Source organism: Chitinophaga filiformis (assembly GCF_900102545.1).
Classification (GTDB): domain Bacteria; phylum Bacteroidota; class Bacteroidia; order Chitinophagales; family Chitinophagaceae; genus Chitinophaga; species Chitinophaga filiformis.
Genome location: NZ_FNBN01000017.1, coordinates 1 through 57,671 on the forward strand (window position 1 = coordinate 1; position 57,671 = coordinate 57,671).

Below are 57,671 nucleotides of genomic sequence, written 5' to 3' on the forward strand. Positions count from 1 at the left end.
TGTTTGTAGCGCGGGGTGCAACCCCGGGAACATAACGTCATTAACAAAACATAATAGGACTCCGGCAGAAATCTATTATCCTATAGCTGGCGAATTATAAATTCATGCCGTCCGCTGCTTACCGCGTCTTTGCGTTGCAGCAGCAGGCGGATGATCTGCCTGTGAGACCAGTTATCCGCCAGACGCTTTTCGTCCGGAGCACTACAGTCTATCAGTTCCTTTTTGACATTCCAGACATCCGTATCATATTCCAGCACTACAGGCCTTTCCCCGGGTATATTGAACCGGATGATGCCCCGCTGTAAATCCACCGGGCAAACGGTCATAAAGGTCTGTGTCAGCTCTGTAGTAGCGGTATTCAGGACAAAATCATCTGTAACGCTTACCCGATTCTGCTGCCGGTCCATTTTTACATCCCGCTTCCATTGGCCTATCCCGGCTTGTGGCAGATAGGCGCCTGCTATATCCATATGCAGGGTGACACTATTGCCGTCTTTCAGGTATTGCACCTCCCTGGCGCCGAATTTCCTGCCTGCCATCTGCTGCATCCCGTTAATAGTCGGCAGATTATGATAGGCAGAACTGTTATACCAGAGCTGGTACCGCTCTTTGGAGAAAGTTTTAGCTGTATAGGTGCCCAACCCAACATCGATAATAACGGGCTGTCCGGAGGCATATACAATGAAATCGCCCACATCATTGTGGTTATGGCTTTCGCCATTATGCCCACCGTGAGAGGCTACAAATAATCCCTTATCAGACCTTGCCGCCATCAGCTGGATACTTTCCAGCCATACATCAGGGATAACCGGCTCCTCTCCTTTGCTGTTGCTGCAATCTTTCCAGGCCTGCATATTGAAAAGCATCCGTGGTTTAGCGAAATCTCCGGAGATAGGCGTTCTAATAGGGTACTGGTGAAAAGTCCAGGCGCCGAAACTCGTCATCAGGGTATCCCGCAGGGCCCGTCCCATACGATACAGCAACAAGCCATCCGTACTGATCACCGGTGAGGCATCTGCAACGTTGATATAATAACTGCCGGCAATATGCATTTTATAGATGTAAGCCGCCATTCTTGCTATAATGGGTGCATCGTAGATCGTCAGTTTACCGCCGGTAGCGCTTTCCAGGATAGTCAGCGCGTCGAACACTCTGCCGGTAGCGCCTGACCAGTACACCGGTCCTTCATCTACGGCACCATCATCTCCGATGAAGTTAATATAGTGATCCAGCAGGTGTAAGGCATGCCCCAGTTCATTGATCCGCCGTTCAGGGTCCCTTTCCAGCAAAAGCAGGCTGGTCATCCAGTTACTGATCACCCAGGGATTCCAGTTGTTAATGGGATATTCTTTCGTACCCTTCTTCAGGTAGAAATATCTGTCGCTGTCTTTCTCCAGGGGCACCAGCATTCGTCTGTTCACCTCATAATAAATGCGCTTGCGCAACAATACCGAGTAGCCGTCCAGCTTAGTCCCAAGCAGATAATCAGTAAGGGCAAGCACGGCAGCAGTTTCACTGACGAACAGATCCACTGCAGGGTCTTCTACATCGGCCAGGTTGATACCCGCTTTCTGCAGATAGAGGTGGCCCGGTGTACCCCAGAAACTCTCTTCACATAAAGACCAGATACCATTGATGACAGCGTTCAGGAAACGACCTTTCTGTTCTATCGACTCAGCTACCGCCATAGTGAAAAGCTGGTCCCTTTTTCTGAAAGAGACTTCTTCATAATGTGAGCGGTCGCCGTTTTGCTGGTATTCCATCATCATGGTAGCAGGAATCGCCACAAAGGGAATTTTCTGGTATACTTCCGCCTGCCTGATAATGCTCTGGCGGACAGAGTCGGGCAACACCTTTTGCCATCCGGCAGTGCTTACAGGAAATGGATGCCATTGGTCACGGGGCAACAGGGCATTGGCAATCTCCTGCCGGGAAAATTTACTTAACAGGTTACGGGGCGTCTGCGCTGCTATCTGAAAAGATATCATATTCAATGATATCAGCAGTAACAGGGATGAAATAATATTTGTCATTACTGATGATGATTCACTTATCAACAGGTCGTCCTTCCTGACCGACAGGAAACGCCTGTTGACCGATTCAAAAAAATTTAGTGCTTGCGGCACTGGTAACTTTGTAGTGCATTCTCAAAAAACACTAAACAAATGAGTCATGAAAAAGATTTTTTTTGCAGCAGGCGTATTGCTGATGTCAGCTAACATAGCATTTGCACATAGCCAGGACGAAGGTAAAAAAACAAAAGCGGAGAGAAAGGAAATACGTAAGGAAAACAATGCAGAGGTGAGCGTTTTTACAAAGAACCAGTTTTATGAGGATTTTCCCGGAGCTACTAACATACGTTTCGAGAAAACAAACTATTTCGACGAAGTAGCTTTTACTTCAGGCCAGAAAGACATGAGAGCTTATTATGATGTTCGCAGTAACCTTGTCGGCACAACGGAGACAAAGACATTCGGCGATCTGCCTGAAAATGCACAGCACACCATTCAGAAAAAATACGGCGACTTCAATGTAGAAAGGGTATTCCTGTACGACGACAACGAGGCCAATGAAACGGATATGACACTATTTGACATGGCATTTGACGACGCCGACAACTACTTCGTAGAAATGCGAAAGAACAGTGAAGTAATGATTGTTAAGGTTGACATGGCTGGGAATGTTTCATTCTTCAAGTCCATTAAGTGATGAATGAAAAAGTAGGCGTTCGTTAAAACGGAACGCCTTCTTTTATCTATCTGGTTATTAGTACAAGTTGGCCATGTTCTTTCTCAGAAAGGCTCTCCATAAAAATTTCAGAGACTTCACCGATAAAATAAACAGGGTCTTTCTTTGCAAATTCTTTCGAAGGATCGTCAGGGTATACCAGTTGTTCCTTAAACGGAAAGTTGTTACCGATAATATCTTCTTTGGGCCGCTCACCTCTCAATAGCAATGGAAGCCCGTGTTCCAGCATTGCCATTGCTGAACCACTTTTCCCGAACAACGTATAGTCGGCACGTGAAATACCGATATCAGCTCTGAGCAAGTGATTGGAAATAGCTTCCTCCGGCAGAAAACCGCGATCTATTACATTCTCTTCGCTAAAGGCTCGCCGGGAAATATCAAGCGCCTTGTCTTTATAATGTCCGCCATTCCCCATGATCTCCAGGCATACCGTCTTACCTGTTTTCTCCCCTATGGCTGTCAGAAAATCTACCTGTCTTTTATAATCTTCCAGTGCGCCGGTAAAACAGCCAAAATGCACAGCAGTCAGGCTATCCGGGTTCCGTGTATCTTCCTGCGGCATACCAGCCACCGGGATATTACTGAACAGCGGTATAAGATTCACCTCTTTCCATCCAAGGTTCTTTTTATAAATACCTATCGAAGTGGTAACAGATTCAGGATTGATGGCTGCCAGCATTTGTTTGATGATCACTTTCTGCATCAGCCCCAGCATCTTCAGCTTAAAGCTGCTATATCCGTGAAGCCCCACCCAGAGCTCATGGAACATGAAGTGCCATTTGATATTGCTGCCTAAACTTTTCAGATGTTTGCCGAATGAAAAAGGTAATCCTCTTTTCTCAAAAGAGAAGGGTACATATTGCAGGCTTACCCACTCAGGGCCAAATTTCCTGATATAGTCGCCGGTGTGGGAAAAACGTTCCTTTTCATCCATTGACGCGGGTAAACGGAGAACAGGTACTTCAATACCATTGCTACTTTGGAGACCATCATATAGGGAAGTACTTACCCTGTCATTAAGGGCGATGATAGCTACTTCGTGCGATTTCCGGATCAACTCACAAGCCAGTCGTCTGGAATAATCGCCCACACCATCCCTACCAGGCTCCAGTGAACCACAGAGAAAAATCAGTTTCACGGTATAATGTTCTTACTGGTTAATAAAATGGGAAACTGTCCAAACGCTATTCGGGTAATGCTCATCTTGCATTAGGAAGATATTGGGTATAAATTACTGTAACATAATGAATAATAGAAAGTTGCCAGACGTTCAGACGTCTGTTCATGTGATCTTAAATAAGTAGGAGCAAGAAAATAAATGAGGCAATAAAAAGAGCAGTATCGTCTTACGGATTGAAACGAATCACTATTTATTTAAAAAAATATATTTCTTTTTTTTCCACAACCAACTGTGCAACCAACATATTAATCCGGATATATATATCACTATTTACTGGAATCAGTAAGCGCTTAACGGGAAATGGTCATTTTTTTATGATGGCTGTATATAGGTCAGCATTACCGTATACGGAAGGCCTTTCCCCTATCATCTCAACATGTTTGTAACCGTGTGCTTTAAACAGCTTTTCCAGGGAATGATAACTCAATGGATAAGGTACCCAGGTAGGTACAGGCTTGTCTGTATTATATTCGACAATGAGTATTCTTCCTTCGGGCTTCAGGTATTTTTTTATTTTCTCTATGAAGGCAGAATGATCTTTGACATAGTGCAGTGCATTCCCCAGCACAATGCCATCTAACTGTGCGAAGGGCCATTCATCTTTCACAAAATCCAGTTCCATTGTCTCCACCTGTATTCCTGCAGGTACAGGTATATGCAGGTTGGTTGCTAATTTTTGATCTACTGCATAGATTACGCTACCTGCCTGTAAATAATGTGCCAATGCAGTAGTAAACGTCCCTGAGCCACAACCTAAATCAGCCCAGTTGGAAGGACCTGAAAGGGATAATTCCTTATGCCTGATAAATTGAATTGCATCTTCCATTCTCATAGCCGTGCAAGGTAGGTAAATTTTCTACCCGCCGCTTCACCTGTCCGTTTCCGGCCAGTATTACGTACGTATGTGGACAATTCCGTCTCCTGCGAATAATTGAAAATCGGCTACAGTGGCGAATATCCTTTAATGGCAACCTTTTTGTACCTTATACCCCGCCACTATAACAGTCCCTTATGTTAAAGAACTATCTTAAAATTGCCTGGCGCAACCTATTGAGGAAAAAAGCATATTCGGCAATTAATATAACCGGCCTTGCGATAGGCATTACTTGTTGTATCCTGATCATGTTCTATGTGCAGGATGAGTTATCATATGACCGATATAACGTCAATTATGACCAGATCTACCGTGTAACGCATGCTTACCGTAATGCAAAAGACGTTGACAGGAATTCGGCGCCTGCACCTGAGAATTACCAGGTATGGGGAAATGCTCCTGTAGCGCCTGCCCTGGCAGCCGATTTTCCGGAGATAAAGAAAATAACGCGGTTTACCAGTCCCAATACTTTCCTGCTTGAGCACGGCGATCGGCGGTTCCAACAGGAAGGACTTGTATTCTCAGATTCTTCTGTGTTTGACATTTTCAGCTGGAAGCTGCTCGCCGGTAATCCCAAACAGGCGCTGGTAGCACCCAACAGCGTTGTGTTAACAAAGAGCCTTGCTGAGAAATACTTTGGTAACGAGAACCCGCTGGGCCAGTCCTTGCGAGTTGATAACCAGGAAACATTCACCGTTACAGGTGTAATGGAGGATGTTCCTGCTAATTCACATATGAGTTTCAATGGTCTTATCTCCATGAGTACATTCCGGAAGTGGAGACCGGAGATCTTCGATGAATGGGGCTATATTGATTTCTATACCTATTTCCTCATACCGGAACATACCAATATCAAGACCCTGGAAGCAAAGATCCCGGCCTTTGCTACACGTCATTATCCTCAAGGGCGTAACGACATCTATACAATAGCATTTGAGCCCTTATCTGCGGCTTACCTGCATTCAAAAGCCACGAGACAACCAGGGCCTACCGGAAGTCTCTCCAATGTCTATATCTTCTCGATCATTGCCATATTTGTATTACTGATAGCCTGTATCAACTTCGTGAATCTCTCTACCGCCCGTTCCATGGAAAGGGCCAGGGAAGTAGGCGTAAGAAAAGCAGTGGGTGCCTATCAGCGTGGACTGATATACCAGTTCCTCACAGAGTCGATTCTCATCTCTTTTTCAGCTGTACTATTGTCCATTCTATTCACTATACTGGCCTTGCCGGCTATAAGGGAAATATCCGGCAAGCCTCTCACCTATTCCCTCCTGCTCTCATGGAAAGTCACACCTGTATTCGTGCTGATGCCATTCCTGCTTGGACTGCTGGCAGGTAGTTATCCTGCATGGGTACTGTCGCGCTTCAAGCCTGTAGAAGTGTTGAAAGGGCAGTTCCGTTCATCCTACAAAGGAATCGCATTGCGGAAAGGATTAGTGATTGTACAGTTCAGTTTATCAATAGCGCTGATCGCAGGTACGATGATCGTATATACACAACTCAAACACCTGCGCTCACATGCACTAGGCTTCCGCCAGGACCAGATGCTGGTGATCGATTATGGTGGTGATCAAAAGGTGAATGAGTCTTTTGAGACCGTTAAATCGATGCTGGCGAAAAATCCTGCAGTGCAAGCTATTACTGCGTCCAGGGCAGTTCCAGGCGACTTCTATCCTAATGGTACAACTTTCATAGAATCTCGTAACGGCGACATGAAATCCGAAACACCTGCTATGTATGAGATCGACTACGATTTTATACCCGCCTACGAAATGAAAATGGCAGCAGGCAGGCCGTATTCACGTGATTTTCCTACTGATGCCGAAGAAGCGCTCATCATCAATGAAGCCGCAGCTAAACAGTATGGTTATGCGAACCCTGAAGAGATAATAGGTAAACGTTTTGAACAATGGCGACGTAAAGGTACCGTAATCGGTGTGGTCAAGGATTTTAATTACCAGTCACTACACAAGAAAGTTGAACCACTGGCAATGAGAATGGCACCATTGCAATCACTGAACAAGTTATCTCTCCGTATAAAAACAGATCACATACAACAGACGGTCAAAGAGCTTGAACAGACATGGAGCGCACTTGCCCCACAACGTCCGTTCCTGTATAGCTTCCTGGACCAATCTTTCAACCAACAGTATAAGCAGGACGACCGCTTTGGGCAGCTATTCGCAGCCTTTGCAGGACTGACGATCTTCATTGCCTGTCTTGGTCTCTTCGGACTGGCAACCTATGCTACTGAGCAACGTGTAAAGGAGATTGGTGTACGGAAAGTATTGGGTGCATCAGTGACCAACATAGTAAGATTACTCTCTTCGGATTTTATAAAACTTGTGCTGGTGGCAATACTGATTGCTACCCCGGTAATATGGTGGGCGATGCAGGAATGGCTACAGGGATATGCCTACCGGATAACTATCCAATGGTGGATGATAGCGCTGGCAGGAATATTAGCAGTAACCACAGCATTGCTGACAGTAAGCCTGCTGGCGGTAAAAGCTGCACTGATGAATCCAGTGAAAGCATTAAGGACGGAATAACAATATTTGCAGGCGGTCTGTATAGGGCCGCCTGTAATATTAAAATATCATAATACACTCCCCTGCACCAACAACATCTTTCTTACGGCTGCAACTTTAAGATGCAGGAATTTCTCTCTCTCCTTATCCAGCTTGAACGCATTAAAATCCTCCTCACCGGGAAAACTGACGAGATGTACTTCATAGGGCATTTCCAGCTCACCTGCAATCAGCTGTCCGGCAGACGGACGCAGGCGTAATAATAATTTCCCGTTATATTGCTCTATCAAGGGAATAGCAACGTCTTCAAACTGATGGAAAGTATGCTCCTGTCCTTCGTGAATGTAGATCAACTGGGTAATGTATATCATAAGACGGCGTTAAAACGACAACAATTGCCCGTTAATTTACACTTTTCGGAATAAGAGACTAATAGTATTTTTATACAAATAACGTATACAATGGTAGCATTCTTAGGTACAGGATTGTTAGGAGCCAACTTTGTAAAAGCACTCCTCAAAAAGGGAAACCAGGTACAGGTATGGAACCGTACCGCGGCAAAGGCGTCTGCGCTGGAAGCTGACGGTGCCAAAGCATTTGCAGATGTCACAGCAGCCGTACAGGGAGCAGATATTATTCATCTCACATTAAAAGATGATGCCGCAGTAAACGAAGTATTGGCGGCAGCCCGCAAAGGATTGAAACCGGGCGCCATCATCATTGATCATACTACCACCTCTTCAGCCGGAGCCATACAACGGACCCGTGAGTGGAAGGAACAGGGATTTACTTATTTACATGCCCCCGTTTTTATGGGACCTGTCAATGCGCTTGAAAGCACGGGTTATATGCTGGTATCCGGCGATCAGGCTGTTGTAAGTCAACTGGAGCCAGTCTTATCTCAAATGACAGGTAAGGTGCTTAATTTTGGTGCTGAAGAGGGTAAAGCCGCCAGTATGAAACTGATCGGTAACCTCTTCCTGGTCACTTTCACAGCAGGTATTGCAGATACGCTTTCACTGGCGAAAGCATCACAGGTATCATTAGACGATCTGAACACCTTGTTTGATTCCTGGAATCCCGGTGCCATGCTGGCAGCCAGGTTACAACGCGTGGCGGGAGGGAAATATGATCAGCCTTCCTGGGAGTTAAATATGGCGAGAAAAGATACGCAGCTGTTCATCGAGGCTGCTGCACAGGGGGGGACTACATTAGCAGTCATTCCTGCTATAGCGGCAGAAATGGACAGATGGATTGCAAAGGGGCACGGTGGTGATGACTGGACAGTAATCGGGAAAGATGCTGCTATCAAGTAATATAAGTCAAACGGGATTGCATGCAATCCCGTTTGACTATACCATTATTTTTTAGGTGCCGGGAAGTGGCGGACCTTTTCATCAAATACTACGATCTTTCCATTCACGATCTTGGCATCATTGACAACGGCCAGAGAATCCATTTTACCTTTCTTATCGGTCCAGGTCTGTTTATACCACACCGTTACCCATTCGTCTTTTTTATCACCGGATATAACAGATTCCCAGTCATCCATCTTCAGGTTCACGTTGGCAAAGTCTTCCCATGAATGTTCCAGCATCTTCGGAATGCTGTCATGCGGTATCATTTTATGAAAGTAATCGACATATAGATCTACGCTGTCGCCAAAATAGGAGGCGCATTCAGCTGCGTTTTTTGTTTCCCATGCTTTCAGCATGTTTAATACGATCACAGTATTTTTCTTATCACCGGGTTGCCAGTTCTTGTAAGGCTTGTCGAGCGTGTATGGATAATTCATTTCATCGTCTGATGATTCCATCTTTGATTTTGAACTATCGGCACCCATACTTTCAGCTCTTTTTTCAGGGGTGTTACAGGCAGTAATGAGCAGAATGAGAGATACAAGAGAAACGAACGTTTTCATTGTGGTGGAGTTTAGAGATGATTGTTTTGGTTTATTGGCTTGTTGATGTATGTTTGCTTACTACAGCCAGTCTCAATAAGACTTGTCTGCATCTCTGATCATTGTTCCCGACAGTATGTTTTTTGCAGTTACTGGAATACTTTGCATTCACAATCACATGTATAATAACATGTTAGACAAAGTGAATCTACTGAAATTAGGTGATAAATGAAAAAATATTAACTACCAGCCAGGTACTTTGTTTTTGATATATTCTATTGCCACACAGATAGCCTACTCGTTCACCATTTTACCCTTAAAATGTTCAATGTAAAAGCATAGCTCATCATGTTGAGGTGCCCAGCAAGAAGACGCCGTTTTATAGTTTCTCAGGCTTTCTCTAAAAATGTTTCCATTGTCTAAAAGTAATACCAGTTCCGCTGGTGCGTTTCTATGTCGTCTCTTAACAATATAGGTATCCAGGATCTGTTCCCAGGCAAAACTATAACCATTCAGGTCTATTCCTGCAGATGATACTTCAATATAAATTTCAGGATCAGCTTTCGTCGACCTTGCAATAAGGATACCGCAAACCACAAAAAAGGAAACTGCCCCTAAAATACGGATCCACACAGGCAGATCCCGGCCATTAAAAAAAATAAACCATATGGTAATTGCACACGCTATTATACCAACTATTACAGGGCCTACCCTATGCTCCATACTTTCCGGGAAAAGCCTGGCAGTAACGGGATCAAGAATAATCTTTTCATTTTTCTTTACGAAGCGTCTTGTATGCCGGATGTCAGGCTCCGCATCAAAAGCTTTGGCAGTTTTACTTAACAATGCATATTCTTCTTCATAAAGGACATTGTAAACCTGCGCTTTCAGCTCTTCTCTGGTTGCCATAGGATATAACTTTGTAGAATTTCACCATCCCAGCTAACATTTCAGGGCACAAAAAAAGGCAGCATTTCTGCTGCCTTCCTGCTTTTTGGGTGATCGAAGGGTTTCGAACCCTCGACCCTCAGAACCACAATCTGATGCTCTAACCAACTGAGCTACGACCACCGTTTGTTTTGATTGGGATGCAAAGATAACGAAATGCGTTTTTAATTTCCAAATTTTTTCTCCTTTCTTTGCTTACTTTTTTTAATCATCTCACTATGTCATTATATATCATCCCTTTCTTAGGAGCACTTACAGGCTGGCTAACCAACAAAATAACGATCCTTTTCGCGCTCCGCGCCTTTTCAAAACGTCAACAACATCTGGCAGATCAAACAGGTGAATTTGTCGCTACACAACTTTTCTCCTTTGACGATGTCCGTCAGCAACTCGCCGACCCGGAAAAAATTAAAAGCATGATCCCTGTGGTAGAAGCCCATATGGATACCTTCCTCCGGGAAAAGCTACCGGAAGCCATGCCGGTTTTCAAAATGTTTATCGGCGACAGCACCATTCAACAGGTGAAGAAAGTGCTGGTCACAGAATTGGATAATATGTTTCCCGAGATCATCGATCAATACCTCCAGCGTGCACAGAAAGAACTGGATGTCCGCGCTATCGTCAGCAAAAAAATAAGCTCACTTTCTGCCAACCAGCTAAAAAAACTACTCACTGTTTCACTACGCCGCGAACTACGCATAGCTGAATTGGGAGGAGCTGTTGTCGGTTTTATCATAGGACTACTGCAACTCTGGATTGCCCTACACCACAGTAACTGACCATTCATCACAAATAGCAATACTTTACATATGAGATAGATATTTTTGTCCTGGTCTCAACACTTAGGTCTCTTAATTCCATCATGCATGCTTAAACGTCTACTCCTGTCAACGTTTATGTGCTATGGCGCTATTGCTATGGCTCAAACCGGTAATAATTCTGCTAAATTCACAGGTAAAGCACTGGACGCCGTTACCGGCAAACCGGTGGAATATGCCTCCGTAGTTTTGCTTCACCCGCAGGATTCTTCCGTTGTGACAGGTATGTACACTCAACCGAATGGCGATTTCTCCTTTAATGCCATACCCGCCGGTACTTATGTGCTCCGCATCACCTTCATGGGATATGATAAACTCATAAAAGCTGTAAAGGTTATACCCGGCAAGCCGGTACAGTTTGCAGGTACACTCAGGCTGCAGCCCGCCGGTAAAACGCTGGCTACGGTAGAGATCAAATCGGAGAAACCAGCCTTTTCCATGCAGATAGACCGCCAGGTCTTTGACGCGGGTAGCATCGTTACTGCGGAAGGAGGTTCGGGTACAGACGTGATGAAAAACATTCCCAGCGTAGACGTTGATATCGACGATAATATCACCCTCCGTGGTAAAAGCGTGACCATCTATGTAGACGGCAAGCCCTCCCCTTTCGGAGACGCTAAAACAGCCCTCCAGATGATCCCCGCTTCTACGATTGACCGTGTAGAGGTGATCAACAACCCGTCGGCCAAATTCGAGGCCCAGGGCGGCGGTGGCATCATCAACATCGTGCTGAAAAAGGATAAAGCCATCGGTTATAATGTAATGGTCAGCGCCGGTGCAGCTACCCGCGGACAACTCAACGGTAACCTCAATGCCAATCTCCGCATCCGGAAGTTTAACTTCTTCGCCAATTATAACGGTTGGTACGGCAGCCAGACCGGTTATGGTTACAGTAACCGTCAGAACCTGGTTGTCGATACCGCAGGTACTGCTATCTTTACCCAGGACAGCCGGAACAAGAACAGCAATGCCGGTAACGGTGGCCGTATCGGACTTGACTACTACCTGAACGACTACAATACCATCACTATTTCCGAAGGATTGAACCTCAATACCGGCAATAGCAAGGATGATATCACGCTGAACTACCTGGACGCCCACGGACTAACACTCCAGAACGGCCAGCGTCATAATACCAGCGACTACCGCAATCCAAACAATAATACCAGCCTGAACTTCCGTCATACCACCGACAAGCAGAACGAGGAATGGACGGCTTATATCAGCTATAGCAACAATAAAGGCAGGAATAACAGTAACTATAGCACCCAGTACCAAAATGCAGATGGTACGCCTGGAAATGCCCAGTTACAACGAAATTTAGGGATCTCTCAGAACCAGTTCTGGAATATCCAGACAGACTATACCACTCCGGTAGGTAAAAAAGGAAAGTTCGAAACCGGCGCCAAGGTGACTCTTCAGAATAACGATAATGATTATGATGCCCGGCTGTTCAACTTTACTACCCAACAATATGAGAAAAGCCCGGATCTCTCCAACACCTACTACTATAAACAGGATGTTTACGGAGGATATGCGAACTTTTCCAGCGCCATCGGCAATCTCGGTTACCAGGTAGGTGCAAGGATAGAGCAGGCAGATCTGAAGGGTTTCTCCTATACCAAGGATACCTCAGTAAATAACCATTTCCTGAACGTATTCCCCAGCGTATTCCTGAAATATAACCTGCCGCGCAATGAGAACCAGAGCCTGATATTCAACTATTCAACAAGAATAGACAGGCCCGGATTTGACCAGCTGCTTCCTTATATCAACAACTCTGATCCGCAGAATATCCGTGCAGGGAACCCGGATCTGAAGCCGTCTCTGACCCATAAGTTTGAAACGAATTATTCCAGGTATTTTCCTAATACCAAAGACTACCTGAATACTGGTGTATACTATTCCCAGGCAAATGACGATATAGACCGCATCAGTATCCTGGACACGATTACCGGCGTAACAACTACCAAGCCCATGAACCTGGCTACCGACAAGGACTGGGGGGCTAACTTCACCTATAACCTGCATATTATCAAGGGATGGAATGTTACCACCAACCTGAACATGGAATACAGTAAACTGACGGGTGCGAATGTGAATAACGAATATGTTACATATGGGGTAACTGTCAATTCCAACGTACGGCTGCCGGCAAAGATCAATTTCCAGGTGAATGGTCATTACCGCTCACCAAGAGTAGCGCCGCAGGGTACATTTAAGGCCATGAATGGTATAGACCTGGGTATCCGTAAGGAAATGCTGAAAAATAATGCCCTGGCTATCGCACTGAACGTGTCGGATGTCCTGAATACGCAGGATTACAGCTCGCATTACGCTACATCAGCCTTTATCCAGGATTATACCCGTAAAAGGACCACCCGTTTCATCCGTCTGAACATACGCTACCGCTTTGGGAAAATGGATCCGGATATGTTCAAGAAGAAAAAGAAACAGGAGGTGCCTGAAGAAGAAGTTGATGATAAGGAAAAAGATAAGGATAAGAAGCCCGTGGACAGCACGCTATGATTTCTTGCCGGCCAGCATTGGCACGAAAGAAAAGTTATCAAACATTTCCTGGTCATATTCGGTATCGCTAATCTTGGTAATGCGCAGCATCCGCTGTACTTCCTGACCACCTACCGGAATGACCATTTTGCCACCCACCTTCATTTGCTGCAGCAGTTTTTCCGGGATCTGCGGAGCGGCCGCAGTCACCAGCACCTTATCAAAGGGTGCATACGTGGGAAGTCCTTCATAACCATCGCCATAAAAGAAGCGGATGGTAGGGTACTTTGATTTAAAAGGGAACTGCTTTACCTGGTCAAACAATCTCTTCTGACGTTCGATAGTAAACACATTGGCTTTCAGCTCTGCCAGCACACAAGCCTGGTAAGCGCTGCCTGTACCGATTTCCAGCACCTTTTCAAAGGGCTTGATCTCCAGCAACTGTGACTGATATGCCACAGTATAGGGCTGTGAAATGGTCTGACCTTCCCCGATAGGGAATGCCCTGTCTTCGTAGGCAATGCCTTCAAAAGCTGTATCCAGGAAATAATGCCGTGGGATGTTGTTGATAGCCGTTAATACATTTTCATCAGTAATGCCTTTCTGCCGGATACTATCTACCAGTTGCCTGCGTAATCCTTTTTGTTTGTAAGAATCTTCGTACCGCCTCATACCCGCAAAATTAACCAATACCCCCAATTTTCAATTGGGTGTGGAATACTTCTATTTATCAACATTACTGGTTTTCCCGCTAAAAATAACTGGTTTGATAATTGCTGAGTTCTTTCCCGGGCTTTTCATTTTCTCCGGATTTTAGCTTTAATTTACACACTTGTTTTTCCTACATAAGAAAACAAACCGTAATCGTTCTATGGATAATATCATTGAAAGTAAGGTATCACAGTGGCTCAATGGCCAATTTGACGCGGATACAGTGGCCGCGGTCAGGAAATTGCAACAGGATAACCCCGATGAACTGGCTGATGCTTTTTATCGCAGCCTGGAATTTGGAACAGGCGGTCTACGCGGAATAATGGGTGTAGGCACCAACCGTATGAATAAATATACCGTTGGTATGGCTACCCAGGGATTTGCCAACTATCTGAAACAGGCCTTTACAGGTGAAATCAAACTGGCCATCGCACATGACAGCCGTAACAACAGCCGCTATTTCGCAGAAGTTGCTGCTAATGTACTGGCTGCCAATGGCATTAAGGTGTTCCTCTTTGAAAGCCTACGCCCTACCCCGGAACTGTCATTCACTATCCGTCACCTGGGTTGCCAGGGTGGTATCGTGCTGACAGCCTCCCACAACCCTAAAGAATATAACGGCTATAAAGCTTATTGGAACGACGGCGCCCAGCTGATACCTCCTCATGATAAAAATGTCATCCGTGAAGTAGAGAAAATCGCTTCCATTGACGAAGTAAAATGGTCCGGCGGAGAAGCCAATATTACTAGTATTGGTAAGGAAGTAGATGAAGCCTACCTGCAGGAACTGAAAAATCTCAGTATCCAGCCGGAAGTGATCAAAGAACAACACGACCTGAAAATCGTTTATACGCCTATCCACGGTACAGGTATCACCCTGGTGCCGGAGATCCTGAAGCGTTATGGCTTTACCAATGTACATGTGGTGGAAGAACAGGCTACTCCGGACGGTAATTTCCCTACCGTAGTATATCCTAACCCGGAGGAAGCTGAAGCGATGAGCATCGGTCTGAAGAAAGCCAAAGAACTGGATGCTGCCATCCTGCTGGGCACAGACCCTGACTCTGACCGTGTAGGTATTGCAGTGAAAGACATAAAAGGTGAATGGACACTGCTGAATGGTAACCAGACAGCCGTGCTGCTCTTTAACTATATTATAGAAGGCCGCAGACGTAAAGGTCTGGCCGGAGATACTGACTATGTATGTAAAACAGTCGTTACCTCTGACCTCATCGATGTATTCGCCGCGCAGAACAATGTAAACTGCTACAATGTACTGACCGGCTTCAAATGGATCGCAGACCTGATCAGACGTAAGGAAGGCCAGGAGAAATTCATCTGCGGTGGTGAAGAATCTTACGGTTACATGATCGGCGATAATGTACGTGATAAAGACGCGATTGCTTCCGTAGCACTGATCTGTGAAATGGCCGCTTATGCACGTAGCCAGGGCAGATCACTGTACGAACAGCTGATCGACATCTACGTGAAATACGGTTACTATAAAGAGAACCTGATCTCTATCACCAAGAAAGGTATGAAGGGAGCAGAAGAAATTGCTGAGATGATGCGCGGTTATCGTGAGAACCCTCCAACCACTATCAATGGTTCTCCGGTTGTAACACTGTACGACTATGAACTGCAGCAGGTGAAAAACCTGAAAACAGGTGAAGTAAAACCAATCGATCTGCCAAGATCTAACGTACTGCAATTTGTACTGGAAGATGGCAGCAAGATCTCCGCACGTCCGTCAGGTACCGAGCCTAAAATCAAATTCTACTTCAGCGTAAATCAGAAACTTGAGAATGCAGCCGGCTTCGATGCTGCTACTCAGGCACTCGACCAACGTGTACAGAATATCATTAAGGATATGAAGTTGAAATAATCCTTCATTATTCCCTTAACTTTGTCCCGGTACTCATAGTACCGGGATTTTTTTTACCTATGGAAACCGCAGCTGTGCTATATTTTAGAGGAATACTACTTTTTATACTGGTAGTATCGTCATACTACCCTGTTCTGGCAAGGCAGCAATATCCCGCTTCAGTAAACGATACCATCATTGACAATCAGCCCCCTACTCACATCAATCGTCCCAATATATGGATGATGGCAGGCGTTACCACCGGTCTGTATGGTGGGGCACTGGCTGTTCTCAGCAATACCTGGTACAACCAGTATCCAAAATCACGTTTCCATAGTTTTGACGATACGCCCGAATGGCTGCAGATGGACAAAGCAGGTCACTTTTACAGTGCTTATATGGAAGGGAAGATCAGCAGGGAAATGTGGCGTTGTACCGGACTACCGGAAAAGCAGCAGATCTGGATCGGCGGGCTTAGCGGATTTGTTTACCAGTCTGTTATTGAGATACTGGACGCCTATTCCGCCGAATGGGGTTTCTCCTGGACAGATATGGCAGCCAATGCCGGAGGATCAACACTCATGATCGGCCAGGAACTGATATGGCGCGAACAAAGAATACAGCTCAAGTTTTCAGCATATCCTAAAAGATACCAGGATCCTTACTTAAAAACACGTACAGATCAGTTGTTTGGAGACAATCTGGCAGAGCGGACGCTGAAAGACTATAATGCACAAACCTATTGGGTATCAGTGAATCTCCATGCCTTCATGCCCCACAGCCGTGTGCCCTCCTGGCTCAACATCGCCCTGGGTTATGGCGCCAACGGCATGCTCAAAGGGGATAATAATATATGGGAAGACAGCAACGGTATGCAGCATGATTATTCATTCATTCCCCGTTACCGGCAGTTCTACCTGTCGCCTGATATAGATTTCACCAGGATACCTACACGTAGAAAGGGAGTTAAAGTACTATTCCAGGTGCTGAACATGTTTAAATTTCCTGCCCCCGCACTGGAATTGACCTCCAGGGGTATACTCCGGGGACATCTACTGCATTTCTGAGTATGGACCTGAGTCTGGTATGGTAGCAATAGCTTCACCAACCAGCCGTATGTTCTGTTATACGAGGTATGCTGAGCGGATCTCATTCTCCTCCATATCCACCATCACCATATCCTGTAAGGTGGTAGCCAGGGAATATCCTACGAAATCCACTGACAATGGGAAGGACTTATGTTTACGGTCTACCAGTACGGCTGTCTGTATTTTCTTAGGCAGGAACTGCAGGAAAGGTTTCAGGGCATACAACATGGTCCGGCCTGAGTTAGCCACATCATCCACCAGCACGATCGTTTTTCCATTGAAATCCATTTCTTCGGAAAGCCTGACACTTTCCGGCCGCTGTTTGTCCAGATTCAGTTGTAAGAGCTTGATACGCAAGGGAGAGATCTCCTGCAGTATTACTGCGATCTTCTCTGCCAGTATCATTCCCCTGTCCCAGATACCTGCCAGGATAATTTCCTGTTCATCACTGTTATGTTCATAGATCTCGTAAGCGATACGTTTGATCTTCTTCTCTATCACATCCTGGGTCAGGATCACGTTCTTAGTTTCCATGTTGGTTGTTTAGCGGAGTAAAATTAGGAAAAAGAGTCCATAGTCAACAGGGCATAGTCTATGGCGGATGATCTATTTTTCCTTACATTGCTATAAATTAGGAAGTCAAATCTGACGTATGCTTATAATTCAGGAGCTATTATTTGTAATTGCCTTCGGCATTGCTGTATACCTGTTTTACAGGAAGGCCAGGCAGATCAGGCAGAATATACTGCTTGGCAGGGATGTTCAATTGAATGACGAACCTGCCGCACGCTGGCGGAATGTGTTACTGCTTGCCTTCGGACAGAAGAAAATGTTCCGCAATCCCCTTGTTGCTGTTCTCCACTTCTTCGTATATGCTGGCTTTATTATTATCAATGTCGAGATCCTTGAGATCATCCTGGATGGTATACTGGGTAAACACCGCCTGTTCTCTCCTTTGTTAGGAGGGCTTTATCCTGTATTGATCGGCTGTTTTGAAATACTGGCAGCATTAGTACTCGTAGGCTGTGCTATATTCCTGATACGCAGGAACATTGTGAAAGTAAAACGTCTCTATCAACATGAACTGGACGGCTGGCCACGTTCTGACGCCAACTACATCCTGATCACGGAAATAGTACTGATGCTCCTGTTCCTGACTATGAATACAGCAGATCAGGCACTGCAACAACATGGGCATGAACATTATATGGCTACCGGCGCTTTCTGGGTGACAGGTCCTTTTGTTTCTTTGTTCTCCGGATTATCTGACGGTACACTCATCGCAATAGAACGCACCTGCTGGTGGCTGCATATATTGGGTATTCTGGCATTCCTGAACTACCTCCCCTACTCCAAGCACCTGCACATCATACTGGCTTTCCCGAATGCTTATTACGCCGATCTGCGGCCTAAAGGTAAAATGGAAAACATGCCTGCCGTACAGAAGGAAGTACAGCTGATGCTACAGCCAGAGCTGGCAGCAGATACTCCGGCCGGCGATATTCCTAAATTCGGCGCCAAAGATGTACCGGATCTTACCTGGAAAAACTTGCTGGATGCTTATAGTTGTACGGAATGCGGCCGCTGTACTGCTGCCTGTCCGGCCAATATCACCGGCAAGAAGCTGTCTCCCCGTAAGATCATGATGGATACCCGCGACCGTGCAGAAGCGATTGGTGCACAGATAGCTAAAACTGGGTCCTTTACAGAAGATGGTAAAACCCTGCTCCGCGATTATATTACTGAAGAAGAGCTTCGCGCCTGTACTTCCTGCAATGCCTGTGTACAGGAGTGCCCTGTGAGTATCAATCCGCTGCATATCATTCTGCAACTGCGTCGTCACCTGGTAATGGAAGAATCCAGTGCGCCGCAGGAATGGAATATGATGTTCAGCAATATCGAAAACAATATGGCCCCCTGGAAAATGAGTCCGGATGACAGGGACAAATGGGCTGTAGAAATGAATGGATAATAGCGTTAAGTTAAACTGATATACAATGCAAATAAAAACGATGGCCGAATACGCCGCCAGCGGCGAAACACCTGAAATCCTCTTTTGGGTGGGATGTGCCGGCAGTTTTGATCAACGTGCGCAGAAAATCACCAAAGCCTTTGCCACTATCCTCGATAAAGTAGGCGTCCGTTTCGCTATTCTCGGTAAAGAAGAAAGCTGTACCGGCGATCCTGCACGCAGGGCCGGCAATGAATTCATCTTCCAGATGATGGCGCAGAATAACATAGCTGTATTGAATGGTTATGAGGTAAAAAAGATCGTTACCGCCTGCCCTCACTGCTTTAATACACTCCGTAACGAATATCCTGAAATGGGCGGACACTATGAAGTGATCCATCACACTACTTATCTTCAGCAACTGATCGACGAAGGCAAGATCCGGATGAAAGAAGGAGGTACCTTCAAAGGTCGCAAGATCACTTACCATGACTCCTGTTACCTCGGTCGTGCTAACGACATCTATGAAGCTCCCCGCAAGGTGCTGGAAGCCCTGGATGCGGAATTAGTGGAGATGAAGCGCTGCCGTAGCAATGGCCTGTGTTGTGGTGCAGGTGGTGCGCAGATGTTTAAGGAAGAAGAGAAAGGCGCTACTCGCATCAATTTCGAACGTGGCAGGGAGGCGGTGGAAACCGGTGCCGGTGTCATTGCATCAAATTGTCCTTTCTGTATGACCATGCTGACGGATGGCGTAAAAGAACAGGGTAAAGAAGATAGTGTACAGGTGCTGGATATTGCGGAGTTAGTAGCACAGCAGATCTCGTAAAATGAAACGCTTCCTTACCTTCCTGCTAGTCTTCTTCTGCTGCACAGCCGCGGCTCAGGATGTGGCATTATTCAACAAAGAGGGAAAGGCGATTGCATACATCGACACAATAGATAAAGACCGGACCATCTATCTGTATAGCGGCGAGCCGGTTGCTGTCATCTCAGAGGGTGATGTATATGGCTTTAACGGGAAGCATCTGGGCTGGTTTGAAAAGGGTATTGTAAGAGATCATGATGGCAAGAGAATAGGTAATACAAAAAAGGCGGCCAAGGGGTATACCCAATATGAGCCTTATAAAAGCTATAAACAGCAGAAACCGTATGTAGGATATAAGAGCTATCCTCCCTATAAGCCTTACTTTTCGGACTTCTGGTCAGACGCATCTTCTGAAGCATTTCTTTTAAAAGGAATTGAAAATTAATGCCCTACGTCAGGCCCGGCCATTCAGTTCCTGACACCAAAATGACCGTCGTCAGTAGTCTGTACTCATTTTTTTGGTAATTTTGCATCATGAAACAGGAAATTCAACAATTATTACCGGCTGACTTTCACCCGTCTTCCCGTGTATGGATATATCAGAGTAATCGTCCTTTCAGCGAAAAGGAAAAACTGGAAATAAACGAGCAATTGCATCAGTTTACCTCCCAATGGCAAGCTCATGGCGCTCCTGTAAAGGGATGGGGCCAGCTGCTTTTTGATCAGGTCATCGTGCTGATTGCGGATGAGTCAAATGTTGCTGTCAGCGGTTGCAGCACCGACAGCTCTGTACGTATTATTAAAAGCATCGAGCGCCAGTATAGTGTAGACCTTTTTAACCGTCTTTTGCTCGGTTTCCTGGTGAAGGGTAAGTTACAGCCGCTGCCTATGCAACAGGTGCCATATGCACTGGAAAAGGGCTTTATTGACGAGAATACACTTTATCTGAACAATACTGTGCTGACTAAAGGTGAGATGGAGGAAAGCTGGCTGTTGCCGTTGAAAGAGAGCTGGCTGGCAAAGAAGTTTTCTTTGGCGTAGTAGAGGCTGAATTTGCCCAAACAGCCTGGATAGAGATATTATCTATTAAAGAATCCCCAGAAATGGATAAAATGGCATTTCTGGGGATTTATAGTTTTTATTCCAACTTAATAACTCTTTTATAGCCCAATAGCATCACCCCCTTTTCTAAAAGCCACAAACCTAATAACTTAGATCAAGAGATCTATTAATTTAGAGTTAATTAATATCAGATTTTTTGATAGTCATTGATCAACGATCACAGACACAACTGGATTCGTATAAACGATATACTTAAAAAATATGTCATTCCCCCATTAAAGTGCTACCAGCTACTTATACATTTACGTTATTCCGGCATTATCTATTGGATTTAAATAAAACCAATTCAGGGTATACACATATCTTTGGACATACCACCCAAAAAGGTATGCCGTCAGGAGAAATTGACTATGATCATTCTGATTAGCGAAATCTTCTGGTTATTCAGACAATAAATTATAGGAAAAACAATTTGGAATCAGTTTTGGAAGAAATTCCATAAAATAGTACATTTATTTTGACACTTGTTAGGTAGATAACAGATACCAAATAAGCGGGAATAGCTCAGTTGGTAGAGCATTAGTTTCCCAAACTAAAGGTCGCGGGTCCGAGTCCCGTTTCCCGCTCATTACAAAAGCCCAACAGGTGAAGTTTTTTACAAAATTGATTATAGCTTCTTTTTAACCCGGAATAAAATGCAAAATCACGTGTAAAAACGTCTCAATATTTTTTCAAGTACCCCTCTTATCTATCGCTGACCTTTAGCCTTTAGGATAACTATCCCCCAAGAGCATTCCTTTTATTCGTTAGCTAGTTCCCGTAGCTTTGCAAGAACAGTTTCATTGTCCGAAAAGAATAAAGGAGCAAGAGAAGGAGTCACTGTACAGCCAGCGATCTTTGTATCTTCTTTCTCTTCAATTTCCCGGGCAATTGGTGATAATGTAGTAGCCCATCCTGCGAGACAGTGAGAAGTACCACAGTGCCAATCGCTCATCTCTAAACTGTCAGGTTGAGCAAGCACAATTGCTGAAATCTCCTTAATGAGGGCCTTCTCGTTTACCGATTGAGCGCCAAAACGCGCCCTTAATAACGATACTGCTTCAACCGATCCTGCTCCATGAATAATCAGTTCTGACAGGTCTTCATTGCTCAGGTCCTGCTTTAGCAGCTGTTCCGCAGCAGCCTCTTTTTTATTGGCATACTTGATGATGCACCACAGGTCCTCGTTGTCAGGGTTCTGCTTTAGCAGCTGTTCGGTAGCAACATCCTTCTTATCGGTAAGCCGGATAATGTACCGCAGGTCCGCATTGCTGGGGCCCTGCTTTAGCAACTGTTCCCATGCTGCGTCCTTCTTATCGGTATATTCGATGATGTACCGCAGGTCATCATTACCCGGGTCCTGCTTCAACAGTTGTTCCCATGCAGCATCCTTCTTATCGGTAAAACGAATGACGTACCGCAGGTCCTCATTGCTCGGGTCCCGCTTCAGTAGTTGTTCCGCAGCAACTTCCTTCTTATCGGCATACTCGACGATGCACAGCAGATCTTTGTTGTCCGGGTGCTGTTTCAGTAGCCGTTTCGCAGCAACAGCAACATACTTCTTATCGGCAAAACGGATGATGCATCGCAGGTCTTTCCTGCCTGGTCCCTGCTTCAACAATTGTTCCGCAGCAACATCTTTCTTATCGGTAAAACAGATGATGTACCGCAGATCCTCGTTGCTCGGATTCTGCTTCAGCAGCTGTTCTGCAGCAACTTCCTTCTTATCGGTAAGCCGGATAAGATACCGCAGGTCCTCATTTCCCGGGTTCTGCTTCAGCAGCTGTCCCGCAGCAACATCTCTCTTATCGGTATACTCGATAATATACCGCAGGTCCTCATTTCCCGGCGCTTGTTTCAGCAGCTGTTCTGCTGCCAAAGTAGCATCCTTCTTATCAGCATACTCTATAATCCGCCGCAGAGCCTCGTTGCTCGGGTCTTGCTTCAGCAGCTGTTTCAATGCAGTTTCCCTTTCTATCGCATCATTATTATACTTTATGATGTCGATCAATTCCTCATTGTCCAGGCCCTCAAACTGATTATTGGTATGTCCCATTATGGCTAAGAAGTTTCAGGTTATAAAAATGAATGATAAACCTCACAAATATTATGAGAAATTTATGGATAAAGCAACCAGATGCCTCCTGTAAATGTTGCCCATCTGAACAATCCACATAAACTAGATTGGTAAAGCGATTATCAGAACAACACAGACTCGATCTTTGCATCTCTGCGGAGCATTTAGCATGTCCAGGTGCCCAATATTTTATTAAAAAAGTCGCGGAACCAGGAGCCGGCAAATAGCAGAAATAGCTTTTCGCAAAAACATCAACGATAGCTCCCCGGTAACCAGGGAGCTACTTATTTTATGCAAATGTTACGGTTCTTTCTTTTTGTGCAGCATAGAGTGCTGCTGCTTTCTCTCTCAATTCAAAGGGTTCTTCATAGGGATGGCATTCCGCATAAAATAACGCAATGACATATAACAATGGGATATTTTCTACAGTATCGTTTTTAATATCTACCTGCCAGTTACGCCCACTTTTTTCATAGACTTCACGTAAGGCATCGTAAAAATCACTACACATATTCCGGGTAAACCACTCAGCCTTTCCATATGCACCTGTAAAGCTACCGATCAACTCTCTTTCTTCATTTTCCGCCTTACTAGAGCGACCGTAATAGAAAATAAGGTAAACGGCCAATGCTGCCATTAATATTCCACAGCCAGTCATTAGAAAGCTGTTTGCTCCGAATAGCAGAAGTAGCGCCACCGCGAGCGCAGGAATACGTGTGTAGGCAGCCACCACGCTTTGCCGATGTAATTTAATAGGATATCCATTCCGGCGTCCAAAGCCAGTTTGGGTTACCAGTAAAGATTCATTAGAAGAGGGTGCAATAGGCAATCCGAGTAACAGAAATTTTGTCTGGATCTGTTGTTTTTTAAATTTCTTCACACTGCCAGTAAAGGTAGTACCGATGTACATAGGTATATGGATTTAGGATAAAAAAATTCATTTCATAGGGTAATCATGAGCTGTACATGTATACTCAAAAATAATAATTCTTTTTTATAGTTACTATGCATTGATTTCCCAAACTACAGGTCACTGAGCCGATAGGCGAATAGGTCCGAAGACGAAGATCAAAAACCTAAGCAGGCACAGGAATAAACGCACACCACCCCTCCACAAATCTACTTTAGTAATTCCGCTTAGTAGCACAGGAGCTGTCTACGCTCCCACCTCAGTAACGCAATTCTCATTTATTCAGACGCGTCGATGACGCGGATTTTTCTAAAAAACAGCGTGACCACAATCGAAAATAGTGAGAGAATATTTCCGATTTGATCGGAGGAAGAACGGAGGAAGATGCAAGTCATATGCAGCTTTGCTGCTGGTCATCTAGCGGAAATATAATTCGTTTGCCCTCCCGGTATCGTGGACCAAAATTGGCCCACGATACCATGTCTTTGACCTGGAGCTTCTAGTACCAAAAGGCTATCACTAGTCATCTACTAGTCGTACCGAATTGATACTATACCGAAAGGGTTGAATCAATCGCCCCAGCAACCACTCTTCATTAAAGTGTCAAACAAACAATAATAATTCCCTATCTTACCTCAAATTCCCGTTAATGAGAAAACTACTGATACTCTGCCTGTCCTGTATCGGCTTTACAACCACCGCACAGGTCAAGGTCCACATTCCAACAATCGATGAAGTCGGCCCGGCAAGACTCACAGAAAACATTGCTCCCGTACACGCACCCTTTCCCATGCCGGCCTTCAAAAAGCCAGTATTCCCTTCATATACCATCACCATCAAAGGAAAAGGAGATACGCAAACAAAAGATATCCAGCAAGCCATAGATGCAGTAAGCAAACGCGGCGGAGGAACTGTGAATATTCCAGCGGGCAACTGGCATACCGGACGCATCACCTTAAAATCAAACGTCAATCTGCACCTGAAAGAAAATGCAGTGCTGAATTTCAGTGGAGAAGTAGCCGATTATCTCCCGGTTGTATTCACCCGTACTGAAGGAGTGGAAGTCATGTCACTGGGGGCTTGTATATACGCCAACGGGCAACACAATATTGCCGTTACCGGCAAAGGAAAACTGGTAGGCCCACCTGCCAATTGTCCTGTGAGGAAGCAGGTCATGCGGCAGGATGTGATAGAAAATGTGGTCGCTGCCAATAAACCTGTGGCAGAGAGGGTATATGACGGCCATAACGGAGGGCCGGTCTATCTTCCTATGTTCGTTTCCGTAGTCAATTGTAAAAATGTGTTTTTAGAGGGCATACAGCTCGAAAACACCCCTTTCTGGAACATTGTACCTATTTATTGCGATAACGTCATTATACGGGGTATTACGGTCAATTCTGTGGGTATTCCCAGTGGGGATGGTATCGATATAGAATCCAGCAGGAATGTTCTGGTAGAATACTGTACCCTTAATTGCGGCGACGACTGTTTCACACTCAAAGCCGGACGGGGCGAAGATGGATTGAGAATTGGCAAACCTACAGAGAATGTAGTTATCCGCTTTTGCCTGGCACGCCAGGGACATGGTGGTATCACGGTAGGTAGTGAAACAGCGGCCATGATCCGGAACCTATATGTGCACGATGTCGTATTCGACGATACAGAAGTAGGCCTGCGCTTTAAAACCAGGCGTCCCCGTGGTGGAGGTGGCGAAAATCTCTATTATGAACGCATCCGGATGCGCCTGCGACTGGACGCCTTCCGCTGGGATATGCTGGGCGCCAGAATGTATGTGGGAGCACTCGCTGATAGATTGCCGGCTTTGCCTGTCAACAAATTAACGCCCGTATACAGGAATATACACGCAAAAGATATTATCGTAGATAGTGCCAGAGCACTTGTGAGAGTAGATGGTATACCGGAATCTCCTATGACAAATTTCAATCTTGAAAATGTGGAAGCACACTGCAGTAAACTAATCCAGAGTATAGATGCTACTGATATGAAGATCTCTAATACGACGATCTACAGCCTTGATTCACTGCTAACATTCACCGACAGCAGAAATATCATTTTTCAGCAGCTACGCATCATCAATCCGGCTAATAAGATCGTCACCAATCTTTCCGGTGATCTTACAGACAACATCCGCTTTGAGAATGCTACCCCGCAAAAGCCGGAAGGCTGGGAAACCAACAGCTGGAAGAAGAAATAGGAGCCAAAATTACTTAGAGAAGAAGGTGGCTTAAACGTATTTTAGCCACCTTCTTCTTTTTTACTAACTCAAACGTTTCAAAGTCAGCGTCACTTCGTTCTCTAACAGATTTAACTTTGTCTCGTTTCCTCCATTATTTATCTTGAGAACAACAGTATCTTTCTTCTGACTTACGATGGCAACCCTATATGCGGCCCCGCTTCTTTACGCTACCATCAACTTAGCAGCCCCCCTTCTCACCCGAACCGAAAACCAGATAACAGCACCCAATATCGCCGACATCACCAGGTAACGTAACACCATATCCTGTTGCGTATCTATTTTGCCCGTCCGGGAAAGTGTAAAGCTGGAAATGGACGTCATCACATACACCAATCCTCCTAACAGTCCACTCGCCATACCCGCATTCTGTGGGAAATACAACATGCCTTGTGTAAAGAAGAGATTATACAGGAACCCGGAACAGATGTGAATAAAAAAGGCAAATAACATCAGGCACCATAACTGCTGATAACCGTAACCTATCATAAACAGCAACGCTATCAATGACAGCTGGACAATACCTGCAATAGACGCTTTCCGGTTAAAATCAAGCGCTATAAGACGCTTGCCGATGATCCCTCCTATCATCCAGGAAAATCCCAGTATCAGCGTACAATATCCAATCACCACAGCGTTGAAATGAAAACTGTTTTCGATCACAAAAGGGCCTGCCATATTAAACACCATCACAACAGAATAAGCCATGCCCAATGTAACAATCCCCAGCAGGAATTGCGTATTCCCCAGCATCATGGCATAATTCCCTTTTATCCTCGCCAGATCTACCGGCTTGCGTTCTGCAATTGTTTCACCACTGAAGATCAACTCGAACACCAGCATGAGGAATGCATATATCGCCAGGAAATAAAAGTTAGACTGCCAGTTGAAAAACTTCTGCAGATAACCACCCAGGAAGGGTGCTACAATAGGCCCTAACGACCAGATAATCGTGAAGAAACTAAGGAAATGTTTCAGCTTATCACCTGAGTACAGGTCTACAAAGAAAGCCCGTTTGGAAACCACCACGAATGACACCGCCACACCTTGTATGATCCTTAAAAGACAGATTAATTGTACATTCTTTGTGATACCTATCAATAAAGAGGAAACTATCAGTACACCCAAACCATACATCGCAGGTTTAAACCTGCCAATGCTGTCCAACAGACTTCCGACGAACAACTGGGAGACGCCATAACTCAGGAAAAAACATGTCAGCGTAAGCTGTATATCATGCTCCGGCACTCCAAGGCTGGTGGCCATTGTAGGGAATGAGGGCAAATAAATATCTGTGACGAACCCCGATAAGGGTATTGAAATGAAAGCCAGTAATGTCGCTATCTTCTTTCTTCTATCTGATGCATTTCTTAACATACCTGAAAACCTTTTTTAGAATAACGTAACAAAGGTATATCAGGCCCGAAAATCATCAGTAATGTAATTCAAAGGAATTATTGTCTAAATCAAAGAATCGCTTTGGCTTTTGATTGTCTGAACTGTAAAGGGGTGATTTCCATTGCTTTCTTAAAGAAATGATTAAAATGCGCAGGTTCTTCGAAGCCCAGACAATAGCCTACCTGGGAGATATCCCATTGTGTATTCTGCAATAAGGTCTTGGCCTCTTCAAGGACGCGCCCCTTAATAATGGCGGTGGTTGTACTACCTGTGGTACTCTTGATTACAGAATTCAAATGGTTGACATGGACATTCAGCGCCCGGGCAAAGTCGGCCGGTGTCTTCATTGTCAATGGATGAGCAGGAGAATCGAGTGGGAATTGCTGATGCAACAACTCGTCAAACATCCTGAGCAAACGATGGGAAGCTGGTAATTCACTAGTATAGTTACCATCAGGTTGTTCTACCAGCAGCGAATGCATCAGCAGGCAGAGCAGGTTCCGGATGGCCTCATATTTAAAAGGATAATCGCTATGCGCCATCTCCATCATCTGCTGGAAATAAACAGTTATCAGCGCCAATTGCTTTTCATCCAGGAAGATAACGGGTTCGCTCCACGCCTTAAACAGCGGTGAACGCTTAAATATGTCGAACTGGTAATGCTCATTGAAGAATTCCTGGTTAAACAGGCAGTAGTAACCATCCTGATTGTCAGATAAGCTGGTCCAGGAGTAAGGAACGGATGGACAAGGTAACAACATGGCCGGCCTGTCTATGATAATAGAATTGCCACCATAGTTCAGCTCACCTGTTCCCAATATCAGTGTGATCTTATAAAAATCCCGTCTGTTATAGGGCGATTTGAAATTGCAGTATTTCCGGGTATTTACGTTAAAGTGAGACTTACCGCTTTGCAGATCGGTATTGCTTAATGGAAAGCTGATATGGGATCTGTCCCGGTAAAAATCGGTCAATGTCTCCAATTCCTGACTCATGGGTGCAAAGTTATGGAAAATATGGTAACGGCACACCTTCCCCATCGGCTTGAGCCTTATACCTTTTGGACGAATTTATCTGTATGGGGATCATATTCCTGAAAACTGATCAATATTCCAGACTTATTGTAATTCTTCATTTTGATCATCCTTCCATTTAGATATTCCAGTTCTGACTCTTTTGTACCATCCTCATACCAGCGGAGATTGGCGTATCCATCAACCGGAATACCATTTTTTGTACGCACCTCCTGCATTATTTTTCCACTTTCAAAATAAGAGATTGCAAGCCCATCTCCCACCCCATTTTCATCAAAAGAGAATTCACTCTGAATACTGCCGGAGCGGTACCAGTATTTCCATTCGCCATATCTGAGGCCATTCTTATGATGTTCAATCCACTGCAGCTGCCCATTATCATACCACCACTTTGCCTCTCCCTCGATCTTATCGTTTATATAAAACGCTTCATGTGCCAGCTGCCCGTTTTCATGGAAGGTTTTAACATGTCCGTTTTTAATGAAACGATGAACGGTACTTTCAGGGTTTTGCAGATATTCTAATATATATTTGTCCTTTTCATACCAGTTTTTGAGGATGTGCTCAACCTGCCATGGATACAGCACCTCTATGAGCTCCTCCACATTAAACGCTATATCTTCCCTTCCCGCGGGATAGTATGTTAGTTCAACAATTGCTGGCCGGATTTTGAGATTATTATATGCCAGTAGTTTATGGTGCCCATCTATTACATAACTCGCTGAATCCAGGCTATTGTCCGAGCCATCCGTTATCTGGTGAAAATAGCAATTAAAAATAATGGCAAATGGCCGGGCGCCATTGCTTATCTCGTTTTCAAAGTACTTAACTCTTTCCTGGTTAATTTCCGATTCTGGCTGGGTGGCTACAAATATCTTGTCAGACCCATCGTAAAAGCCGCCAGTAGTGTAGTCCAACAAGTCCGGTTGGTAATATTTTGCTTTGTCGATTTCTGTAATATACTGCTGATGATTTTTAATTCTTAATTCTTTGTCCCTGATATCAACAACCGGTGAGAATGCCAGGGCCCAGTCATAATAATGTATGTTTTCATAATTATCTCTTGAAGAAGTATATTGAAAATATTTACTATTCTCTCCATTGTAGTAGCTCAGAGTATATTCGCCGCAGGCAAATAATATCAGCAGAGGATCGAGCAATTCCTTTAACGCAGATATTCTGTCTGTAAAGTCTTCATTCAGCTGACCAACTAAGCGGTCTTTAATCTCATTGCGGTATTCCTGATCATAGGGAAGCAGACATAAGTATTTTCCGACAGATCCCCTGCAATCGTACCAAACGGCTGTCAATGGCTTCCTGCACCTGAAATAACTTCCTATCTCACTTGCGTGAATGGAAAAAATGCCTAACCCGTTGTTAATCTGAAATTTCATTCTGTCTTAATTTAATGGTCTCGTTTCAGAGCAGCCCAATTTAATACATTTTAAAATTTACTAATGAAATTATCCTGCTACAAGTGAGCTATTAACCTGAAGTGTGGACATTGGGAAACACATCAAACATCCAAAAATGATAAACCTGCACTTCAAACGGCTCATCACCTGCATTCAAAAGGTGGAACAGTTTTTTAGCTATGTCTGCCAAAAATCCGTGCTATGTATACATTAGGTATTAATGCAGTATTCCATGACTCCGCCGCCTGTCTGATCAAAGATGGCCAACTCATCGCAGCAGCTGAAGAGGAACGTTTTACACAGATTAAACATGGGAAGCGCCCTGTCCCGTTTTCAACGTATGAACTACCCTTCCATGCTATTAACTACTGCCTGGAAACAGCCAATATCCATCTGAAAGATGTGGATCACTTTGCTTATTCATTTGACCCTTCCTTACTGCTGGGCGACCATACAGGACAAGCAACAATAGAGATCCCGCTGGAACAGGGAATGGAAACAGGCCCCTCCAAATGGACCAATCCCTGGGACCCCTTATTTTTGTCTTCCATTATCAATGCACCCCGGCAGCTTACAGATGGTTATCCGCACCATCTGCAGAAGCGTTTCAAAGGCGCAAACCTCGATCGCAGTCAATGGCATTTTGTAGAACACCACATTGCCCATGCGGCAAGCGCTTACTACCCCTCTCCATTTACACGCGCTGCTGTAATGACCATTGATGGCCGTGGAGAAGTGGCAACTACCACTTACAACCTGGGAGCAGGAAATGATCTTATCCGGCTGGGACAGGTAGACATGCCTCATTCGCTGGGATTACTCTATGAACGTGTTACCTCCTACCTTGGCTTTCTGCATTCTTCCGATGAATATAAAGTCATGGCGCTGGCTTCTTATGGCAAGCCGGTATTCATCAATGAATTCCGCGACATGATCAAAGTCTTTGACAACGGACAGTACACTATCACCAACGAGCGACTGGAAGAGCGGTTCGGTCCTGCAAGAGAAAGAAATGCGCCCTTTACAGAACACCATTTCAATATTGCGCGCTCCCTGCAGTTCGTCCTGGAAGAAGTGGTACTTGAACTGGTGCACTGGCTGCACCGGGAAACAAAGGAAGAGAACCTTTGTCTCGCTGGCGGGGTGGCGCTTAACTGCGTATTGAACGCGCGTATCAGGGATAAAGGACCATTTAAGAACATGTGGGTACAACCCGCTTCAGGTGATGCCGGTACTGCACTGGGTGCCGCTATTTATACCGATCTGCAACAGAATAAACAGGCCGATAAAAACTATCGCATGCCACATGCTTACTGGGGACCAGAATACAGTGATACTGAAATAGAAAAGTTCCTCCAATGGGCGAAGGTGCCGTATAGAAAGCTGCAGAACATCGCAGAAGAAACTGCTGATATCCTGCTCCAGGATAAAATAATCGGCTGGTTCCAGGGAAGAATGGAATTTGGTCCGCGTGCTCTGGGAAGCCGTTCTATCCTGGCATCTCCCATGAGTCCTTCTATGCAGTCGCGGCTGAATGTGGTGAAAGATCGTGAAGACTTCCGGCCTGTAGCACCGGCAGTACTTGAAGAAGATGCTGCAGAATGGTTCAGTAATGCATCACAATCTCCGTTTATGCTTTCTGTGTTTGATGTGCAACCCGATAAAGCCAATCTCATTCCTGCTGTAAGGCACGTAGATGGCACCGCCAGGATACAGACTGTCAACGGAGAGCAACATCAGCAATATTATGATCTGCTGAAGGCCTTCAAGAAAAAATCCGGTGTGCCTGTGCTCGTCAATACTTCATTCAATACATTGGGAAAACCAATCGTATGCACCCCACGCGATGCTGTAGAATGCTTCTGGTCATCTCCATTTGATGCACTGGTAATAGGTTCGTACATCGTTGAGAAAACCCCAGTGGGAACTCCTGTCCTTTAAGGCAGGAGCTTTCCCTCATTGGGATAAGCAGCACTTCCCGGAATCACAGTCTTCTTCGGCTGACACAATAGATATTATCGTCTCTGCGACATTCTTCGATGCTGCAATGCTACCGGGCCTTTCAATATTCCGCAATCGGCAACTAATCATAGACGGACATATTACCTGCATAATACATTTTACATTATCTTTAGCCCGCATCAGGATTCCAATGAATTATATCAGATTCTCCTATACCTACGACCGGGACAAGCTTTCCACCGAACTGAAGAATGTGCTTCAGCAGGACTGGTCCATTCATTTCAACAGTAAAGATTTTAACGGCGACTGGCGTAGTATTTCCTTACGTTCTGCCACCGGCAAAAGCAATGATATCTATGCACAGGCAAACGTTGGATATAAAGATACTCCTGTACTGGAAATGATGCCTTATGTACGGGGGATACTCGACGGCTGGCAATGTGAAAAAGAAGCGGTACGTCTGTTGTCCCTGGCACCAGGCAGCGAGATCAAACCTCATAAGGATATGGGTTGCGGTTATCGTGACGGTAATTTCAGGATCCATATTCCTATCATTACCAATCCTGATGTGCTTTTTACGGTGGAGGATGAAACGCTGCATTTACAGGCAGGAGAATGCTGGTATATGGACTTCAGCCTGACGCACAGCATCGTCAACCACGGTAATACAGCAAGAGTCCACCTGATCATGGACTGTATACGTAATGAATGGACCGACCGTCTGTTCGCAGCACAGGGCTTTGATCTATCAGAAAAAGAACCGTCATATGATGCGGCAACAAAAGCCAGGATGATTGAAGAACTGGAAAAACTTGACACGGATATCGCGAGGAATATTATTGCCAGTTTAAAAGCAGCGCCCTAATGCAGACATCCTTTATCGCAAACTGGATCCCATATAAACTTAATTACACACCCCAGGGATGGATGGTGAAATGGCTGGATCTGGCCGACAAACGGATGATCCTTCCCTTTTTCGATGAAACGATACAGGTATGCCGGATCAAACAACGGCAGCGCTCCTCCCTGGAAAGCCTGTCTACAATGGACTTTGCGTCTGACGCCAGCAAAGATCTGGCTGCCCTGGAGCCGTCAGCATTCGTCTTCCATGTGTCCCGCTGTGGTTCGACCTTGTTATCACAGGCCTTTTCAGCACCCGAGGAAAACATTGTGATAGCGGAAGCACCCCTGCTGGATGAAATTTTACGAACACCGGAACATCAGCCGGACCTTTCCCTCCCTACCCGGGAAGAATGGTTCAGAGCGGCCCTCAGACTGATGGGGCAACAACGTAATTTTAAAGAGCAGCACTATATCATAAAACTGGACAGCTGGCATATTCATTTTTATGAATTGCTGAGGCAATGGTATCCGCATACGCCTTTTTTCTTTCTTTACCGTAAACCGGATGAGGTAATTGCGTCACATCATAAACGCAGAGGTATTCATTCAGTTCCCGGCATGGTTTCTCCTGCCCTGCTTAAGATTGATGATCCTGCGCAATTTGGAGGTGATTTTAACCGCTATACGGCGCAGGTACTACAAGCGTTCTACCTTAAATTGCAAAGTATTCTTGCGCTTAAAAATGCCCGTGATTGCTTTTTTGATTATGCGGACAGTGTACAGGAAATGATGACGACCTTCAGCCGTTTCTCCGGAGTGACAATAAAAGATGAGGAACAGGTGTACGACCGCCTGAAATATCACAGTAAGGCATCACAGGAAGTGTTTAAACCGGAATCGTTTGACAACAGGGAACAGTTCTTTTTCCAGGATGCGCACAACGCATATGAACATCTAAGATCATTGCACACATTATCTATCTGACAGGTTTCAATGGGACATATTATTCAATTCACAGGTTTATCGGGAGCAGGCAAAACTACCTTGTCCAATGCTTTGCTGGAATGGGGCAATCAACATCAGGTAAAAGTTAAACTGATAGACGGAGACGTCTACCGGCAAACGCTGTGTAAGGATTTAGGTTTCAGTAAAGCAGACAGACTGGAAAATGTGTCCCGGCTGGGTGCTTATGCAGCGTCTGTTGCGGCTGATTATGACTATGTTTTCATTGCGGCTATTAACCCCTATGAGGAAGGCAGGAATAACCTGAGGACAAGATACGGTGCTACACTTATATGGCTGAAATGCAGCCTGCAGGCCCTGATTGAAAGAGATCCGAAGGGATTGTACAGGAAAGCGCTGCTGCCTGACTCACACCCTGAAAAGATCCATAACCTGACGGGGTTAAATGATACTTTTGAAGAACCGCAGCAGGCGGATCTGACGGTAGATACAGGCAGTTTAAGCGTAGAAGAAGCACTTGCACAGACAATCAACTTCCTTAATCAACTATCACACCGGCCGGTCCCTGGAACTGATAACCCTTCCCCCATTTATACACGTAACGCTTCGCCAGAGTGAATGTACCTTTCTTATTGCTTTTCGCGTATGGCTTTACCTCCTCCGGTAAATCTTCAAAATCATCTGCATTATAGGTGCCTTTGATCGTTACGATAATATCCCGGAAAAAGCGTTTGTTACTTACAGGCGCATTATACGTACAGGTCCAGGCAGACATATTTTCATCAACATTCGTCCGTTCCACCCAATTAGCGCCTAAGACTTCCTTATAGGTTCCATCTGCACCAGCCAGCAGGTACAGGTTGCCGTAAAACGGCCCTCCGGCCCCACCATTCGAGCTTTTGATCATAAATGCGTACTGATCATGCCCTATAAGTATCAACTCAGGGGACGGACATTGGGAAAACGCGCCATAGGCGCCAGCGGCAGGCTGAAAGTATTTTAAAGTCCAGACACTATCTATCAGGGTAAATTTGGCAAAGCCGATGGTGCCCCCGGTAAAACGGGATATCTGCATACCGTCCGGATCAAATTCAGAATGATTGAAAGTGAGCATTTTATATTGTGTTCCGGAGGAATCTTTGTAATTGTACACTTTGAGTAAACGCGTGGCTGTTCCTTCTGCATAAGGGAAATCATAGCTGCTGCCCTCATTCTCATCTATGTAAGGCTTGGGCTTACAGGTCTTACATTCCCAGTTGATCAGCTGGTTCTTGTACTTACCGGACGACAGATCATAGTATTTACCGGGGAATAACTGTTTTAATACCTTGAGATCATCAAAACTTCCCTTTACCTGCAATGTGCGGGTGGGCAGCAGCATAGTATCGCTGAGGTTCTTCTTTTGGAGGTCTCCATCCTGCGCAGCGCAGTTGAAAATGATTCCCAGGCTCCACAGCAGGCAGAAAAAAACTTGTTTCATAGTTATAGCAAATGGCAGTAAAGTTAGCCAATTGCCTGATAATTTTCTACGCAGTATAGTTACATCATAGGGATCGGCCGTCTTCTAATGTAGACATTTGATGTCGCTTTTTTGAAGGAATGGTAATTCCAGTAATGCAGGAATTCTGGATATGACTTCGGATTTACGGAGAAATCATAGATAACTTCCCTTACTCCTAACAGAATAGACATCTGTTTAAAGATGATCACACTGTCACAAGGTACTGCATTACAGTCGTCGTATGGATATTGCTGTTTAGAGTAGTATACCGAGGTTTCATATCCCAGCGCAAACATCGTTTTTTTTAGCTGCGGGCTTTTTAAAGTATCATACCAGTGCTTGTATTCGCAATTTTTATTATCGGCTAATACAAGCAGACTGTCGCTCAACGTGTGTATAGCCGGAAGATTCCTGTTAATATATTTGGTAAGACGCTTGTCGTGGTATTTTCTAAGCGGCACACAGGCGCAGGATGAGAAGAAAAGAATAATATAAAGACCGATGCTGGCAAGGAGGATGCTTTTCATTTGGCATAGTATTGTCCTTATTAAAAATAAGGGGAAAGGGCCTTTTTACCCTAAAAAGCTTGTTTATTACTCCAAAAAACGCTCATTTTCTACTCATTAATGCTTTTTTTTCCTATATTCATAGCACTTAAATCGTAAGTTGTTACCATTACAATTCCATCATTATGAATTCTACGACGTTTACAGGCACCACTCAAAAGCGGATGAACCGCAAAATATGGGCAGAGGTAGTATTAACCGTTATACTCGCAGCTGCCGCTTTTTTATTAACCATTTAAGATAATTGCCGCAGGCCCTTTCTGAATTCCTCAGGCGTCTGACCAGTATACTTCTTGTAAAACTTTGTGAAATAGGAATTGTCTGCAAAATTCAGATCATAAGCGATCTCGGAAATAGTAGAGTCCTGGTTAGTCAATAGTCTCTTTGCTTCCAGGAGGATGCGGTTGCGGATCACCTCTCCTGCCGACATACCCAGCACACTGTTACAGATGGCATTTAAATGATTGGGCGTAACGAATAGTCGCTCCGCATAGTCTTTAGGCAGTTTTAAAGTGCGGTAATTCTTTTCAATCAGTTTCTGGAAATTCTTCACCAACGCATAGTTGTAGGCATTTGCATTGGATGAATCCCTGTCAAAACTCAGGCGTCCCACCAGGATGAACAATTGCAACATCAATACCTGTATCATATCTACAGATAAGCGCTCCCGCTGTTCACTCTCCCTGATCAATCCTTCAAAGATCAATGTGATGGACTTATGCAGCCCTTCCGGCAGATTTATCACAGCCTCATCAACGTCGCCGCTGAAGAAGGGGAACTGTTCCAGGTAATCAGGTTTCAGCAGCAGGGAATGTAAAAAAGTACCCGAGAAATTGAGGATATAACCATCTACATGCCCTTCAAACTGCCAGCTGTGTACCTGTCCCGGTATCATGAAATAGATCTGGTAGGGCTTTACTGGAAAGGTTTTGAAGTCGATAGTATGAGTACCTGCCCCTTCGGTGAAAAGCATGACATGGTAAAAGGTGTGTTTATGCGCATTACGCAGGTTCTCATGAACACGCAGGTATGGTGCAAATCTGCTGATCTGAATATCATCCTCCTTCACTCCTGATATTGCACCTACGTCATAAACCGGAATTTTAGCCATGCTGATAAATCTTGGGGCTAAATTAATGAATTTCCGTGCGTAGGCAATGTTGCAGGGGCTGGGGATGTTGGATTCAGAAAATGGATTAATCACCCCATACCCTGGGTTGAAACCCCGGGGCTACCAACACAAGGACTCCTGACGGAGTCCTATTGCGTTTTGTTGAACACGTATTTTTTATTCTATGCAGCCAGCGATCCATAAAGAACCAGGCAGTGGGGAGGCCAGGCATCATAGCAGCTAAGATCAGCTTCATGAAGTCGCCTGAAAACATGACTATGATGTCGAGCACAGAAGTACCCAATACCTTACGTACACCTATCTCTTTCGTGCGCTGAGCTGCAGTAACAAGTGCATCCTATTCAAAAAACTCCAGCTCTCCTGACATGTACAGGTAAGCTTCTGCCTTACGACGACGGGTCAGGCCGTCCAGTACTTTCCCTCCGGATACATTCCATTTCAGAAATTCCATCACCACAACGGGGTCTTTGGGGTTTGCCTTTACCACCTTCAGCAGGGTGCTGTCACCCAGGCCTTCAGCAATGCCATTATTATTCATATCAGCACCAACGTTGTACGCAAAAGATACGAGGGCGTCAAACTGCTGCTGTTTCAACGTTACACCAGTTACCAACTTATTTACCTTCGCTACAAATCCTTTCTTGATACTGGCAAACAGGGCATCTGCCCGCTGTTGTGTGATAACGTCACCTTTTTTAACCGGTTTCTCGTCTTCGTAAACAGTATTGCCCCAGCCAATTGTCCAGACGCCTTTACTGTCCTGGTATGCGGTGAGACGGCATTTCTCAAAATGTTTAATGAGCTTCTCCCCTTGTGTACCTAAATCCATAGTGTAGAGATTGAAATGTTTAGATTCTTAAGCTTTAAAGATATAATAAATATATTATATCTCAAGTCCGCTTATGGAAAACCTCAAAGGCTTACATAAATACACAGGAGAAAACTTCAAACCGTAAAATCAGGCTTATCATAACCTGACTGACTGGAAAGTATAGTATAGTATAGTATAGTATAGTATAGTATAGTATAGTATAGTATATGATGGCTTTGCCGTTCTTATTTCGTTGCATCGAAGATCAGAATCCCCCAAAAAAAGAGATCCGGCGGAAGTGAATCCCAACTGTTAAAAGCATGTCCGTTATCCGACTTGTAATGAAGCGTATAACTCCCTGCAGGCAACGTGATCACCATGTCCACTTTTTGATTCTTGAGCGCTCCGCCTGCATGCGTAGCAGCTTGTCCCTGCATCGTCCACACGATCTTACCGGTATGATCTGTGATCCATCCGTAATCGCACCAGGAGCTGCCATCTCCCGAACAGTTTTCGCCAACACCATAGATCCTCAGTCTGACCGGCCGGGATAAAGTAAATGGCCGGGAAAGTTCCTTGTTGATCCCTACTTCCCCTATCCCGGAAATCATTTTGCCCTGTGGTATTGCCTGATCATTCACCGGGTTGTTCTTTTTATATAGAGCATAAAAACTGCGTGCTTTCAGACTATCGCCATTCAGAAGGGCCATAGTTGCACCATCGATCAGTTCTTTATTAGAGAGGTCATGTGGCGGCTGTTCACCTCTCTGGATAAAACAATGATAAAAAAGCTGCGCTACCGGCGACATGAACAGGTCTCCGTCTCCCAGCTGAAAGGGCTGACTGAGTTTATCCGTATTACATGTAACGGCCAGTGTCAATCTCAGTGCAGGCACTTTCACAAAAAGAGCCGATTCCCCGGGCGTCTGTCCATAATGCCAGTAATAGTCCATTCCACGATATTGCTGCACAAACCAACCAAGACCATACGGCGTAATGGCGCCGTTCCGTGTGCGGTTAGGCGTAAACACCTGCTTTTGCAATGCGGCCGTAATAAACAGGTTGCTGTCAATGGCATCTGAATATTTCAGCAGATCACCTGGAGTTGTTACCAAACCTCCGAAAGCGCCAAATTCGCCCGAATACTCCATACGCATGATATCGCCTGCGGCGGTCATATTATAAGGCACTGCCAAACGGTTAAAAGCTGTATCGAAATAGGGTAAAATTTCCGGATTGATCTTCCTGTATTCATACAGCTGATGCAATGATATGAATGGAGCAGAGGAGGTCATTTTTAAGGGGATCAGGATGTTCTCCATCAGCAAGCGGTAAAACGGCATACCAGATGCTTTCTCCATTACAACTCCCAGCAATCCAAACCGGTAACCGTTATATTGGTATGCCATCCCCGGCGTCCCCTCGGAAGTATGGGTCAGCAACTGTCTGACCGTGATATCGGGATTACCCAGATCCAGATCATATTTACTGATCGGATCATCCAGGTTCAGTTTCCCCTGTGCTACCAGTTGCATGATCAGTGTAGACGTAAAAGTCTTTGTTACCGAAGCAACCCGGAAAGATGTCTGCGCCGTTGCCCGTACCTGATCTTTCAGATTTGCGAATCCCAATCCCTGCTTTAACAGGATATTCCTGTCCTGTTTCACGGCTACGGCCATACCAGGTATTTTTAGCTGTAGCCGGATGGAATCCAGTCCTGACACAAAGCGTGCAACGCGGATATCCTGATACTGCTGTGCAAGCGCCAGATTCGTACAGGCACTCAGGATAAGTATACACCAGTATTTCATTGATTTAGTTTTAGGAAGGGCATGTGATCTATTTGTCATGATGTACCAACTTCACTGACAACCGGAAAGCACGCTTAAAAGGCAACACGATATTATCGTTGAAGTTAGTTATTTTATGCGGGCAATTATAATGCGATCCGAATGATGACGATTTGTAATTTTCCCATTTAGATAAAACAAATTCCGATCCAAACTGGACTGCACAGCTACCGCAATAATTTTGCAGACCCCTAACTAATGGCAACTATGCATTTTATAATGCCGACGGGTATCTTAATTCCAAAGGTTTTGAAACCAATCTGCGACTGGTATACGACGAATGGTCATTTTATCTGGGTTACACCTTTACAGATGCACAGCGGGATTTTTCAACAGGTACCTCCGTTAATCCGCTTACAGCCAAACACCGCATTAACTGTAATGTGATGTATGAAGAAGAAGATAAATGGCGGATTGCCTATGAACTGTTCTATACAGGTCGGCAGCAGCTTAGCAGCGGGGAAAAGGTCAGAGACTACTGGGTAATGGGTATATCAGGTGAAAGGAAATTCGGGCACTTAAGTCTGTTCGTGAATTTTGAGAACCTGCTGGACACGCGGCAATCACGCTGGGAGCCCATGTACACCAGTTCTGTACAGCGTCCTGATTTCCGGGAGATTTATACGCCTCTAGATGGCTTTATCTTTAACGGCGGGTTTAGGGTTACGTTATAAACGTTGACGGCACATGAATGCCGTATAAAGCCAGCTGTCTTAGGAAACATCCTGAGGCAGCTGGCTTTATTATTTAACACAAGAACTATATCTGATATTACAGATGATGTAATATCCAATCAATAATTTCCTGAATCTTCTCCTCTATTCGCTCCTTGATTGGATGAAAGTCCTCACCATTGAAGAACTTTGGTGCTCTTCCGGGACCGGTAGGGCTGCCATGATCCTCATCAATAGAATGACGCCATCTTTCGGCATGCGTCCTCCACTCCTCTTTGTTTACCAGGCAGGGTTCAGTGAACCAGACATTCCAGGACAACAGGTTGCCACGCTGTAACATGTTGCCGGAAGCCAGATTGAAAAGATCCATGACCAATGTATTGAATTCATCCACGATTTCGTGATTGGTTTTCACGATCGGGCCGATCTCTACTTCCACATTTCCTACTCCCCATGCGTGCGGGTGCCTTGCAAATTCAGGGCTCACAAATAACGAAGATTCGCCTCTCCGTACAGGAAAGATGGGTTGAGCCGGATTTTGAAATTCGTGGGTGGTCACCTTGATAGCGTGTGCCTTCTCTGAAGGAAAAGGCAGGCTACTCTTTCTGAACAGTGACCATAACAGCTTAACAAACAGATTCTGCTTCGCACTCGGACTAAACCAGATCTTACCTTCAACGGTCATATCAGCTGCAAGATTAAATTCTCTGTTGGGTTCATCGACCCAGCCTCTTTGTCCGGTAACAGTCACCTCTACATTCAGACATCCTATACCTGGAATCCAGATGCCTTGCTGGGGACATATGATTGAATATACCCTGCCATAATCGTCGTACCCGATCCTGGAAATATCGGGAGAGAACATTACAAAACACCTTTTAGTATCCGGTTTTCCTTTTTCCGTTTCCCAGCTGAACTCTGGCCACTCCACGCTCTGCTGGCGTTCAAGCAGATCGATATTATCCATGTTGTCCAACATTGGTAACGACGAAAGGTTAGGATACGGATAGGCAAAATGGGAATTTGACTGAGGGAATCCGCCGACCCATCCCGGCGGAATGCTGAACTGCTGACTAGGGGTCATAATTTTCTTTTGGTTTTAAATAGTTATGGAATTGATATTCGTCGGCTCGTAGAGTGAACCGGGGAAGAAAACTTTAATGCGACTTGTGGTGCCTGATCTGGTTTAACTGATTTATAAATTATCCTAACTATTACAAACCAACTTATCAATTGTTCTAAAACGCCTCTTTTTTTAATTGATTGATATTGGCATTTATCCGGATTAGCATAGGTTCTTTTCATCCGAATGTAACCTCATTGCACTCCTTCTTTCGCAGCTTATACGCAAACGTTATCGGTAACGATTGCGTAAATATACCTTGCCGCTTTACTTTACCATGTGTTGTTTTTGAATAAATTTGAATATCAACCTAAAGAACTGTATTTGTAGCGAAGCATAACCATGTTATAAGAAACCCTGTTTACTGAAGCCCGGAATAGTTTACCATTTTTGTTTTACTTATTACCTGTATTAATACTGTCATCCTGCATGTCGCAGCCCCTTTGCTATGGCTGTGCAGATGCTTATTGTGCTCTTTCCCCGGTTGATTTATTCACCATTTATAAATTTCACACACATGAAAACAAACCACTTATTTATGGCCATTACGTTAACCGGCTCACTGATAGCCGGCTGCGCCAAAGAACAACACACAGATCCGGCTACATTAAAAGATGATGCAGCTATTGCTGCAACAGATGTTAGCATCAAAGCCAATGTGCCTATCACTCAGACAATTCTTGTAAAAGCAGGACAAACCTATGATGGTGGCGGCAATACGATCATCGCTTCCGGTATGGGTGATGGCAGCCAGGCAGAAGATCAGAAACCTATATTCCGGCTGGAAAATGGCGCTGTACTTAAAAATGTCAAGATAGGAGCTCCGGGTTGCGACGGTGTACACGTATATGGAAATGCGACCCTGGAAAATGTGCAATGGCTGGATGTTGGAGAAGACGCAATGACGCTGAAATCAAAGGGTACCGTAACGCTGACCAACTGCGTTGCACAAAAAGCATATGATAAGATACTGCAGATAAATGCTGATGGAACTATTATCCTGAATAACTTCAAAGCAACCACCTTTGGAAAAGTGTTGCGTACTAATGGTAGTGGCCAATATGCGGTGACCGTTACTATCAATGGCGGTACTTTTTCAGGTGGTACCAACATTGTACGTACAGAAAGCGTGAATCTAAGAGTGCGATACAGGAATATCACAACTTCCGGTGTTACGAAGCTGTGGGAAGTACCAAATGCTTCACAGGTAAGTACGTATTGACGGAATGAGGAACGGGTACATATTGTATGAGGAGACCTTCATAATATAATATGTACCCGTTTTTTATAAAGCAACCGGGTACTGAGTAGCAAGTATTACCACTTACAACATTGAATTTCAGCATCTGATAGCTGATCAGTGAGTCAGCTATAACTGAGATAAGGGAACCAGACATTTCTTATCCAGCTCCAATAATTCTTAAATACTTTTTGCAGCATTGTTTCATTTATATATTTTTGTTCCCCGGATGAGGGCAACGCCTACTTACGGACAACGGAATTTTTGACAGAAAAGAGGATACTATGGAGAAAACGGAGAGAATTACCGGGATAAAGCCTGCTTACCAGGTAAAATGGGATGCCATCGGCATAGGAGCATCACTGGCCTGCGCTATTCATTGTGTACTGTTGCCTGTTATTTTCACGACTCTTAGCCTGTTTGGGGTGGAAATACTGGAGAATGTGTTCCTGGAAGTGTTGACCGTATTGGTCTCTATGACTGCCGGAGGATGGGCAATCTGGAGAGGATATATTCGCCTGCACAGGCAAAAGGCGGTCATTGTATATTTTGTGGCGGGGTTGTTACTGATGATTGCCGGTAATTTTGTAAGCGTCACACCACTGGAAATGGGCATTAAAATAACCGGGGCCATATTGCTGATCACCGCACACATCAGAAACTGGAGAGGTTGCCGGGATTGTGAAACCCATACCTCATCAATAGCATAAAATATTCACCGTAATGCTCTTAACGCAGCAGTACGGTGGTTCCTTTACGGAATACTTTTTTACCGGTATCTTTTATTGTATAGCGGAGCATCCACACATAGGTGCCGATATCAGCCGGTTTACCTTTCACATTCCCATCCCATTTCTTTGTCCAGTCGGTAGTCTGGAATACCAGTTGCCCCAGTCGGTTATACACCGAAAATTCCAGGTCTATAGCCTTATAAGCGCTTAACGGATAGAGGTAGTCATTCATCCCGTCATGATTAGGAGAGAACGCAGTAGGCACATCAATATAACAGCTCGTCACTGCTTTGATAATATGATCCACTGTATCCATACAATGCAGGTTGTCTTCTACGATCAGCCTGATCTGGTAATCCTGTTCCTTGCGGGTAGGATAATATTGTTGTGGTACAGGATCAGGACCCGTGCTGACAACGCCATTTCCATAATCCCACAGGTAAAAGATCAGATTTCCGAAGCTCGCGTTTGTCGGGGAGATGATATCCATCGGACAGTAAGGTCCGGGATCCACATTGAACAGTGCTGCCATTGTCCGGTCAATATTGATATCCCTGACCACTGAATCTGTACAGGTGCCATTGGATACAAACAGGGTGACATGTTTAACCCCGAAATCGCCATATATTTTGGTAACATTCTGCGTATAGCGGTTGTCGGTGCTGTCAAAAGTCCAATGCCAGTAATTCACGTCATTGGCGCCATTATGCGTCAGATCCAGTGTACTTATTTTACAGTTCCTGTTCAGTCCAAAGTCAAAATCAGCAGAAACGGTATCGACTGTATGAAAAGTAACTGTTTGTCTGAGCGGCGCCGGCTGACCACATTCTCCCAGTATGGGATTGCCGTCGCTACCGGTAGTCAGTGTGATGGTATAAGTGCCCTCTGTTACTAATGGTTGTGCCAGTTGAACGATCAGGGTATCTGTCAGGTTATTCACATTACAGTTGCCGGTAGCTCCGCTGATGATTGCTGCAGTAGTTCCTGTTATAGTGAAATCACTACCGTTGGCAGCAATAGATCCACAACGTACAGGAACTGATAATACAATCTTGATCTGGTCCGGCGCACAACCTATCGGTGCTACACCCCGCATTTCTACCGGAGGCGGTACAGCAATATGGAAATCAGCGCTTTCTCCTTCTGCCAGGGCATTACCACATACATCCAGCACGGTATTACCATCAGAACCATTCCTGATAGCGATGGTATAGTCACCGGGCGCCAATGGTGCGCTCAACTGCACCAACAATGAATCACTGTCAAAGCCATTGGAACAATTCACGCCAGTAGCGCCCGTAACGGTTCCGGTTCCTTTTGTTATATTGAACTCCGTTCCCTGGGAAGTCAGTGTTTTACAAAGTGTTTTCTTGGTGAGCTTTATGCCGATGGTATTGTTTAAACAATTGTAAGTAGCAGATTGAATAGACGGTATTCCCGGGCTGGTAATATCAGCCGTACCTCCCGTAAATTCCAGGTCGTATCCTGATTGTCCCTCTGATGTAAAGTGACTCAGTAACAGCAGGTATTCATGACCTTCTATCAGAGTTGGCATACCACTCCACAAGGGTACCCCCATCCCGCCGCATTCCTGCAGGGATTTACCTGCCGAGGATGCGCCGGTTACACCTCCTTCACCAGACCAGTTCCTGCACACAAACAGCCTGGGATTTGTGAATACCTCATCGGGTGCATGGCCGGTTACATCAAAGAGCTGCCAGTCATAGTCGTCCGTTAATACTTTAGGAGTGATTTTAAATCCCAGGGTTCCTGCTTTATAACAGGTGAATTTATACCAATAAGGGTTAACGTCTGCCAGTCCGCCGTCCTGGTTTCCGGGGCAAGGGGGACCAACAACGGGGCGTCCGCCGCATTTGGGCACTGATTCCTGACTAAATACCTTGGTGCCACAAACGGGGAATGCAGTGGAAGGGTTCTGGCCGATCGCTGTGCACGTCGTTTGTTGCGCCTGGATGGTATCAATGTGTATAAACATCAGGCAAAAGAGCGGGTACAGGAGAATGAATTTTGATTGCATGTTTATCCGTACTGGGTATCAGTAATACCTAAAAATAGTTTTTTTTTACGAGCAAACCCAACAACACAAAGGATTTTACGAGAATGATCGGAGGTATGGAAAAGTTTTTTTTTGAAAATTAAATCAGTTTTATACTTTTGCACCGGAGAAATGGCAGAGCGGTCGATTGCGGCAGTCTTGAAAACTGTTGACTGTAACAGGTCCGGGGGTTCGAATCCCTCTTTCTCCGCTAAGAGGGACAAATCATCATCAGTATGATTTGTCCCTTTTTCGTTTTCGGGTGGATTGCCCGACAGGTGGGCAATCCGGGAGAAAATTGTATTGACTTTCGGAGTTCGAAATGACTCTTTTTTGCGATCATAGACGATTCCCTCGGGGAATATGAGTTTTTGGAGCCTTTCTTTGGCAGCTGTATCGCTGGAACTCCATACCACAGGGAGTTTATAAGAAAGTAATAGGGCCTGTTCAATCGCCTCTTCAGGGTTCGAAATGCTTTGCGTGAATTTGGCCAATTGCTTTAATATATTCTCCTGCTCCTTTATATAACGGGGATGAAATTTATCAAACGTCTCCTGGCTTATTTCCTTCAACACGTATCGACTTTCCTCTAAATTGTCAATTTTGATATTTATCTCCTTCAGCTGATTATTAAAAAAGATCTGTTGTTCCAGCCCTTCCTTATTCATTTCATTGTATTCTGTCAGTAAGGCCGATTTTAATGGCCCAATCAAAGCACTATCCACACGATACTGGCGCAATAACAGACCAAACAACTCGTGTATCCGTTTAGCGCTCTTATTGCATTTACACCCTTCTGTGCGGCATTTATAATACCAAAGCCCCTTTGCCTTTACTACATAGCCTGTAAATGGCTGGTTACAGGTGTCACACTTAATGAATATCTTCAATGGCACCTCGTCTTGCTCTTTTTTATGCGGAACTCCGTATCCTCCTGAGCTTTGATGTATGTCATTTACTTTTAGAAAGATTTCTTTGCTTATCAGCTTTTCATGATTTCCCTCAACAATTTTTCCTTCCAGTAGCCCATGATTAATTACTCCACAATAAAATGGCCGTTTGAATATTTTGGTCAACTGTTGTTTATACATCTTTACCCCCATAGCACGAAGCCGGGAAATGATTTCCTCATTCTTTACTCCTTCCGCCTTCCAGATAAAAGCCTTCCTTAACTTCTTGCCTACCTCATTTACAACTATCTTCCGCTGCCCATTTGTCCGCACTATATCATATCCCTGTGGTGGCTTGGTAACCCAAATCCCTTTATCAAACTTTTCCTTCATACCAGCCATCGCCCGCTGCTTACGAAGCTGGTTATCGTATTGACTGAAAATAAAATGAATACTTTGTTGCAGCACGCCACTCGGATTAGAAGTATCAGCTGGTTGAGTGACTGCATACACGGTTACACCATACTTCTCCCGCAACTCTTCTGCTAATTTGATGGCTGCACCTCCGGTTCTCGAAAATCTGTCCAGGGTATATACCAACACATGGCTTACTTTTCCCTTATGCTTTTTAATGAACTCAAGCATTCTGGTAAACTCCTTACGTCCATCCGTCTTAGCACTTTCGTAGGTACCTCCAAAATATCCGATAATATTCAGATCACTTCGTTGGGCAAAATCTTCAATAGCTTTACGTTGGACATCTAAACTCAAATTATGGTCTGCTTGCTCCTTGCTGGAAACACGCGTATAAACAATGGCGGCTTGATGGAATACTTTAGGAGCCTTTGTTTTTGAATAATTACCAAATTGAGAAAAAGCATTCAAATTACTCATGCAGCTTTATTTTTAGGTGGTAGGGAAAGATTAACAACTTTTATTCTATTCATTTCGGACATTTGAGCAGATAATAATATTCTCGCAAGGATTCGAATTGACTCGCGGATTGAGGCGTCTTCTATATCAGGAACTCCGTTTGATATATGATCATTCAATTCTTCAGTAATTATATGAGCTGGCATTACGTTGGGTTCATTTCTGTCGTTCATAACATCGGTCTTGAAATATGAGCAATCGTCTTATAATTGCATTGGGAGTATAGCAACTATGCGCTATACTCCCAATGAGAAACTTTAAACCAAACTACTCTTCTTCATCATCCTCATCTTCATCCTCATACAATCTTCCATTATCGGTGATCAAATCTTCGATTTCATGGATGACAGCACGATCTTTTTTTGAGTAATGAATTTCAAGAGTGATAATTTCATCGTCTTCATCAACATCTACAATTTCATTAGTTAACTGATGTTCGCAGACAATGCCACCAACTTCTAACATAATTTCGCTAGGAACCTTAATGGCCTTTTTCATGATTGTAACCATGTGCATGTTTTTGAGAGTTAATAGTTTATTGTTACGTGCCTACGATATCTTCCAACTTAAAGCACGGTAACATCTCACAAACCTACATCAGCATAAAAGGGCACTTTCGCGGTTTTGTTCGAATTGTTATAAAAAGGCAGAAAAGAGCTGATTTATGTTCAGTTTTCTGCTAAAGAAATCCAATAAAGAATACAAAATGCCGTCACTAACCTATTCAGAACTAGTTGCCGGGAAGTCGACATCCATTAAAATATCGTTGAAAAATAATTAAGGATTATCAACCTCCATTTAACTGCGTTTAAAAACGCGTTAAAATAACATCACTACTTATTCGTAGGCATTCAAATTAGCATGGCGATTCCCTCGGAATGCATTAGATGTCTACATTAAGATCGCTTACTGGTAGCTGGATAGCCAAATCTGATTTTAGACAGAGCAATCTTTCCTGATATAATTGTTGTGCGATGGATAAAAGAGCCCTTACCCTGCCAATTAATAACTGGGCCTTCTCTGCTGTCACCTGATAATTCTCATTGTAACGCGCATCTGAATACGCCTTATTAAGAGTGTTATAAATACTTATCTCTTCCTTTGTTGTACAAGGAAAAACATCGCTTGGTGCAGGCGAGAAGTTTTTAATCAAGGATAAAAGACGGGATAGATTATGTGTATTGGAACGATAACCAGAATACATCCTAAGCATACACATACAGGCATGTTGTGCTGCTTGATGTAAATCAAATGTCGTCTGCTCATACCATGCGTTCTCATTACAATAAATTGCCTTTTTAAAAAAGCATTGAGCCAACTCAAAGCCTTTTTTCCAATCATTAGAAATGGTATCAATCAGAACTTCTATCGCAGGTTCCGCAGGTGGCGCTGATAATGGCAATTTATCCGCATCATACAATAGTACCCCATTACGATATACTGTAGAAAAGAAACGGTTACCGTTTTCTAAGGATTTATTTGCATTACCTATTGACTGTACAAGAGAGGTCACATCACATCCTAATTTTGCGGCTTGTATTTCCGCACTTTCAATAATCTCATGATCTAATTGTTTCTCATCGTTATTGGTTATAATTAACAAATCATAGGCGGGTCTTTCTTCAGTCATGTATTTGTTGTCTTTCATAAAACTATTCCACTGAGAAGTGGTATTCATACGTGCTCCATAACAAATTACCTTGTTAGGATGAACAGCTTTTACTATCTTCTGAATAAGCTCTACTAATTGAGCTACTTGTGGTTTTGATAAATGTTGGAATTCTGTCAACATATTGGATAAATTGATGTTTTAGAAATGAGATTATCCTTCTTCTTTAAATACTGGATTGGTTAACTATTTGCAGAAAAAATGAGGTTCCATTGTTATCGGTATTGGCAAGGGTAAGATCCCCACCCAATGCTTGTGCATATAATTTACTTATGTACAGTCCGAGTCCTGTACCTGTAAATCCATTATTAAAAGACTGAAATGGCTGAAACAGCAAGTGCATTTGATCAGAAGATATTCCCGTTCCTTTATCTGTAACCAGAAAAAAAATTCCGGTTTCGCCAACAGAACCTACATATACCGATATCCTGCTACCCACCGGAGAATATTGGAAAGCGTTTTCGATAAGATTTTTCAATATTTGCGTAAGCTTTATTGTGTCTGTTGTTAAGTACTCTGGAACTTTACGATTGAAAGTCAACCTGATGCTTACTAGCTTGGACTTAACAAGTCTATTCTGCTGATCAATGTAAGACTTGAGCCACTTTCTTATATGGATAGTCGAAAGAATCGGCTTAATCTCCAATTTTCCCGCGTTGACCATCGAGGATGCCATCATGTTATTTAAAATGTGCAATACATCAAGGCCCATTGCATTAATACTAGAGAGGTAAAACTCCTTGTCTCTGGTTCCTAACTTGTCTTGCAAAAGCATATTGGTAGCCATACAGATACCAGATATTGAAGTTCTCATTTCATGAGCAAGCATTCCCATGAATGTATGCATCGTGTTTTGACTTGGCTGATGCGCAGGTGGATTTGAACTATCGGATATTAACATACAAGGATATTTAAACAATGTAAAAAGGACAACTACAACCAGTGAAATTAAAGTGCTGGGGTATCATGAATACTAACAGCATTTTCCGGAGTAGATGTATTTTCAGATCGGGCATCACATCCGTAGAGACAGTTTTCCGGAACACAAAATTGGGAATAGAAGCTATGTCCTAAACTTAGTATTTTGATTAATTCCGAGTTTTCTATAAACGACACAAGGACTGAACCTAATCCCACACATACAGATTCGATAAATATCTTCCACTTATCACAGAACATCTTATCTGATGCCAGAACAACCATATAGCTGCGGACTACACGAGGATTTTCAGGAGCGTCTTTGCAATGACCTACTTGGTAAATTCTCTCCGGTCTGACTATCGTTATTATCAGATCAATTATCTTCTCATTTACTGATTTGACAGGATTAGTCAAAATGCTTTGTAAATCATCGTGCCCCAATCGAAGTCGCCTAAGAACCTTATATTGCTCGTTAATGATATGAGCAGCTTCTACTAGCTTTCCCAGCATCTCATGATAAAAGACAAGCATACTTCGTTCCTGCCTCGTTAGCTCTTTATTGAAACTACCTGTTACAGTTGATTTTAAATATTCCCAGTGATATTCCCGGATACGTGATAGATCAGCGAAATCAAATAACTCATAAATCACAGAATAAGGATCAGTATTTTCCATTACACTGAGATTTTGGGTCGCAAACGCTGTGCTTGAAAAGGCAAAGTGGTTCATTTGTTGAGTGATTTATATATAGAGGTGATTGCAAAATGACAATGAATCATCCTGTCATACGACTTAGGCCATCGTTAATGACGGAATATTAATGTTGTAGTCTTTATAAGGTTTATATTCTATGGCGAGATGTGCTGATCACTCACTAAAAGTAAACTTATGATATGGTAGGTTCTTGGGGTAACCGATTCTATTAGTTCCAATTCGCTAGCGATATCAAACGCATGTAAATAAGGCATCTGAAGTAAGCACCGGGCGATTTTCCCAAGTGAGAGGGAGAATTTCTCTTCTGATAAAGAAATGAGCTGGTTACTCTCGTATTTCATAGCAGTAAGTAATAGTAGAAAAATAAAATGACTGCTTTGAGAACTAACCAAAAGAATAAAAGACGTGGGTTAGTCCTTATCGTTCCTGAAGGGCTACGACACCCCGATGGCGAATAAGGACGCCCACGTCTTGACCTTAAATATAATAAGGAAAACGTGAGCGATCTACCTTATTTCCCGCCATCTCCAAAAGGTCGTAGTTTTCAGGAGCGAGATAAAGCAAATGCGCTTTGTAAAACTGATATTTATAAACTCCTAAGAGCTATCTACATCCATCTATTTAAGTCGTTTAAACACACTACAAGTTAAATAAAATAACTTAAAATCACTAAATAAACTTAAAGTTACTGGTTTATTATTGAATGTAAGTACTTTACATCTTTTTTCGTTAGTTGCAGGATGACCGGTTCCAGAAGAAGATATAATAGAATCAAGATTGTATTATTGGAAAAAGAGAAGACTAATATATGGTTAGCCGAACAGTTAGGGGTTAGCTCAACCGCTGTATCTAAATGGTGCACAAATCGGAATCAACCTACAGTTGAAACGTTATTTAAAATTTCAGAAATATTGAACGTTGGAGTTTGCGAATTATTGGTAACAAAATAAATGGAGAATTAATCCTTAAGACCGGTGAACAAACTATTCACCAGCGATAATTTTCATAACGCCATACCACCTTTTAATATATCATTATTCCCGTATTAAAACTAACGTAAATGGAAAATACCCCATGCTATAATATCAATTTCCGAACATAAGTGTTCCTTTGAGTGTCTTACCTAGATAGAACCTTATCTAAAAATGAATATGTTTCAGAATTTGATAGTCAACAACCATCCTTGTACATAGATTTACTTACCAACTACATTAATTGATATTACAAGATTTATAATTATGAAAGAATCCCATACATTTCTTCGCTCCATTAATAGAATATAAAATATACTAACTAAAACAATTTCCTTAATTCCATGGATTCAATTTTTTCTGCGAGTGAACCTAGCTTGGGGTATTTATATCAGATAAGATATGGTCTTATGCTTATCGTAGCGGAAGGAAATGAAGATGCAAAACTTCTTCTCGAGAAAATAGATGATATAAGTATTGAGACTCTTGATTCATTACAAGTATACCAAACAAAATTACACATTTCTTCAGTTGCTAATCTTACAAATGCCAGTACTGATCTATGGAAAACAATAAGGGTTTGGAGTGAAGGTATCAAAACCGGAACACTAAATGCCGAAACTGATTTGTTTAATTTAATAACGACTGCGGTAGCATCCATAGACACAATACCCTACAAACTTAAACAAAACACTCACAAAGATAGAAACATTGATGAAATCTTATTAAGCCTAAAAGAGGTCGCACAATCATCAACCAATGCGACAAATAAGCCTGCTTACGAGTCCTTTTTAAGTCTATCTGAAGATCAACAAAAAAATCTAATCAAGAAACTAACAATTGTCGACGCATCCATTGATATCAATGAAGCAAAGAAACTCATTCTCCACGAGGTTAGACATTATTCATTAAAAAAAGAAAGCTTGTACGAACGGTTAGAGGGTTGGTTTATGGGTGAGGCGATATTGCAATTACAAGGACTACGTGACTTCATTACTGCAAAAGAGGTTAGCTCTAAAATCATGGATATTGCAGATACTTTTAAAAGCGATAACTTACCGAATGACTTTAATGTACCAATTACCTCGGACGAGACACAACTTGGCCAATACAGGAATAAAATATTTGTTAAACAAATGGAGCTTATAGGTTCCGGCCCTAAAGCAATTAATAACTCCATAAGTGACTATCATAGATCATTTAGCCAAAAATCCAGATGGCTAAGAGAAGGATTAATACATCCTGACGATGAAATTTCGTATAACAAAAAATTAAAAGAAGATTGGGAACGAAAATTTACAATTATTGCTGATAGTGTAGATACCGACGATGACGAAATCCAAAAAAACAAAGGAAAGGCATTCTTCGAAACACATTATATTACGCAATATCCACAAATACACATCAAGGAACGTTTTAAAGAACAATATATGGTAACGGGAAGTTGTCATATGCTTTCAGACAAGAAAGAAGTTGGATGGCATCCCGATTTCAATAATAAATTAACCACTGAATAATGTTACCCACCTGGGAAAATAGGCCAGAAATTACAGCCAATCTTATTAACCCCGCATTTTGCAGCGAAATAATAAGAGAATGTGCTATTGCATTTAAAAATGAAGCAAAGGACAGTCTTCCCTTTTCATTAGCTGTTTTAGTATTGCCGCTTATACTTAATAGCAGAATTAGAGAACGACTCCCCAAATCCAAATCTAATACAATACATGCTTGGATCAATGACAATGAAGATATCAAAATCGGATTAGCAAAACATATTAAAAGCTTCTTGCCATTTAGCAGGGAGTCGATAATGTTTGGTATTGCACATAATACTTTAAGCATAGATGACAATGGAGGAGTTGACATTAAAGTAAGGAAAGGTAAATTAAAACTTGATGACCTAGAAATTAAAAGTTGTATTAGCAAAGCGACAACTCTAGGGAAGGTATTTTCTAAATCTGGAAATCCCCTAACCATTTATTCAATCCTCGGCATCAAACCATAATAAATACATCAAATGCAAATAAAAAGTATAGTACTTTATAATAAAAAAGGAGAAAAGCGGATTCTACCCTTTGAAATTGGAAAGGTTAACATTATAACAGGGGAATCTAAAACCGGTAAGACTGCACTAATTGATATAATTAACTATTGCTTGGGAAGTGACGATTGCCGTATATCTGAAGGTATTATTAGAGATACTGTTGAGTGGTTTGGAATCTTAATCCAATTATATACTGAACAAGTATTCATTGCTCGTCAAAACCCAAACAGGTTAAACCAAAACTCAACCCAACATATCTATTTTTCAAATTCAGATATAGTTGCAATACCAGATTTACCACAAATTATTAACAACTCAGACATAGGAACGTTAAAAGACTTTTTTACAAAAAAAATGTTTATTGCGGAATTCACCAACAAGCCTGAAACGGGTACACGTGATCCACTGAGTGTTAATTTTAAGCATAGCAGATTCTATTCTTTCCAGCCGCAAGATTTAATTGCTCAAAGAAATTATTTGTTTTATAATCAAACAGACAATTTTGCAGCACAGGCAATTAGGGATACACTGCCATATTTCTTGGGAGTATTAAGAGAAGATACTATAAGAATAGAACAAGAAATTGCCGCAAAAAAAAGAGAATTAAATCGCTATGAAAAAGAACTAAAAGAGTTTGAACGATTAAAACAAGATGGCAGTAAGAAAATTTTCGAATTAATTGGGGAAGCAACTCAGCTTGATTTATTGGATTCAAACAAAGTAATTTCGGGTGAAACCGAAGCTATAATAGCATTAAAAGAGGTACTTGCATGGGAGTCGAATATGATTGAAGTAGCCCAAGGAGAAAATGAGAACCTCAAACGGCTCATAGATGAGAGAAATGAGCTTTCAAGGGAACTCTCTATATTAAATGATGAAGTAAAAGCTGTCAAATCCTTCATTAATCAGACAACAGATTACTCTACGGAAGCCACGCAACAAAAATTAAGATTAGAATCAATAAAACTATTTTCTGAAACAGAGAGCGAGTTACATCATTGCCCATTATGTAGTCAAAATATTGAAACTAATATACCTTCAGTTGCCGCCATCAACAAATCGTTAACAGAGTTGTCTGATAATCTTACAACTACTATCGTAGAACAACCTAAGCTGGGACAATATGTGGAGAAACTGTCATTAAATCAGGAAAATAAAAAGAAAGAGATTGAGATAAGACAGAATAGCATTAAAGCAATTTACCTGGAACAAGATGAGTCTGCCAAATTAAGAGACATAAATTTAAGACGAGGAAAGGTGATTGGTAAGGTTTCACTATTTATGGAAAGTTTTCACGTAGTAGTAGAGGATACCACATTGCAAATTAAGATCGATCAATTACGCACTCAAATTACTAGACTTGAAGAATTAATCAGTTCTGAGGAAAAGGAAAGCCGCTTAAATGCAGTTTTGAATCAAATAAATATTCAGATGACAAACTGGGCTTCTGGGCTTGATTTAGAGCATCAAGACGCACCAATCCGATTTGATATTAGGAAGCTTACTATATTCGCAGATACGCCCAATAGATCAATTGCGTTAAATCACATGGGAAGTGGCGCAAATTGGGTGGCTTATCACCTATTAATACATTTTGCCCTTCATAAGCATTTTGTTAAAGCTCAACGACCAGTGCCTAGGTTTCTAATACTCGATCAGCCATCACAAATATATTTTCCACCGGAGCAAGACCTAAATCAGACAGGGCAAATTACTGCTAGTTCTGATGAAACAGCTGTTAAGCAGATGTATGAATTCATTTTTAAAGTAACGAAAGAACTTGCGCCAGAATTTCAGGTTATTATTATTGATCATGCTAAACTAAATTTTCCAGACTTCACTGATTCAATTACAGAAGAGTGGAGAAACGGAATTAAATTAATCCCAACGAATTGGACGAACTAATAAAAATATTTGATTTTATATCGGATTTATTAGGAATGAAGTCAATTTCTTCAACTTAAATGATTCTAATCTGAATAAATACTAAATAATGATATTGGGCATGAAAAAAGAAGATACATTTATACAGTATGGGGTACCTAATGATTGGGCCAAAAGCTATGTCTCCAAGCAATTATCCGTCACTTCATTTAGAAACTTATCCAATAAAATACTTCAAGATTCATTCTCTATACCAATTGATCAGATTAAATTTGTAAAACGTTGTTTGAAGAGAACTCCAATAGAGGATAATATAGTAAATCAATTGTTGGAAAACAATAATTACACATGCTGTCTGTGCAAAGGCACGAAGGGAACATCCTTCATCATTCACCATATCAATCACTATTCCACTTCGCAAAACAATAATTATGAGAACTTGGCAGTATTATGCCCAAATGATCATGATTTGGTTCATAAAGAGGGAAATAGTCTTACTCTAAAGATAACAAAAGAACAAATTATAAAAAGCAAGAGGAAATGGGAAAAGGAGGTTGAAACAAGAAATGCTCAAGCAGCTTCACAAAATGGAGAAATAGAGGAAGTAGACTTTATCAATGCTCCTAGAGTACTCGAACTTTACTATCAAATATACCAGGATAAACCTCATAGCGAATATTCAAGCAAACTTCTTTCTTTAGGCGTCCTTGATAGTGCGGGATCTATAAATCAGAGTTCAAAAGAAGAAAATGATATAAGAAATCATCTGACTGACTTCAATTCTCACGGTCCCGTAGGTTCATGGATGTTAAGGGCTCATTTTCTCGACGCATTTAAACAATTATTAAACAAAATTAGTTTTGTCGACCTCGATGGCCTAATGAACCGCAAGAGTCTATATTCTAATATATTAATAGGATCTTATTGTTTTTATGTGGGCGGTCTATATAGTAAAGCTATATCAATACCAATAACAGAACAAACCCCTATAACCCACTTATATTTCCATAGAAAAGATTTTTTTATTGAGTGGCTAGTAGATCCTAAATGGCTTGTCTCTACGTCAGCAATCGCAAGATTCGGAGAAAAGAAGGAATATTTAATATACGGGCGAATTAGAGGTATCGGCAAAAAAAGCTGGAAGGGAAAGGATTACATTCATTACGATATACGTCCATACTTGTTTGGATTGCCAACAAAAACAAAATCGCGCCGGCCACCTATTCATTATATTGACAAGTGGAATGGATTTGACGTAGGCGACTAGCTATAAGGCAACTACAAACATATAGCAAGCAATATATATCAATTTATCACCCTATAGATTATCGGAATCGAAGTATACTCCCTTTGCAAAACAGGATCATATTTGAGGGTTTTCCAAGAAAAAGTAAGTCTACATTTATGGATACAAGAACGAACGTCTTTACATTAATTGGCTATAAAGATTTTTACGGACAAGAAAAGTCACTACCTGATGCACTAAATATCATACGCAATATACCATCGACAACACTACTAAAATATATCTCCGGGTTCAACGTTAACCTTTATCTACGTGAAAATTTTGAACATTCTGGTAAAATACAGGCATATTTACTGGACAGTGTTTTAAGGAGAGCGCCAGCATCAATCACTGAAAAATGGAAGGAAATTTTAGAATCTAATAAAAACGAAGGCAATGCGCCTCTTATAATTTGGAATTATTCAAACTTGATCTTTTATGACTTGATTTTTAAGAGGTTTAACAATCGTCCATATAGAGATCTTAGCAGGAATGAAGCGAAGGCATTTCTTAATGCATACTTAATAATTAATTCAATTGCCAATAATAAAATAGCAGTGGAAGAAACAGAGCTAATAGCAGCATCGCAAAACCATAATCTTGAAGAAATAATTATCCCAGGTTTTATTTATCAGAAAGATTATGTTTCAACAACCGACTTTTCCAACCAATTAGTTAGGGGTTTTGAATTATTCAAATTTTTAGAAATACATCCTATATATAAAAGCTTGGTTCACGAGTATTACAATGCCAGGCATGTCTCAGGATATTTACGAATGTTTAAGAACCT

Annotated in this window: 49 protein-coding genes, 3 tRNA genes and 3 pseudogenes (1 of these 55 running past the window's edge); 27 read left to right on the plus strand and 28 right to left on the minus strand. The window is 43.1% G+C overall.

Annotated elements, in window-relative coordinates; genetic code table 11:
- Positions 1-80 precede the first annotated feature (80 nt).
- Positions 81-2,033: a heparinase II/III domain-containing protein gene (locus BLR32_RS33315; RefSeq protein ID WP_089838985.1), complete on the minus strand. Its 1,953-nt coding sequence runs from the start codon at positions 2,031-2,033 to the stop codon at positions 81-83.
- A 139-nt stretch (positions 2,034-2,172) separates the two neighbouring features.
- On the opposite strand from BLR32_RS33315, the gene BLR32_RS33320 reads away from it, so the two are divergent.
- On the plus strand, positions 2,173-2,709 hold the full coding sequence (locus tag BLR32_RS33320) for a hypothetical protein (RefSeq protein ID WP_089838987.1): 537 nt from the start codon (positions 2,173-2,175) through the stop codon (positions 2,707-2,709).
- Positions 2,710-2,755: 46 nt separating this feature from the next.
- Here the strand turns inward: BLR32_RS33320 and BLR32_RS33325 are convergent, their stop codons facing one another.
- Both BLR32_RS33325 and BLR32_RS33330 read right to left on the minus strand, forming a co-directional pair.
- On the minus strand, positions 2,756-3,886 hold the full coding sequence (locus BLR32_RS33325) for a glycosyltransferase (protein ID WP_089838989.1): 1,131 nt from the start codon (positions 3,884-3,886) through the stop codon (positions 2,756-2,758).
- 346 nt (positions 3,887-4,232) lie between these two features.
- The gene (locus BLR32_RS33330; RefSeq protein ID WP_089838991.1) at positions 4,233-4,760 is read right to left on the minus strand and encodes a class I SAM-dependent methyltransferase; all 528 of its coding nucleotides are present in this window, start codon (positions 4,758-4,760) and stop codon (positions 4,233-4,235) included.
- 179 nt (positions 4,761-4,939) lie between these two features.
- Between BLR32_RS33330 and BLR32_RS33335 the strand changes: the two genes are divergently transcribed.
- On the plus strand, positions 4,940-7,357 hold the full coding sequence (locus BLR32_RS33335; protein ID WP_089838993.1) for an ABC transporter permease: 2,418 nt from the start codon (positions 4,940-4,942) through the stop codon (positions 7,355-7,357).
- Between the two features lie 47 nt (positions 7,358-7,404).
- On the opposite strand, the gene BLR32_RS33340 is transcribed toward BLR32_RS33335, so the two are convergent.
- Positions 7,405-7,707: a DUF1330 domain-containing protein gene (locus BLR32_RS33340; RefSeq protein WP_089838996.1), complete on the minus strand. Its 303-nt coding sequence runs from the start codon at positions 7,705-7,707 to the stop codon at positions 7,405-7,407.
- A 90-nt stretch (positions 7,708-7,797) separates the two neighbouring features.
- On the opposite strand from BLR32_RS33340, the gene BLR32_RS33345 reads away from it, so the two are divergent.
- Positions 7,798-8,652, plus strand: a complete 855-nt coding sequence (locus BLR32_RS33345; protein WP_089838998.1) for an NAD(P)-dependent oxidoreductase — start codon at positions 7,798-7,800, stop codon at positions 8,650-8,652.
- 44 nt (positions 8,653-8,696) lie between these two features.
- Here the strand turns inward: BLR32_RS33345 and BLR32_RS33350 are convergent, their stop codons facing one another.
- The 3 genes from BLR32_RS33350 to BLR32_RS33360 form a co-directional block, all read right to left on the minus strand.
- Complete coding sequence (locus tag BLR32_RS33350) at positions 8,697-9,257, minus strand: hypothetical protein (protein WP_143011674.1); 561 nt, start codon at positions 9,255-9,257, stop codon at positions 8,697-8,699.
- Positions 9,258-9,530: 273 nt separating this feature from the next.
- Positions 9,531-10,145, minus strand: a complete 615-nt coding sequence (locus BLR32_RS33355; RefSeq protein ID WP_089839002.1) for a hypothetical protein — start codon at positions 10,143-10,145, stop codon at positions 9,531-9,533.
- Positions 10,146-10,233: 88 nt separating this feature from the next.
- A tRNA-His gene (locus BLR32_RS33360) sits at positions 10,234-10,307 on the minus strand.
- A gap of 95 nt (positions 10,308-10,402) precedes the next feature.
- Between BLR32_RS33360 and BLR32_RS33365 the strand changes: the two genes are divergently transcribed.
- Entirely contained in the window at positions 10,403-10,963 is a 561-nt protein-coding gene (locus tag BLR32_RS33365) for a DUF445 domain-containing protein (protein ID WP_089839004.1), read from the plus strand.
- 87 nt (positions 10,964-11,050) lie between these two features.
- Positions 11,051-13,531: a TonB-dependent receptor gene (locus BLR32_RS33370; RefSeq protein ID WP_089839006.1), complete on the plus strand. Its 2,481-nt coding sequence runs from the start codon at positions 11,051-11,053 to the stop codon at positions 13,529-13,531.
- Here the strand turns inward: BLR32_RS33370 and BLR32_RS33375 are convergent.
- On the minus strand, positions 13,526-14,182 hold the full coding sequence (locus tag BLR32_RS33375; protein WP_089839008.1) for a protein-L-isoaspartate(D-aspartate) O-methyltransferase: 657 nt from the start codon (positions 14,180-14,182) through the stop codon (positions 13,526-13,528). The two genes, BLR32_RS33370 and BLR32_RS33375, sit on opposite strands and share 6 nt — an antisense overlap.
- Before the next feature lie 199 nt (positions 14,183-14,381).
- Here BLR32_RS33375 and BLR32_RS33380 point away from each other — a divergent pair, with 199 nt between their 5' ends.
- Together BLR32_RS33380 and BLR32_RS33385 are read left to right on the plus strand one after the other, a co-directional pair.
- On the plus strand, positions 14,382-16,106 hold the full coding sequence (locus tag BLR32_RS33380; RefSeq protein WP_089839010.1) for a phospho-sugar mutase: 1,725 nt from the start codon (positions 14,382-14,384) through the stop codon (positions 16,104-16,106).
- Between the two features lie 59 nt (positions 16,107-16,165).
- Entirely contained in the window at positions 16,166-17,152 is a 987-nt protein-coding gene (locus tag BLR32_RS33385; protein WP_089839012.1) for a DUF2279 domain-containing protein, read from the plus strand.
- 57 nt (positions 17,153-17,209) lie between these two features.
- Here BLR32_RS33385 and BLR32_RS33390 read toward each other — a convergent pair whose 3' ends face one another.
- Positions 17,210-17,707, minus strand: a complete 498-nt coding sequence (locus BLR32_RS33390; RefSeq protein WP_089839015.1) for a phosphoribosyltransferase family protein — start codon at positions 17,705-17,707, stop codon at positions 17,210-17,212.
- A 118-nt stretch (positions 17,708-17,825) separates the two neighbouring features.
- On the opposite strand from BLR32_RS33390, the gene BLR32_RS33395 reads away from it, so the two are divergent.
- The 5 genes from BLR32_RS33395 (at position 17,826) to BLR32_RS33415 (ending at position 21,617) form a co-directional block, all read left to right on the plus strand.
- Positions 17,826-19,145, plus strand: coding sequence for a (Fe-S)-binding protein (locus BLR32_RS33395; RefSeq protein ID WP_089839017.1), 1,320 nt, complete (start codon positions 17,826-17,828; stop codon positions 19,143-19,145).
- A gap of 25 nt (positions 19,146-19,170) precedes the next feature.
- The gene (locus BLR32_RS33400; protein ID WP_089839019.1) at positions 19,171-19,950 is read left to right on the plus strand and encodes a (Fe-S)-binding protein; all 780 of its coding nucleotides are present in this window, start codon (positions 19,171-19,173) and stop codon (positions 19,948-19,950) included.
- A 1-nt stretch (position 19,951) separates the two neighbouring features.
- Positions 19,952-20,374, plus strand: coding sequence for a 4-fold beta flower protein (locus BLR32_RS33405; protein ID WP_089839021.1), 423 nt, complete (start codon positions 19,952-19,954; stop codon positions 20,372-20,374).
- A gap of 89 nt (positions 20,375-20,463) precedes the next feature.
- Entirely contained in the window at positions 20,464-20,970 is a 507-nt protein-coding gene (locus tag BLR32_RS33410; protein WP_089839023.1) for a hypothetical protein, read from the plus strand.
- A 574-nt stretch (positions 20,971-21,544) separates the two neighbouring features.
- A tRNA-Gly gene (locus BLR32_RS33415) sits at positions 21,545-21,617 on the plus strand.
- Positions 21,618-21,790: 173 nt separating this feature from the next.
- On the opposite strand, the gene BLR32_RS33420 is transcribed toward BLR32_RS33415, so the two are convergent.
- Positions 21,791-23,086, minus strand: a complete 1,296-nt coding sequence (locus tag BLR32_RS33420; RefSeq protein ID WP_089839025.1) for a hypothetical protein — start codon at positions 23,084-23,086, stop codon at positions 21,791-21,793.
- A 310-nt stretch (positions 23,087-23,396) separates the two neighbouring features.
- The gene (locus tag BLR32_RS33425) at positions 23,397-24,017 is read right to left on the minus strand and encodes a hypothetical protein (protein WP_089839028.1); all 621 of its coding nucleotides are present in this window, start codon (positions 24,015-24,017) and stop codon (positions 23,397-23,399) included.
- Between the two features lie 649 nt (positions 24,018-24,666).
- On the opposite strand from BLR32_RS33425, the gene BLR32_RS33430 reads away from it, so the two are divergent.
- On the plus strand, positions 24,667-26,232 hold the full coding sequence (locus BLR32_RS33430) for a glycoside hydrolase family 28 protein (RefSeq protein ID WP_089839030.1): 1,566 nt from the start codon (positions 24,667-24,669) through the stop codon (positions 26,230-26,232).
- 204 nt (positions 26,233-26,436) lie between these two features.
- Here the strand turns inward: BLR32_RS33430 and BLR32_RS33435 are convergent, their stop codons facing one another.
- The 3 genes from BLR32_RS33435 to BLR32_RS33445 form a co-directional block, all read right to left on the minus strand.
- Positions 26,437-27,648 (minus strand): MFS transporter, encoded by a 1,212-nt coding sequence (locus BLR32_RS33435; protein WP_089839032.1) that lies wholly within the window; start codon positions 27,646-27,648, stop codon positions 26,437-26,439.
- 89 nt (positions 27,649-27,737) lie between these two features.
- Positions 27,738-28,664, minus strand: a complete 927-nt coding sequence (locus BLR32_RS33440; RefSeq protein WP_089839035.1) for a helix-turn-helix domain-containing protein — start codon at positions 28,662-28,664, stop codon at positions 27,738-27,740.
- A gap of 56 nt (positions 28,665-28,720) precedes the next feature.
- Entirely contained in the window at positions 28,721-30,097 is a 1,377-nt protein-coding gene (locus BLR32_RS33445; RefSeq protein WP_089839037.1) for a toxin-antitoxin system YwqK family antitoxin, read from the minus strand.
- A gap of 222 nt (positions 30,098-30,319) precedes the next feature.
- Between BLR32_RS33445 and BLR32_RS33450 the strand changes: the two genes are divergently transcribed.
- From BLR32_RS33450 to BLR32_RS33465, 4 genes are all read left to right on the plus strand, one after another.
- Complete coding sequence (locus BLR32_RS33450) at positions 30,320-32,059, plus strand: carbamoyltransferase family protein (RefSeq protein WP_089839039.1); 1,740 nt, start codon at positions 30,320-30,322, stop codon at positions 32,057-32,059.
- A 211-nt stretch (positions 32,060-32,270) separates the two neighbouring features.
- A complete protein-coding gene (locus tag BLR32_RS33455) occupies positions 32,271-32,945 on the plus strand; it encodes an aspartyl/asparaginyl beta-hydroxylase domain-containing protein (protein ID WP_089839041.1) in 675 nt (224 codons plus the stop codon).
- Positions 32,945-33,907, plus strand: coding sequence for a hypothetical protein (locus BLR32_RS33460; protein WP_089839043.1), 963 nt, complete (start codon positions 32,945-32,947; stop codon positions 33,905-33,907). Before BLR32_RS33455 ends, BLR32_RS33460 begins: the two co-directional genes overlap by 1 nt.
- 9 nt (positions 33,908-33,916) lie before the next feature.
- The gene (locus BLR32_RS33465) at positions 33,917-34,504 is read left to right on the plus strand and encodes an adenylyl-sulfate kinase (RefSeq protein WP_089839045.1); all 588 of its coding nucleotides are present in this window, start codon (positions 33,917-33,919) and stop codon (positions 34,502-34,504) included.
- Here the strand turns inward: BLR32_RS33465 and BLR32_RS33470 are convergent.
- The 6 genes and pseudogenes from BLR32_RS33470 to BLR32_RS33490 all read right to left on the minus strand — a co-directional run bounded on the left by BLR32_RS33470 (position 34,425) and on the right by BLR32_RS33490 (position 39,707).
- The gene (locus BLR32_RS33470; RefSeq protein WP_089839047.1) at positions 34,425-35,366 is read right to left on the minus strand and encodes a hypothetical protein; all 942 of its coding nucleotides are present in this window, start codon (positions 35,364-35,366) and stop codon (positions 34,425-34,427) included. The two genes, BLR32_RS33465 and BLR32_RS33470, sit on opposite strands and share 80 nt — an antisense overlap.
- Positions 35,367-35,425: 59 nt before the next feature.
- Positions 35,426-35,914: a hypothetical protein gene (locus BLR32_RS33475; protein WP_089839049.1), complete on the minus strand. Its 489-nt coding sequence runs from the start codon at positions 35,912-35,914 to the stop codon at positions 35,426-35,428.
- Positions 35,915-36,188: 274 nt separating this feature from the next.
- Complete coding sequence (locus BLR32_RS33480) at positions 36,189-37,064, minus strand: helix-turn-helix domain-containing protein (RefSeq protein ID WP_089839051.1); 876 nt, start codon at positions 37,062-37,064, stop codon at positions 36,189-36,191.
- 85 nt (positions 37,065-37,149) lie between these two features.
- Positions 37,150-37,395: pseudogene (locus BLR32_RS34700) on the minus strand (ABC transporter permease); the annotation flags it as partial.
- A 27-nt stretch (positions 37,396-37,422) separates the two neighbouring features.
- Positions 37,423-37,914 carry a lysozyme gene (locus BLR32_RS33485; protein ID WP_089839053.1) on the minus strand — a complete coding sequence of 164 codons (492 nt, stop codon included), beginning with the start codon at positions 37,912-37,914 and terminating at the stop codon, positions 37,423-37,425.
- 227 nt (positions 37,915-38,141) lie between these two features.
- A complete protein-coding gene (locus tag BLR32_RS33490) occupies positions 38,142-39,707 on the minus strand; it encodes a serine hydrolase domain-containing protein (RefSeq protein WP_176842522.1) in 1,566 nt (521 codons plus the stop codon).
- A gap of 248 nt (positions 39,708-39,955) precedes the next feature.
- Between BLR32_RS33490 and BLR32_RS34220 the strand changes: the two are divergent.
- Positions 39,956-40,420, plus strand: a pseudogene (locus BLR32_RS34220) (TonB-dependent receptor domain-containing protein); the annotation flags it as partial.
- A gap of 97 nt (positions 40,421-40,517) precedes the next feature.
- Here BLR32_RS34220 and BLR32_RS33505 read toward each other — a convergent pair.
- Positions 40,518-41,504, minus strand: coding sequence for a hypothetical protein (locus tag BLR32_RS33505; protein WP_089839062.1), 987 nt, complete (start codon positions 41,502-41,504; stop codon positions 40,518-40,520).
- A 556-nt stretch (positions 41,505-42,060) separates the two neighbouring features.
- Between BLR32_RS33505 and BLR32_RS33510 the strand changes: the two genes are divergently transcribed.
- Both BLR32_RS33510 and BLR32_RS33515 read left to right on the plus strand, forming a co-directional pair.
- A complete protein-coding gene (locus tag BLR32_RS33510) occupies positions 42,061-42,765 on the plus strand; it encodes a pectate lyase (RefSeq protein ID WP_218124296.1) in 705 nt (234 codons plus the stop codon).
- A gap of 302 nt (positions 42,766-43,067) precedes the next feature.
- Positions 43,068-43,493, plus strand: coding sequence for a MerC domain-containing protein (locus tag BLR32_RS33515; RefSeq protein WP_089839067.1), 426 nt, complete (start codon positions 43,068-43,070; stop codon positions 43,491-43,493).
- A gap of 19 nt (positions 43,494-43,512) precedes the next feature.
- On the opposite strand, the gene BLR32_RS33520 is transcribed toward BLR32_RS33515, so the two are convergent.
- A complete protein-coding gene (locus BLR32_RS33520; RefSeq protein WP_089839070.1) occupies positions 43,513-45,552 on the minus strand; it encodes a T9SS type B sorting domain-containing protein in 2,040 nt (679 codons plus the stop codon).
- A 144-nt stretch (positions 45,553-45,696) separates the two neighbouring features.
- Here BLR32_RS33520 and BLR32_RS33525 point away from each other — a divergent pair.
- Positions 45,697-45,781, plus strand: a tRNA-Ser gene (locus BLR32_RS33525).
- Between the two features lie 748 nt (positions 45,782-46,529).
- On the opposite strand, the pseudogene BLR32_RS34705 reads toward BLR32_RS33525, so the two are convergent.
- From BLR32_RS34705 to BLR32_RS33555, 6 genes and pseudogenes are all read right to left on the minus strand, one after another.
- A pseudogene (locus BLR32_RS34705) lies at positions 46,530-47,354 on the minus strand (recombinase family protein); the annotation flags it as partial.
- A complete protein-coding gene (locus tag BLR32_RS33535) occupies positions 47,351-47,566 on the minus strand; it encodes a hypothetical protein (protein ID WP_089839072.1) in 216 nt (71 codons plus the stop codon). The gene BLR32_RS33535 and the pseudogene BLR32_RS34705, both read right to left, overlap by 4 nt.
- A gap of 94 nt (positions 47,567-47,660) precedes the next feature.
- Positions 47,661-47,903 carry a hypothetical protein gene (locus tag BLR32_RS33540; RefSeq protein WP_089839075.1) on the minus strand — a complete coding sequence of 81 codons (243 nt, stop codon included), beginning with the start codon at positions 47,901-47,903 and terminating at the stop codon, positions 47,661-47,663.
- A 373-nt stretch (positions 47,904-48,276) separates the two neighbouring features.
- On the minus strand, positions 48,277-49,185 hold the full coding sequence (locus tag BLR32_RS33545) for a HEPN domain-containing protein (protein WP_089839077.1): 909 nt from the start codon (positions 49,183-49,185) through the stop codon (positions 48,277-48,279).
- 43 nt (positions 49,186-49,228) lie between these two features.
- Positions 49,229-49,963 (minus strand): sensor histidine kinase, encoded by a 735-nt coding sequence (locus BLR32_RS33550; RefSeq protein ID WP_089839079.1) that lies wholly within the window; start codon positions 49,961-49,963, stop codon positions 49,229-49,231.
- Between the two features lie 47 nt (positions 49,964-50,010).
- Positions 50,011-50,712: a hypothetical protein gene (locus tag BLR32_RS33555; protein WP_089839081.1), complete on the minus strand. Its 702-nt coding sequence runs from the start codon at positions 50,710-50,712 to the stop codon at positions 50,011-50,013.
- 725 nt (positions 50,713-51,437) lie between these two features.
- Between BLR32_RS33555 and BLR32_RS33560 the strand changes: the two genes are divergently transcribed.
- From BLR32_RS33560 to BLR32_RS33585, 6 genes are all read left to right on the plus strand, one after another.
- The gene (locus tag BLR32_RS33560; protein WP_089839083.1) at positions 51,438-51,647 is read left to right on the plus strand and encodes a helix-turn-helix transcriptional regulator; all 210 of its coding nucleotides are present in this window, start codon (positions 51,438-51,440) and stop codon (positions 51,645-51,647) included.
- 365 nt (positions 51,648-52,012) lie between these two features.
- Positions 52,013-53,185 carry an ABC-three component system protein gene (locus tag BLR32_RS33565; protein WP_143011675.1) on the plus strand — a complete coding sequence of 391 codons (1,173 nt, stop codon included), beginning with the start codon at positions 52,013-52,015 and terminating at the stop codon, positions 53,183-53,185.
- Entirely contained in the window at positions 53,185-53,673 is a 489-nt protein-coding gene (locus tag BLR32_RS33570) for a three component ABC system middle component (RefSeq protein WP_089839088.1), read from the plus strand. Before BLR32_RS33565 ends, BLR32_RS33570 begins: the two co-directional genes overlap by 1 nt.
- 12 nt (positions 53,674-53,685) lie before the next feature.
- Positions 53,686-55,617 (plus strand): DUF3732 domain-containing protein, encoded by a 1,932-nt coding sequence (locus BLR32_RS33575; protein WP_089839090.1) that lies wholly within the window; start codon positions 53,686-53,688, stop codon positions 55,615-55,617.
- 100 nt (positions 55,618-55,717) lie between these two features.
- The gene (locus BLR32_RS33580; protein WP_176842523.1) at positions 55,718-56,863 is read left to right on the plus strand and encodes an HNH endonuclease signature motif containing protein; all 1,146 of its coding nucleotides are present in this window, start codon (positions 55,718-55,720) and stop codon (positions 56,861-56,863) included.
- A gap of 137 nt (positions 56,864-57,000) precedes the next feature.
- Positions 57,001-57,671, plus strand: the 5' portion of a protein-coding gene (locus tag BLR32_RS33585) for a hypothetical protein (protein WP_089839095.1). It continues 1,024 nt past the right edge of the window; only the first 671 of its 1,695 coding nucleotides appear in the window; it begins with the start codon at positions 57,001-57,003; its stop codon lies beyond the right edge, outside the window.

Bases quoted from the DNA above. Each gene is read 5' to 3' on its own strand.
- BLR32_RS33315 (WP_089838985.1), bottom strand. From the start codon at position 2,033: ATGACAAATATTATTTCATCCCTGTTACTGCTGATATCATTGAATATG.
- BLR32_RS33320 (WP_089838987.1), top strand. From the start codon at position 2,173: ATGAAAAAGATTTTTTTTGCAGCAGGCGTATTGCTGATGTCAGCTAAC.
- BLR32_RS33330 (WP_089838991.1), bottom strand. From the start codon at position 4,760: ATGAGAATGGAAGATGCAATTCAATTTATCAGGCATAAGGAATTATCC.
- BLR32_RS33335 (WP_089838993.1), top strand. From the start codon at position 4,940: ATGTTAAAGAACTATCTTAAAATTGCCTGGCGCAACCTATTGAGGAAA.
- BLR32_RS33340 (WP_089838996.1), bottom strand. From the start codon at position 7,707: ATGATATACATTACCCAGTTGATCTACATTCACGAAGGACAGGAGCAT.
- BLR32_RS33345 (WP_089838998.1), top strand. From the start codon at position 7,798: ATGGTAGCATTCTTAGGTACAGGATTGTTAGGAGCCAACTTTGTAAAA.
- BLR32_RS33350 (WP_143011674.1), bottom strand. From the start codon at position 9,257: ATGAAAACGTTCGTTTCTCTTGTATCTCTCATTCTGCTCATTACTGCC.
- BLR32_RS33355 (WP_089839002.1), bottom strand. From the start codon at position 10,145: ATGGCAACCAGAGAAGAGCTGAAAGCGCAGGTTTACAATGTCCTTTAT.
- BLR32_RS33365 (WP_089839004.1), top strand. From the start codon at position 10,403: ATGTCATTATATATCATCCCTTTCTTAGGAGCACTTACAGGCTGGCTA.
- BLR32_RS33370 (WP_089839006.1), top strand. From the start codon at position 11,051: ATGCTTAAACGTCTACTCCTGTCAACGTTTATGTGCTATGGCGCTATT.
- BLR32_RS33375 (WP_089839008.1), bottom strand. From the start codon at position 14,182: ATGAGGCGGTACGAAGATTCTTACAAACAAAAAGGATTACGCAGGCAA.
- BLR32_RS33380 (WP_089839010.1), top strand. From the start codon at position 14,382: ATGGATAATATCATTGAAAGTAAGGTATCACAGTGGCTCAATGGCCAA.
- BLR32_RS33385 (WP_089839012.1), top strand. From the start codon at position 16,166: ATGGAAACCGCAGCTGTGCTATATTTTAGAGGAATACTACTTTTTATA.
- BLR32_RS33390 (WP_089839015.1), bottom strand. From the start codon at position 17,707: ATGGAAACTAAGAACGTGATCCTGACCCAGGATGTGATAGAGAAGAAG.
- BLR32_RS33395 (WP_089839017.1), top strand. From the start codon at position 17,826: ATGCTTATAATTCAGGAGCTATTATTTGTAATTGCCTTCGGCATTGCT.
- BLR32_RS33400 (WP_089839019.1), top strand. From the start codon at position 19,171: ATGCAAATAAAAACGATGGCCGAATACGCCGCCAGCGGCGAAACACCT.
- BLR32_RS33405 (WP_089839021.1), top strand. From the start codon at position 19,952: ATGAAACGCTTCCTTACCTTCCTGCTAGTCTTCTTCTGCTGCACAGCC.
- BLR32_RS33410 (WP_089839023.1), top strand. From the start codon at position 20,464: ATGAAACAGGAAATTCAACAATTATTACCGGCTGACTTTCACCCGTCT.
- BLR32_RS33420 (WP_089839025.1), bottom strand. From the start codon at position 23,086: ATGGGACATACCAATAATCAGTTTGAGGGCCTGGACAATGAGGAATTG.
- BLR32_RS33425 (WP_089839028.1), bottom strand. From the start codon at position 24,017: ATGTACATCGGTACTACCTTTACTGGCAGTGTGAAGAAATTTAAAAAA.
- BLR32_RS33430 (WP_089839030.1), top strand. From the start codon at position 24,667: ATGAGAAAACTACTGATACTCTGCCTGTCCTGTATCGGCTTTACAACC.
- BLR32_RS33435 (WP_089839032.1), bottom strand. From the start codon at position 27,648: ATGTTAAGAAATGCATCAGATAGAAGAAAGAAGATAGCGACATTACTG.
- BLR32_RS33440 (WP_089839035.1), bottom strand. From the start codon at position 28,664: ATGAGTCAGGAATTGGAGACATTGACCGATTTTTACCGGGACAGATCC.
- BLR32_RS33445 (WP_089839037.1), bottom strand. From the start codon at position 30,097: ATGAAATTTCAGATTAACAACGGGTTAGGCATTTTTTCCATTCACGCA.
- BLR32_RS33450 (WP_089839039.1), top strand. From the start codon at position 30,320: ATGTATACATTAGGTATTAATGCAGTATTCCATGACTCCGCCGCCTGT.
- BLR32_RS33455 (WP_089839041.1), top strand. From the start codon at position 32,271: ATGAATTATATCAGATTCTCCTATACCTACGACCGGGACAAGCTTTCC.
- BLR32_RS33460 (WP_089839043.1), top strand. From the start codon at position 32,945: ATGCAGACATCCTTTATCGCAAACTGGATCCCATATAAACTTAATTAC.
- BLR32_RS33465 (WP_089839045.1), top strand. From the start codon at position 33,917: ATGGGACATATTATTCAATTCACAGGTTTATCGGGAGCAGGCAAAACT.
- BLR32_RS33470 (WP_089839047.1), bottom strand. From the start codon at position 35,366: ATGAAACAAGTTTTTTTCTGCCTGCTGTGGAGCCTGGGAATCATTTTC.
- BLR32_RS33475 (WP_089839049.1), bottom strand. From the start codon at position 35,914: ATGAAAAGCATCCTCCTTGCCAGCATCGGTCTTTATATTATTCTTTTC.
- BLR32_RS33480 (WP_089839051.1), bottom strand. From the start codon at position 37,064: ATGGCTAAAATTCCGGTTTATGACGTAGGTGCAATATCAGGAGTGAAG.
- BLR32_RS33485 (WP_089839053.1), bottom strand. From the start codon at position 37,914: ATGGATTTAGGTACACAAGGGGAGAAGCTCATTAAACATTTTGAGAAA.
- BLR32_RS33490 (WP_176842522.1), bottom strand. From the start codon at position 39,707: ATGAAATACTGGTGTATACTTATCCTGAGTGCCTGTACGAATCTGGCG.
- BLR32_RS33505 (WP_089839062.1), bottom strand. From the start codon at position 41,504: ATGACCCCTAGTCAGCAGTTCAGCATTCCGCCGGGATGGGTCGGCGGA.
- BLR32_RS33510 (WP_218124296.1), top strand. From the start codon at position 42,061: ATGAAAACAAACCACTTATTTATGGCCATTACGTTAACCGGCTCACTG.
- BLR32_RS33515 (WP_089839067.1), top strand. From the start codon at position 43,068: ATGGAGAAAACGGAGAGAATTACCGGGATAAAGCCTGCTTACCAGGTA.
- BLR32_RS33520 (WP_089839070.1), bottom strand. From the start codon at position 45,552: ATGCAATCAAAATTCATTCTCCTGTACCCGCTCTTTTGCCTGATGTTT.
- BLR32_RS33535 (WP_089839072.1), bottom strand. From the start codon at position 47,566: ATGAACGACAGAAATGAACCCAACGTAATGCCAGCTCATATAATTACT.
- BLR32_RS33540 (WP_089839075.1), bottom strand. From the start codon at position 47,903: ATGGTTACAATCATGAAAAAGGCCATTAAGGTTCCTAGCGAAATTATG.
- BLR32_RS33545 (WP_089839077.1), bottom strand. From the start codon at position 49,185: ATGTTGACAGAATTCCAACATTTATCAAAACCACAAGTAGCTCAATTA.
- BLR32_RS33550 (WP_089839079.1), bottom strand. From the start codon at position 49,963: ATGTTAATATCCGATAGTTCAAATCCACCTGCGCATCAGCCAAGTCAA.
- BLR32_RS33555 (WP_089839081.1), bottom strand. From the start codon at position 50,712: ATGAACCACTTTGCCTTTTCAAGCACAGCGTTTGCGACCCAAAATCTC.
- BLR32_RS33560 (WP_089839083.1), top strand. From the start codon at position 51,438: ATGACCGGTTCCAGAAGAAGATATAATAGAATCAAGATTGTATTATTG.
- BLR32_RS33565 (WP_143011675.1), top strand. From the start codon at position 52,013: ATGGATTCAATTTTTTCTGCGAGTGAACCTAGCTTGGGGTATTTATAT.
- BLR32_RS33570 (WP_089839088.1), top strand. From the start codon at position 53,185: ATGTTACCCACCTGGGAAAATAGGCCAGAAATTACAGCCAATCTTATT.
- BLR32_RS33575 (WP_089839090.1), top strand. From the start codon at position 53,686: ATGCAAATAAAAAGTATAGTACTTTATAATAAAAAAGGAGAAAAGCGG.
- BLR32_RS33580 (WP_176842523.1), top strand. From the start codon at position 55,718: ATGAAAAAAGAAGATACATTTATACAGTATGGGGTACCTAATGATTGG.